At 61.2% G+C, this 57,671-nt stretch carries 41 protein-coding genes and 1 tRNA gene (2 of these 42 running past the window's edge); 16 read left to right on the top strand and 26 right to left on the bottom strand.

Annotation, left to right across the window (positions count from 1 at the left end; all coding sequences use genetic code 11):
- The 6 genes from NPS46_RS05845 to NPS46_RS05820 all read right to left on the bottom strand — a co-directional run.
- Positions 1–13 carry the 5' portion of an ABC transporter substrate-binding protein gene (locus NPS46_RS05845; RefSeq protein WP_274105489.1) on the bottom strand. It extends 1,109 nt beyond the left edge of the window, so only the first 13 of its 1,122 coding nucleotides appear in the window; it begins with the start codon at positions 11–13; its stop codon lies off the left edge, out of view.
- Positions 10–1,164, bottom strand: coding sequence for an ABC transporter ATP-binding protein (locus NPS46_RS05840; protein ID WP_274105488.1), 1,155 nt, complete (start codon positions 1,162–1,164; stop codon positions 10–12). The genes NPS46_RS05845 and NPS46_RS05840 overlap by 4 nt, the downstream gene beginning before the upstream one ends.
- Before the next feature lie 2 nt (positions 1,165–1,166).
- A complete protein-coding gene (locus NPS46_RS05835; RefSeq protein WP_274105487.1) occupies positions 1,167–3,008 on the bottom strand; it encodes an ABC transporter permease in 1,842 nt (613 codons plus the stop codon).
- Positions 3,009–3,023: 15 nt separating this feature from the next.
- Positions 3,024–5,789, bottom strand: a complete 2,766-nt coding sequence (locus tag NPS46_RS05830; protein WP_274105486.1) for a TonB-dependent receptor — start codon at positions 5,787–5,789, stop codon at positions 3,024–3,026.
- Between the two features lie 101 nt (positions 5,790–5,890).
- The gene (locus NPS46_RS05825) at positions 5,891–6,856 is read right to left on the bottom strand and encodes a FecR family protein (RefSeq protein WP_274105485.1); all 966 of its coding nucleotides are present in this window, start codon (positions 6,854–6,856) and stop codon (positions 5,891–5,893) included.
- Entirely contained in the window at positions 6,853–7,362 is a 510-nt protein-coding gene (locus NPS46_RS05820; RefSeq protein WP_274105484.1) for a sigma-70 family RNA polymerase sigma factor, read from the bottom strand. Before NPS46_RS05820 ends, NPS46_RS05825 begins: the two co-directional genes overlap by 4 nt.
- Positions 7,363–7,777: 415 nt before the next feature.
- Here NPS46_RS05820 and NPS46_RS05815 point away from each other — a divergent pair, with 415 nt between their 5' ends.
- Complete coding sequence (locus tag NPS46_RS05815) at positions 7,778–9,670, top strand: sigma-54-dependent Fis family transcriptional regulator (RefSeq protein ID WP_425312700.1); 1,893 nt, start codon at positions 7,778–7,780, stop codon at positions 9,668–9,670.
- A 42-nt stretch (positions 9,671–9,712) separates the two neighbouring features.
- Here the strand turns inward: NPS46_RS05815 and NPS46_RS05810 are convergent, their stop codons facing one another.
- Positions 9,713–11,203, bottom strand: a complete 1,491-nt coding sequence (locus NPS46_RS05810) for an aldehyde dehydrogenase family protein (RefSeq protein WP_274105483.1) — start codon at positions 11,201–11,203, stop codon at positions 9,713–9,715.
- Positions 11,204–11,558: 355 nt separating this feature from the next.
- On the opposite strand from NPS46_RS05810, the gene NPS46_RS05805 reads away from it, so the two are divergent.
- The 3 genes from NPS46_RS05805 to NPS46_RS05795 all read left to right on the top strand — a co-directional run bounded on the left by NPS46_RS05805 (position 11,559) and on the right by NPS46_RS05795 (position 16,378).
- Positions 11,559–12,488, top strand: coding sequence for a transporter (locus NPS46_RS05805; RefSeq protein WP_274105482.1), 930 nt, complete (start codon positions 11,559–11,561; stop codon positions 12,486–12,488).
- A gap of 86 nt (positions 12,489–12,574) precedes the next feature.
- A complete protein-coding gene (locus NPS46_RS05800) occupies positions 12,575–14,602 on the top strand; it encodes a PQQ-dependent dehydrogenase, methanol/ethanol family (protein WP_425312707.1) in 2,028 nt (675 codons plus the stop codon).
- 72 nt (positions 14,603–14,674) lie between these two features.
- On the top strand, positions 14,675–16,378 hold the full coding sequence (locus tag NPS46_RS05795) for an AMP-binding protein (RefSeq protein WP_274105480.1): 1,704 nt from the start codon (positions 14,675–14,677) through the stop codon (positions 16,376–16,378).
- A gap of 15 nt (positions 16,379–16,393) precedes the next feature.
- Here NPS46_RS05795 and NPS46_RS05790 read toward each other — a convergent pair whose 3' ends face one another.
- The 4 genes from NPS46_RS05790 to NPS46_RS05775 form a co-directional block, all read right to left on the bottom strand.
- The gene (locus tag NPS46_RS05790) at positions 16,394–18,829 is read right to left on the bottom strand and encodes a TonB-dependent siderophore receptor (RefSeq protein ID WP_274105479.1); all 2,436 of its coding nucleotides are present in this window, start codon (positions 18,827–18,829) and stop codon (positions 16,394–16,396) included.
- A gap of 101 nt (positions 18,830–18,930) precedes the next feature.
- Positions 18,931–19,905: a DUF4880 domain-containing protein gene (locus NPS46_RS05785; protein WP_274105478.1), complete on the bottom strand. Its 975-nt coding sequence runs from the start codon at positions 19,903–19,905 to the stop codon at positions 18,931–18,933.
- Positions 19,892–20,407: a sigma-70 family RNA polymerase sigma factor gene (locus NPS46_RS05780; protein ID WP_274105477.1), complete on the bottom strand. Its 516-nt coding sequence runs from the start codon at positions 20,405–20,407 to the stop codon at positions 19,892–19,894. The genes NPS46_RS05785 and NPS46_RS05780 overlap by 14 nt, the downstream gene beginning before the upstream one ends.
- A gap of 121 nt (positions 20,408–20,528) precedes the next feature.
- Positions 20,529–23,240, bottom strand: coding sequence for a LuxR C-terminal-related transcriptional regulator (locus tag NPS46_RS05775; RefSeq protein ID WP_274105476.1), 2,712 nt, complete (start codon positions 23,238–23,240; stop codon positions 20,529–20,531).
- Between the two features lie 251 nt (positions 23,241–23,491).
- On the opposite strand from NPS46_RS05775, the gene NPS46_RS05770 reads away from it, so the two are divergent.
- From NPS46_RS05770 to NPS46_RS05750, 5 genes are all read left to right on the top strand, one after another.
- Positions 23,492–24,454 (top strand): thiamine pyrophosphate-dependent dehydrogenase E1 component subunit alpha, encoded by a 963-nt coding sequence (locus NPS46_RS05770; RefSeq protein ID WP_274105475.1) that lies wholly within the window; start codon positions 23,492–23,494, stop codon positions 24,452–24,454.
- Between the two features lie 10 nt (positions 24,455–24,464).
- Complete coding sequence (locus NPS46_RS05765; RefSeq protein WP_274105474.1) at positions 24,465–25,484, top strand: alpha-ketoacid dehydrogenase subunit beta; 1,020 nt, start codon at positions 24,465–24,467, stop codon at positions 25,482–25,484.
- Between the two features lie 2 nt (positions 25,485–25,486).
- Positions 25,487–27,019, top strand: a complete 1,533-nt coding sequence (locus tag NPS46_RS05760) for a 2-oxo acid dehydrogenase subunit E2 (protein ID WP_274105473.1) — start codon at positions 25,487–25,489, stop codon at positions 27,017–27,019.
- A gap of 8 nt (positions 27,020–27,027) precedes the next feature.
- Positions 27,028–28,425: a dihydrolipoyl dehydrogenase gene (lpdA, locus tag NPS46_RS05755; RefSeq protein ID WP_274105472.1), complete on the top strand. Its 1,398-nt coding sequence runs from the start codon at positions 27,028–27,030 to the stop codon at positions 28,423–28,425.
- A gap of 64 nt (positions 28,426–28,489) precedes the next feature.
- Positions 28,490–29,248, top strand: coding sequence for an SDR family NAD(P)-dependent oxidoreductase (locus NPS46_RS05750; RefSeq protein WP_274105471.1), 759 nt, complete (start codon positions 28,490–28,492; stop codon positions 29,246–29,248).
- A 29-nt stretch (positions 29,249–29,277) separates the two neighbouring features.
- Here the strand turns inward: NPS46_RS05750 and NPS46_RS05745 are convergent, their stop codons facing one another.
- Both NPS46_RS05745 and NPS46_RS05740 read right to left on the bottom strand, forming a co-directional pair.
- On the bottom strand, positions 29,278–30,123 hold the full coding sequence (locus NPS46_RS05745; protein WP_274105470.1) for an alpha/beta fold hydrolase: 846 nt from the start codon (positions 30,121–30,123) through the stop codon (positions 29,278–29,280).
- A gap of 2 nt (positions 30,124–30,125) precedes the next feature.
- Positions 30,126–30,818 (bottom strand): response regulator transcription factor, encoded by a 693-nt coding sequence (locus NPS46_RS05740; RefSeq protein ID WP_274105469.1) that lies wholly within the window; start codon positions 30,816–30,818, stop codon positions 30,126–30,128.
- A 201-nt stretch (positions 30,819–31,019) separates the two neighbouring features.
- Here NPS46_RS05740 and NPS46_RS05735 point away from each other — a divergent pair, with 201 nt between their 5' ends.
- Entirely contained in the window at positions 31,020–33,023 is a 2,004-nt protein-coding gene (locus tag NPS46_RS05735; protein ID WP_274105468.1) for a sensor histidine kinase, read from the top strand.
- A gap of 67 nt (positions 33,024–33,090) precedes the next feature.
- Positions 33,091–34,581, top strand: coding sequence for a DASS family sodium-coupled anion symporter (locus NPS46_RS05730; protein WP_274105467.1), 1,491 nt, complete (start codon positions 33,091–33,093; stop codon positions 34,579–34,581).
- Positions 34,582–34,666: 85 nt separating this feature from the next.
- Here the strand turns inward: NPS46_RS05730 and NPS46_RS05725 are convergent, their stop codons facing one another.
- The 7 genes from NPS46_RS05725 to NPS46_RS05695 form a co-directional block, all read right to left on the bottom strand.
- The gene (locus tag NPS46_RS05725; protein WP_274105466.1) at positions 34,667–35,035 is read right to left on the bottom strand and encodes a Na+/H+ antiporter subunit G; all 369 of its coding nucleotides are present in this window, start codon (positions 35,033–35,035) and stop codon (positions 34,667–34,669) included.
- A complete protein-coding gene (locus NPS46_RS05720; RefSeq protein ID WP_274105465.1) occupies positions 35,032–35,310 on the bottom strand; it encodes a K+/H+ antiporter subunit F in 279 nt (92 codons plus the stop codon). The genes NPS46_RS05725 and NPS46_RS05720 overlap by 4 nt, the downstream gene beginning before the upstream one ends.
- Complete coding sequence (locus NPS46_RS05715; protein WP_274105464.1) at positions 35,307–35,795, bottom strand: Na+/H+ antiporter subunit E; 489 nt, start codon at positions 35,793–35,795, stop codon at positions 35,307–35,309. Before NPS46_RS05715 ends, NPS46_RS05720 begins: the two co-directional genes overlap by 4 nt.
- Positions 35,792–37,483, bottom strand: coding sequence for a monovalent cation/H+ antiporter subunit D (locus tag NPS46_RS05710; RefSeq protein WP_274105463.1), 1,692 nt, complete (start codon positions 37,481–37,483; stop codon positions 35,792–35,794). Before NPS46_RS05710 ends, NPS46_RS05715 begins: the two co-directional genes overlap by 4 nt.
- Positions 37,480–37,824, bottom strand: coding sequence for a Na+/H+ antiporter subunit C (locus NPS46_RS05705; protein WP_274105462.1), 345 nt, complete (start codon positions 37,822–37,824; stop codon positions 37,480–37,482). The genes NPS46_RS05710 and NPS46_RS05705 overlap by 4 nt, the downstream gene beginning before the upstream one ends.
- Positions 37,824–40,739 carry a monovalent cation/H+ antiporter subunit A gene (locus tag NPS46_RS05700; RefSeq protein ID WP_274105461.1) on the bottom strand — a complete coding sequence of 972 codons (2,916 nt, stop codon included), beginning with the start codon at positions 40,737–40,739 and terminating at the stop codon, positions 37,824–37,826. The genes NPS46_RS05705 and NPS46_RS05700 overlap by 1 nt, the downstream gene beginning before the upstream one ends.
- Positions 40,740–40,903: 164 nt before the next feature.
- Positions 40,904–41,839 (bottom strand): DMT family transporter, encoded by a 936-nt coding sequence (locus NPS46_RS05695; protein WP_274105460.1) that lies wholly within the window; start codon positions 41,837–41,839, stop codon positions 40,904–40,906.
- A gap of 92 nt (positions 41,840–41,931) precedes the next feature.
- Between NPS46_RS05695 and NPS46_RS05690 the strand changes: the two genes are divergently transcribed.
- Together NPS46_RS05690 and NPS46_RS05685 are read left to right on the top strand one after the other, a co-directional pair.
- Positions 41,932–42,495, top strand: coding sequence for a helix-turn-helix domain-containing protein (locus tag NPS46_RS05690; RefSeq protein WP_274105459.1), 564 nt, complete (start codon positions 41,932–41,934; stop codon positions 42,493–42,495).
- 186 nt (positions 42,496–42,681) lie between these two features.
- Positions 42,682–42,755, top strand: a tRNA-Cys gene (locus NPS46_RS05685).
- 173 nt (positions 42,756–42,928) lie between these two features.
- On the opposite strand, the gene NPS46_RS05680 is transcribed toward NPS46_RS05685, so the two are convergent.
- Genes NPS46_RS05680 through NPS46_RS05660 form a run of 5 tightly spaced genes read right to left on the bottom strand, consistent with a single transcriptional unit; the run spans position 42,929 to position 51,256 of the window.
- Entirely contained in the window at positions 42,929–44,335 is a 1,407-nt protein-coding gene (locus NPS46_RS05680) for an ATP-binding protein (protein ID WP_274105458.1), read from the bottom strand.
- Positions 44,332–46,143 (bottom strand): DAHL domain-containing protein, encoded by a 1,812-nt coding sequence (locus NPS46_RS05675; protein ID WP_274105457.1) that lies wholly within the window; start codon positions 46,141–46,143, stop codon positions 44,332–44,334. The genes NPS46_RS05680 and NPS46_RS05675 overlap by 4 nt, the downstream gene beginning before the upstream one ends.
- Entirely contained in the window at positions 46,140–47,093 is a 954-nt protein-coding gene (locus NPS46_RS05670) for a cytochrome-c peroxidase (RefSeq protein ID WP_274105456.1), read from the bottom strand. Before NPS46_RS05670 ends, NPS46_RS05675 begins: the two co-directional genes overlap by 4 nt.
- A gap of 26 nt (positions 47,094–47,119) precedes the next feature.
- The gene (locus tag NPS46_RS05665) at positions 47,120–48,988 is read right to left on the bottom strand and encodes a GGDEF and EAL domain-containing protein (protein ID WP_274105455.1); all 1,869 of its coding nucleotides are present in this window, start codon (positions 48,986–48,988) and stop codon (positions 47,120–47,122) included.
- Positions 48,989–51,256: a diguanylate cyclase domain-containing protein gene (locus NPS46_RS05660; protein ID WP_274106015.1), complete on the bottom strand. Its 2,268-nt coding sequence runs from the start codon at positions 51,254–51,256 to the stop codon at positions 48,989–48,991.
- Between the two features lie 202 nt (positions 51,257–51,458).
- Between NPS46_RS05660 and NPS46_RS05655 the strand changes: the two genes are divergently transcribed.
- The 3 genes from NPS46_RS05655 to NPS46_RS05645 all read left to right on the top strand — a co-directional run bounded on the left by NPS46_RS05655 (position 51,459) and on the right by NPS46_RS05645 (position 56,193).
- Positions 51,459–52,805 (top strand): HD domain-containing phosphohydrolase, encoded by a 1,347-nt coding sequence (locus tag NPS46_RS05655; RefSeq protein WP_274105454.1) that lies wholly within the window; start codon positions 51,459–51,461, stop codon positions 52,803–52,805.
- Between the two features lie 597 nt (positions 52,806–53,402).
- Positions 53,403–55,085 carry a sensor domain-containing diguanylate cyclase gene (locus NPS46_RS05650; RefSeq protein WP_274105453.1) on the top strand — a complete coding sequence of 561 codons (1,683 nt, stop codon included), beginning with the start codon at positions 53,403–53,405 and terminating at the stop codon, positions 55,083–55,085.
- A 517-nt stretch (positions 55,086–55,602) separates the two neighbouring features.
- Positions 55,603–56,193 (top strand): serine acetyltransferase, encoded by a 591-nt coding sequence (locus NPS46_RS05645; RefSeq protein ID WP_274105452.1) that lies wholly within the window; start codon positions 55,603–55,605, stop codon positions 56,191–56,193.
- Positions 56,194–56,767: 574 nt separating this feature from the next.
- Here NPS46_RS05645 and NPS46_RS05640 read toward each other — a convergent pair.
- Positions 56,768–57,671, bottom strand: the 3' portion of a protein-coding gene (locus tag NPS46_RS05640) for a benzoate/H(+) symporter BenE family transporter (protein WP_274105451.1). Its footprint extends 311 nt past the window's final position; only the last 904 of its 1,215 coding nucleotides appear in the window; its start codon lies off the right edge, out of view — the gene reads right to left on this strand; it ends in the stop codon at positions 56,768–56,770.

The raw sequence follows: 57,671 nt of genomic DNA, 5'->3' as shown, positions 1-57,671 counted from the left end.
ACAGGCGCTTCATGCGGCCGCTCCCACCGCCGCGACGGCGGGTGCTTCCACGGGCAACAGCAGGGCGGCCTCGGGCTGGATCAGCAGGTGGACGGAGCGTCCCGGCACGGCGCCGCGCTCCGGGGCTGATACGCCCCAGGTATCCAGGGCAAAGGTCACGGCCAGGGCTTGTCCCTGGACGTCTACTTCGCCCAGGTAACGGTCGCCGGCGTAGGTGATATGGCGAATGGTGCCGGCCAGCACCTGGGCCTGGGCGGGCAGGACGTGGTCGATGGGCAGGGCGGCGATCTGGGTCGCCCGCAGGGCCAGCCACACCGGTGTACCGCTGGGCAGGCCGGCAGGGTTGGCCGTGGTAAAGGCCAGGTCGCTGCCATCCAGGGCTACCTGCGCCCGCTCGCCACGGGCGGCATCGATGTGCCCCGCAAGGATGTTTTCAAAGCCGATAAAGTCGGCGACATAACGGGTCCGCGGCGTCAGGAAAATTTCGCTCGGGGTGCCGACCTGCTCCAGTCGCCCGGCATTCATCACGCCGATGCGGTCGGCCAGGGCCAGGGCCTCGGCATGGTCGTGGGTCACATAGACGGCGGTGTAGCCCAGTTCATCGTGGATCCGTCGCAGGTCCTGGCGCAGGCGGATGCGCAATTGGGCGTCCATGTTCGACAGGGGCTCGTCGAACAGCATCAGCCCTGGCCGTGCGACCAGGGCCCGGGCCAGGGCCACGCGTTGTTGCTGGCCGCCGGACAGCTCGGCCGGGTAGCGCTCGCCATGCTGATGTAGCCCTACCAACTCCAGCGCTTGCACCACCTGCTGGCGTTGCTCGGTACCCAGGCGACCCCGCACCTTGAGCGGATAGCTGACATTCTGGCGCACCGTCAGGTGGGGCCACAGGGCGTAGTTCTGGAAGACCATGCCGATATGGCGTTTTTCCGGGGCGACAAACAGGCCCTGGCGGCTGTCGGCCACGGCCCGCTGGCCGAGCAGCAGGGTGCCGCTGTCCGGCTCCTCCAGCCCGGCGATGCAACGCAGGGTGGTGGTCTTGCCGCAGCCACTGGGGCCTAGCAGGACGAAGAACTCGCCGTCCTGAATATGCAGATCGAGTTGTTCGATGGCATTGACCCGGCCATCGAACGCCTTGCGAATTCCGTTGAGGGTGACACTGCTCATGATCAGAACCTTGGGTTGGTGCTGCTGGCCAGGGCCAGGGCACGTTGTTCGTGACGGTGGTGGTTGAGATGACGGGCGCGGCGAAACAGCCAGAGCGTCAGTAGGCTGGCGAGCCACAGGGCAATGGAAAAGGCCATCAGCACCATCAGTAGGGCGGCTGCCAGGCTGTAGTCGCCGGCGCTTTGCAGGTTGTAGGTGATCACCGCGAGGGTGTTGATCCCGGGTGACTTGAGCAGCAAGGGCACCTCCAGATTGCCGGAGACCATCAGTGCGCTCATGAACCAGCCGGCGATAAAGCTCGGTGCGGCCAGCGCCAGGACAATGTCGAAAAACGTCTGGGTCGGCCCGGCCCCGCTCATGCGGGCGGCCTCGGACAGTGACGGGGCAATCTGCGAAATAGCCGACAGGGCGATCTGGCTGGCAAACGGCATGGCCGTGACGATCAAGGCCAACGCCACCAGCCAGATCGAACCGTAGAGCGAGGCAAACGCCGGCAGGCTGAGCCAGGCCCAGGAAATCGCCACCGTGGTGACCACGCCGGGCATCGCCAGCGGGATCAGGGTGGCGAAACGCACGGCGGCACGGCTGCGTCGACCCATCTGCTGGGACAGCCGGGTGACGCTGAAAGCCAGGGTCATCACCACCGCACCAACGATCACACCCAGCACCAGGGTCACGCGAATGGCTTCGACCACCCGTGGCTGGCCAAGCACATCGCTGTAGCGGGCCAGGGAGAAGCCGCTATAGACCCCGGGATAGGGTTGCACCGAGGAAAACAGCAGGGAGCCCAGGGGCAGGGCAAACGAGAGCAGCAGAAACAGTATGACCAGCACGCTGACCAGCGTACGCAGGCCGCGCAACGGCAGAAGCCGCGTGCGGGAAAACTTTCCGCTGACCGAGACATAGCCCTTGCGGCCCAGCACCCGCAGTTGCAGCAGGTAGAGCAGGGCGACAAAGGCCACGAACACGCTGGAAAGAATACTGGCCTGGGCGTAGTCGGCCGGCCCTGCGCCACCCCCCAGCAGGTTGAGCAGCAGGGTGGCGATCACCACGATGTTGTCCGGCCCGCCGAGAATCAGGATGGGTTCGAAGACCTGTAGCCCGGCAATGATCCCCAGCAGCGCGACACTGGTCAGTGCCGGGGCGAGGCTGGGCAGGTTGATTCGTACAAAGGTGCGCAGCGGCCCGGCGCCACACAGGTACGAGGCTTCGTCCTGGGCGCTGTCCAGGGCCCGGAATGCGCCGACGATAAACAGGTAGCTCAGCGCCACCTTCTTCAGGATCAGCACGGTGTAGATGCCCCACCAACCCTGCACGTTCAACCAGGGCGTCGATAGGTCGAAGGCATAGCGCAGGGCATCGTTGACCAGGCCGGTCCAGGGGTTGGCCAGTTGGGTAAAGGCAATGGCGTAGAAGATCCCCGGCGTAACGAACACCAGCAGCATGCTCGGCATGATCGCGCGGCGCAGCCACAGGTTGGTCCGCTCGCTGATAAAGGCCAGCGCCGCGGCAATCACCAGGGCTGCGAGGGTGCTGACCAGTGCAATCTTGATCGACGCCCAGACTGCCGCCAGCATGCCCGGATTATGAAAGGCCACGCGCCAGGCGCTGAGTGTCCATTCGCCCGGCAAAAACGGCGCCCGGCTGCGAAAGGCGCCGACCACCAGCATCACCAGTGGCCAGACAAACAGCACGCCAATCAGGCCGAGAAAGGGCGTCAGCCACACGCCCTTGAGCAGTGCCCGCGCGCTGACACGCTGGCGGCTCAGGCGGGCCAGTTGGATGGCCAGCCACTGCAGGGGGCGTGGTGACGGTGTGACGGTGTCGAGGGTATTGGCGGTCATGGGGTGCGCTCCGTCTTAGAACTGGTAGTTCAGGCCGACGTAATAGAAGGCTCCGGAGGCGCCCGCCGGGGCGATAAAGCCGTAGCGGTTGATGCCGTTGACCTGGTTGAAGGACTTGAATTTCTCCGGGTAGGTGTCGAACAGGTTGTTGGCCCCGGCGTTCAGCCCCAGTTCTCGAGTGAGCTGGTAGCGCACATCCAGGTCCACCACCCATTGGGCGCTGAAGGTCTGGTCGCGCTCGGCGAGGGTCGGGTGGTTGTAGGTGTATTCGCCAAAGCGCGTGGCCTGGACGTTTACGCCCACCGGGCCATAGGTGTAGTCGCTGGACAGGATCAGCTTGTTTTCCGGTGTACCGTTTTCCGGGTTGCGCAACACATCCCGGTTGAACAGGGTGGTGCCGGTGCGGGTCTGCACGGTGCCCTGCTTGACGTTACTGACCTTGGTGTCCGTCACGCTGGCGCCGGCGCCCAGTTCCAGCTGGCCGAAGCGCTGCAGGTCCAGGCGGTGCTTGAGCAGCGCGTCCATGCCTTGGGTCCGGGTGTCGTAGCCGTTGGTGTAGAACGATGCGCCGGAGAACCCGTTCAAGCCGGCCTGGGCCAGTAGATCGCGCACGGCGGTGGAGCTGTTGTTGGCGGGGTCCTGGAGCACCGAAGTCGCGAGGATATTGCCCTCGATATTGATCTGGTACGCATCCACGGTCAGCGACGTGCGTGCGGTCGGGGTCCAGACAAAGCCCAGGGAGTAGTTGCGCGCCTTGACCGGGTCCAGGTCCTTGGCACCGAAGGCGGCGACTGCCGAATCCCCGGGGCGGAACAGGCGGGTGCGTCCGGGCGCGGCCTGGCCGCCGTCGAACGTCCAGCTCCCGGTATAGGTGGTGGTCTGGGTCGCCAGCTGGCCCAGGCTCGGGGCGCGGTAGCCGGTGCTGAAGGTCGAACGCACGGCGAATGCCGGGGTAAAGGTGTAGCGCGCCGAGAGCTTGCCATTGACCGTGGCGCCGAAGTCCGAGTAATGCTCGGCGCGCAGCGCGGTGCCCAGTTCCAGGTTGTCGGTGAGGTTACCCTCCAGCCCGCCATAGAGGCTGTAGACATTGCGCGACTGGCTGCCCAAGTCATCGGGGTTGATCCCGGCAATATCCACGGCACCAAAGCGCGCCGGTTGCCCGGCATTGAGTTGGCCGGCGGGAATCAGGCCACCGCCGTAGTTCCAGGATTGCTCGTCGCCGATTTCGTCGATGGCGAAGGACTCATGGCGATAGGCAGTACCGGCGGACAGGGTCCAGGGCGCCGGGGCCCAGTTGAAGTTCAGCTCGCGGTCCCAGTCCAGCGTCAGGTTGGTGGTCTGGCTTTCGGTCGCGCCTAGGGCGAAGTGGGTGGCACTGGCCAGGCCATAGCTGGGGCTCAGGCTGTTTTCCAGGAAGCCCTTGACCTCGTTCTTGCCGTAGGACAGCGACAGGTCAAAGTTGCCTAGCTGGGCCTCGCTGTACTTGACCCCCACCACGGAGGACAGGTCGAAGCGCTTTTCCCGGGTGCGCGGTTGGAAGCCGTTGGGGTAGACCGCGAGGATGTTGTCCTTGGAGCGGCTGAAGTTGGGGTTGATGTCGTTGAAGTTTTCCGTGTAGCCGTAGTTGAGCGTGGCGTAGCCGCGGGTCTCGTCGTCAAACCCCAGTTCGCCATTGGCCAGCACCGAACCCTGCTGGCGGCCGCCCTGGCCCCAGCGCCCGGTGCGCAGGTCACCGGCGGGGCCGGCGTTGACGTATTGATGGTCGATGCCGCTGCGGTCCACCGGGTTGTTGCTCAGGCCATCGGCGCTCAAGGTCAGGAACCCGTCACCGGGCAGGCTGGTGCCCCACCAGCCGTTGGCGTTGCGGGTTTCGCCGTCGCCTTCTTGATACTGGCCATAGCGGGCCTGGAAACCGCCGCCGCTGTCACGCTCCTTGAGCACGATATTCAGCACCCCGGCGATGGCATCCGAACCGTACTGCGCCGAGGCGCCGTCCCGCAGGACTTCGACCCGTTCGATGGCACTGATGGGAATATTGTTCAGCTCCACCAGTTGGTCGGCGCCCCATGGATCGACGCCGGAAAGGCGTCCGGTGGGGTTGCGTCGTTTGCCGTTGACCAGGATCAGCGTGTAGGCCGGGCTCAGCCCGCGCAGCGAAGCGGCGCGCACGGCGCTTGTGCCCTTGGAGGCGTTCTGGCCCTGGGGAAAGTTGAAGGAGGGCACCAGTTGGGTCAGGGCCTGGTTGAGGGTGACCGCGCCGGTGCGGGTGATTTGCTCCGGGGTAATCAGCTCCACTGGCGCAAGGCTTTGCAGGGCTGTGACATCCTGGCGGCGGGTGCCCAGGGTCACCACAGTGGCGAGCACTGGGTCAGCGGCGGTCGAGGGGGCGGCGCTGGGGTTTTGCTGGGCAGCGGGCTTGGGACGGGCGCTGGTGGCGCCGTTGTCCTGGCTGATCACGATGGCGCCACTGGCGGTGTAGTGGGCGCGCAGGCCGCTGCGCTGCAAGGCTTGCTCAATGGCCTGGTCGCGGCTCAATCGGCCTTCGATGGGCGCGCTGGTCAAGCCGTCGAGGGCGGCCTGGTCGAAGGAAATCGGCGTGCGGGTCTGACGCGAGATGGCCAGCAGGGTATCGGCCAGCGGGCCGCCGGCAATCGAGAACGGTTCAAGCGTCTGGACGGCCGCGGTGTCGCCGGCATGGGCACGCTCCGGCAACGCGGCGGTAGCGGCCAGCAGCGCATAGGCGAGGGGAACGAGGGCGAAGTGGCGGGCTGGGGTCGGCATGGAGAATTCACTGTTTCAGGGTGGAGTTATTCACCATGAGCAACGAGTGGGCTGGATTTTCCACGCCGCCCTAGACCGTTTGGGCCTATGGATAGAACCGCTCAGGCGCGCTCGATTTCGATCCAGTAGGGGCTGTAGCGCGTGACCCGGATCGGCAGTTGCTGCTGGAGCATTTCCAGGGTCTGGTCGCTGTTGTCCAGCGGGTACAGGCCGCTGACCGCCAAGTTCGCCAGGCGGGCGTCCAGGCGCACGATGCCGCGTCGGTAGGCGCGCATGGTCTCGATGATCTGCGCCAGCGGCTCATTGCGCGCTTCGATCCAGCCATCGAGCCAGGCCGTTTCACCGTGGCTCATGGCCGCCTGTTGCAGGATCGAGGTCTGGTCGAAGAGCACGCTCCGGCGCGGCTCGATCAGTTGCTGCGGACCATTGGCCGGCGTCAGTCGAGCACTGCCGCTCAGGGTGATCAGGCGGGTCGACTCGCCTTGCTGGCGCAGCAGCAGGCGTCCACTACTGGCGCTGACCACGCCCTGTTCTGAACGCAGGTGGAAGGGGTTCGTCGGGTCTGCGGCCAGATCCAGCACCAGTTCGCCCTGATACAACCGCAGCTCGCGATGTTGGGTCGAGAACGTCGTGGCGACGCGGCTGCGGGCATTGAGTTGCAGGCGGCTGCCATCAGCCAGTTGCCAGTCGCGCCGCTGGGCAGTGCCGGTCTGCAGATCACCGGGCAGGGACCAGGGCAACAGGCCGGCACGCGCCAGCAGGCCCACGGAAAGCGCCAGTCCGCCAAGGGCCAGGCTGTTGCGCATAAAGCTGCGGCGACTCGAAGGGGCTTCGAGCGCTTGCAGCATCGGCCCGCTGGGGCGTCCTTGCCAGGGCGATTGGCGCGCCGCTGCCAGGCCCGCGGCCAGGCGCTCGAACGCGACGCCATGGCGCGGGTCGGCGGTCTGCCAGTTCTCGAAGGCCTGCTGCTCGGCGGGGCTGACTTCACCGGATTGCAGGCGCACCATCCAGAGGATGGCCGCTTCAGCGACCGCATCGTCCAGCCGTGTGCTGGCGCTGCGCTTCATGCGCCAAAGACTCGATAGCAGCAGCGCAGGGCATCGCTCATGTGCCGATGCACACTGCCCAGGGACAGTCCCAGGCGTTCGCCGATGCAGGTATAGGTCAGCCCTTCGAGCTGGCTCAGCACAAATACCGCCTTGCCCTGGCTCGACAGGCCGTCGAGCAGCTTATCGATTGCCAGCAGGCTTTCGATCAGTATCAGGTGCTCTTCGGGGGCCGGTTGCTGTTGCTCAGGCACATTGTGCAGGGCGCGCAGGTAGGCCTTTTCCAGATCACGACGGCGCCAGCCTTCATAGATCAGGTGTTGGGCAATGGTGGTCAGCAGCGCCCGGGGCTCGCGCACCGCGCTGGGGTCCTGGAGGGCCAGCACCCGGGCAAAAGTTTCTGCGGCGATATCGTCGGCATCGTAAGGGCAGCCCAGGCGTGCGCGAACGCGCGCGCGCAGCCAGTCATAGTTGAGTTTGAACAGTTGGCCGACCAACTCGCGGTCGGCGACGTGCGAAGTAGCCATGGCGAATCACGCAAGAAGCTGCTGCGCCGCAGGGAGCGAAGGGTGGCAAGCAGTAAGTGTGCAAGCGGCGACCTGGATTTAGGGGTACGCCCTGCCGAGGGCAGTGACGAAACTATGACCGGAATTTGATAGCAGTAGAAAGAATAAAATATGGGAAATAAATACCGATAGGTTATATGTGGCGCCGCAGATCCAGGTCTCTCAGCGCTGGCCACGGGCTTGGCCATCCGGTGCAGGGAGTGGCTTGTATCGGTTGGCGATCTATCTTACCTTGACGTAAGCGTAAAGGGTGGGTGGCGAAAGCGTGAGATTGTGACCCATCAGTCATTGCCCTGGCGCCGGCCACATGCTTATGTGGCGGGTGTGTTCCTGACGGGCCGCTGCCTGACGCCCGTAGGTGAGTGCTGGAGTTGGCATGCAGACAAAAATAAGAAACGAAGCTGTTTTGCGTGAATCCATCGATGTGCGCAGTATCGTCCGCCAGGAGGGCGTGATTCCCGACGGCATGCTGCGCGACGAAATCGACGCGTCCTGGCGTCGTAGCCTCGGCCACGGCCGCCGCCTGGGTGATGGCTGCGACACGCCCCGCACCAGTGGCTCGCGTATCTATGAAAGCAATCGATCCTTTATCGACGCGGCGACGCCGATCATTGAGCAACTGGCCGCACAATTTGGCCAGACCCATGGCGACAGTTTGGTGATCCTGGCCAATGCCGAGGCGACCATTGTCGCCGTCGAAGGGCACAAGGCCCTGGCGCAACGCGAACTGCGCGATATCGCCCCCGGGGTCTGCTGGAGCGAGGCGTCGCGCGGCACCAACGCGCTGGGCACGGCGCTGGTGGAAGTCCGGCCGATGGTGATCGACTACAACGAGCATTTCCTCGATCGCCTCAGTCCGTTCTGCTGCACCTCGGTGCCCATCCGCGATCCGGCCGGCCGGGTGCAGGGTGTGCTCGACCTGACCCGCCAGGGCCACAATCGCCAGCCCCATGACAGCCTGTCACTGCTGGCCCTGAGCGCCAGCCAGATCGAAAGCCGGCTGTTCAGCGCCTGTTATCCGCGGCAGTTGATCCTGGCCTTCCACCCCCGTCGTGAATACCTCGAATCGTCCTGGCAGGGCCTGCTGGCGATTGGGGCGGATGGTGAGTTGCTGGCGGCCAACGAACATGCCTGCGCCTTGTTGCGCCAACCTCGCGAAACATTGTTGGGCAAGACTGTCCAGGCCTTGCTGGGCGATGAAGCCAGCCAGTTGGGCCGTTTGTCCCAGGGCACGACCGCCAGCCTGCAAAGCCCCCGGGGTGAACTGTTCTATCGTGCGCTGCAAGCGCCGCTGCGCCTGTTGGTGCACGAGGTTGCGCAACGCCCGCCGGTTGCCCGCGAGCGGACAACGGATGAAGACCGCCTGTTGGCCCTGGCCGGTGGCAACCTGCGCTTTGCCCGCAGTCTGGGCATGGCGCGACGCGGCTTGCGCAATGCCTTGCCGATCATGCTCCAGGGCGAGACCGGCACCGGCAAGGAGCGTGTCGCCCAAGCCCTGCACGACACCAGCAGTCGGGCGGACAAGGCCTTTGTCGCGGTCAACTGTGCGGCGATCCCCGAGGGGCTGATCGAGTCCGAACTGTTTGGCTATCGTGAGGGGGCCTTTACCGGGTCACGCCGTGGCGGCATGGTCGGGCGCTTGGTCCAGGCCCATGGCGGCACGCTGTTTCTCGATGAAATCGGCGATATGCCCCTGGCATTGCAGGCCCGGTTGCTACGCGTGTTGCAGGAACGCAAGGTCGCGCCCCTGGGCGGTGGTGAAGAGCAGGCGCTGGATATCGCGCTGATCTGCGCGACCCACCGTGACCTGAAGCAGGAAGTTCTGGCCCAGCGCTTTCGCGAGGACCTCTATTACCGGGTCAATGGCCTGTGCGTGCAATTGCCGCCGCTGCGCGAGCGTGACGATCTGCCAGCCCTGTGCCGGCAGTTGCTGGCGGGCATGGGCGGTGAGAACCTGCGCCTGGATAACGGCTTGAATGAACTGTTGGCCCAGTACCACTGGCCAGGCAATATCCGGCAGTTGGAGATGTTACTGCGCACCGCCATGGCCATGCGTGACGAAGGGGAAACGCTGTTGACCCTGGAGCACCTGCCTGATTGCACCCTCGACGATCTGCGCGAGTCCGCGCCGGGAGCACGCCAGGAAGCCTGCGGGCAGGGCGCGGCGGCGATCCAGCAGGCGCTGGATCGGCATCAGGGCGATGTCATGGCGGCCGCCCGCGCGCTGGGTATCAGCCGCGCCACCCTGTACCGCAAGCTCAAGCAGTAACCGTGGCGCGTCCCGTGGTTTAGCGGGACGCGCCATGGTGTGTCAGAGCTTGATCAGTACCGACTTCAGCTCGGTGTAATGCTCGATGGCCGCAGCGCCCATCTCCCGGCCAACGCCGGACAGCTTGTAGCCGCCAAATGGCAGCGCCGGATCCAGGGCGCTGTGGCAGTTGACCCAGACCGAGCCGGACTTGATGCGCGGGATCATCCGATGCACCTGCCCCAGGTCGTTGGACCAGATACTGGCGCCCAGCCCGTAGGTACTGTCATTGGCCAGACGGATCGCGTCCTCCACATCATCGAAGGGAATCGCCACCAGCACCGGGCCGAAGATCTCTTCCTGGACGAGCGAGCATTGCTGGTCGACATCGGCGATCACCGTCGGCTGGACAAAATAGCCCGGCCCGTAGTGTTCACCGCCGCACGCCAGGTGTGCGCCCATTTCCCGGCCCATCTCGATATAGCGCGAGACCCGCGCCTGCTGCTTGGCCGAGATCAGCGGCCCCATATCGACACTCGGGTCTAGGCCGTTGCCCAGCTTCATGCCGTTGGCGATCCCGGCAATATCGGCGACCACCCGGTCGAAGTGCTTGCGCTGCACATACAGGCGCGAACCGGCGCAGCAAACCTGGCCGTGGTTGAAGAAAATCGCGCTGGCGGCACCCGCGGCAGCGACCTCCAGGTCGGCGTCGGCGAGCACGATGGTCGGCGACTTGCCGCCCAGCTCCAGGGTGACCCGGGTCATGGAGTCCATGGCGGACTTGCCGATCAACTTGCCGACTTCGGTGGAGCCGGTAAAGGTCACCTTATCCAGGTGCGGGTGGGCCGCCAGCGCCGCACCGGCCACCGCGCCGACCCCGGTCACCACATTGAGCACGCCCGCCGGATAACCGGCTTCGAGCACCAGTTCGGCCAGCTTGAGAGCGCTGAGCGGGGTTTCGTCGGCTGGCTTGAGGACCACGCTGCAACCGGTGGCCAGGGCCGGGCCAAGCTTCCAGCAGGCCAGCAGCAGCGGGAAGTTCCAGGCGACGATGGCACCGACCACGCCCACCGCTTCGCGGCGGACAAACGCATGGAACTGCCCGTCGAACAACGGCACGGAAGGCTCCAGGCTGCTGCCTTCGATCTTGGTGGCCCAGCCGGCCATATAGCGCAGGGAGTCGATAGCCATCTGCACATCCATGGCTCGCGCCACCTGGGCGCTCTTGCCGTTGTTCAGGCATTCCAGCTCGGCCAGTACCTGGGCGTCCCGCTCGATCAGGTCGGCCAGTTTCCACAGCAGGTTCTGCCGCTCACGTGGCCGCATCCGACTCCATGGCGAATCGTCGAAGGCCTGGCGCGCAGCGCGCACGGCCCGGTCGACATCCTCGGCGGTGGCGGCTGGTACCTGGCCGAGGGCCTGGCCATTGGCCGGGTTGACCAACTGCAGGCTGGCGCCATCGCTGGCGGCGCACCAATCGGCACCGATCAGCATGCGGTGCTGGCGATCGAGGAACGCTTGGGTATCGGGATGAATCGGGAAGGCATGGGACATGGAGTGGCTCTCTTCTTATTGAAAGTGACGCCTTGTCCCAGCAACCCCTATGCCAGCTTCAAACCAGTACCAAAGTACTTGTTTTTCAGGGGTTTGACGGCTTTTACCGTAGCGGTTTGTCTCGCATGATGAGAATCGTGGTGAGACAGCTGAGACAGCCCCGAGAGGGCGGGAAAGCCTCGGGAAATCGGGCTTTCGACGCCATTGCCTTAGCCGCCGCAGAACCGGCCAATGATCGGAGTTATTAATTAAGTGATTGATATAAAAGGATAAATTTAATTGGCATGAAGCCTGCTATTGCCTGAGTGCTGCCCACTGGGCGGCTCATCCACAAAAACAATAAACAGGTGACACGATGAGCAAGACCACACTGTCAACCGTGCCCGCGCTCCCTGTGCGGCGCCGCCCCCTCGCCACACTGCTCCAGACCTGCACCCTGGCCCTGGCTGCCAGCCTTGCGGGCCAGGCCCAGGCCGTCGACGTCGATGCCGGCGACTACACCGCGCTGCCCGAAGGCACGACCCTGGGCATGGTCTACTACCAGCACGCCGAGCGCCGCTCGCTCTATGCCGACGGCCACAAGCAACCCCTGCGCGCGGGGCTCGATTCGGATATCGGCATCCTGCGGGGCGTGCACTTCATGAAGCTTGGCGGCTTCACCATCGACCCGCAATTTCTGCTGCCGTTCGGCCAACTGGAAGGCAAGCGCGACACCAAGGGCCTGGGCAAGAGTGATGGCGGCATCGGCGACCTGATCCTGGCATCGACCCTCTGGCTGGTGGAGCAGCCGGCCGAGAAAACCTACTTCGGCGTCACGCCGTTCCTCTATGTGCCGACCGGTCGCTATGACCGTGACGATGCGTTGAACATTGGCGAGAACCGTTGGAAGTTCGCGCTTCAGGCGGGCTATATCCAGGGCCTGGGCGACAAGTGGTGGCTCGATCTGGTGGGGGACGTCACCTGGTTCGGCAAGAACGACGACGCCACGGCCGCCGGCCTGACCCTGCGTCAGTCGGCCTTGTATCAGGGCCAGGCGTTCCTGCGCTATCAGGTCACCCCGACCTTCGATGTGCGGGTCGGCTACTCGCGGCTCTGGGGCGGCGAAACCCGTCTCGATGGCACGGATCAACGCGATGAACCCAAGACCCAGAAGTTCACGGTCGGCGCCGGCTGGTTTGTCGCGCCCAAGACCCAACTGCTGGTCAACTATGGTCGTGACCAATCGGTGGAAAACGGTTTCAGGGAGGGTGATCGCATCAACCTCCGTCTGATGCAGATTTTCTGATCCGCGCCCCCAGCGTTCACCGAGGAAGCCTTGCAATGCTCAATACTCTGTCTTTCCCCAGTTCCCTGCGCAGCTCCTTGCTGCTGATGTGCCTCGCCGTGCCCATGCCTTTGCTGGCGGCAGTGGACGAGGCGGCGATCCGCGCCACCGAACACGATGGCAGCCAATGGCTCAGCCATGGCCGCACCTATTCCGAACAGCGCTACAGCCCGTTGGAGCAAATCAACGCCGGCAACGTCAAGGGCCTTGGCCTGGCCTGGTACAAGGACCTGGACAACACCCGGGGCCTGGAATCGACGCCGTTGTTCCATGACGGGGTGATCTACACCTCGATGTCCTGGAGCCGGGTGATTGCCGTGGACGCCGTCAGCGGCAAGGAACTGTGGAGCTACGACCCGCAGGTCGAGCGCGTCAAGGCGCGGACCTCCTGCTGCGATGCGGTCAATCGTGGCGTCGCGCTGTGGGGCGGCAATGTTTATGTCGGCACCCTGGACGGCCGGCTGATCGCCCTCGATGCCAAGACCGGCAAGCAACTGTGGAGCCAACAGACGACCGATCCGAGCAAGCCCTACAGCATCACCGGCGCGCCGCGCGTGGTGAAGGGCAAAGTGATTATCGGCAACGGCGGCGCCGAATATGGCGTGCGCGGTTTTGTCTCGGCCTATGACGCGGTGAGCGGCAAAATGGTGTGGCGCTTCTACACCGTGCCGGGCGATCCGGCGCTGCCCTACGAACACCCGGAATTGCGTGAAGCGGCCAAGACCTGGAAGGGCGACCAGTACTGGAAGCTCGGCGGTGGCGGTACGGTCTGGGACAGCATGGCCTATGATCCGGACCTGGACCTGCTGTATGTCGGCACCGGCAACGGCTCGCCGTGGAACCGCGAGATCCGCAGCCCGGGCGGTGGCGACAACCTGTACCTGTCATCGATCCTGGCGATCCGGCCGGACAGCGGCAAACTGGCCTGGCACTACCAGGTCACCCCGGGCGACAGCTGGGACTTTACCGCGACCCAGCAGATCACCCTGGCGGAGCTGGAAATCGATGGCAAACCGCGCAAGGTGCTGATGCAGGCGCCGAAAAACGGCTTCTTCTATGTGCTCGATCGCACCACCGGCAAGCTGATCTCCGCCGAGAAGTTCGGCAAGGTTACGTGGGCCGAGCGGGTCGACCTCAAGACCGGCCGCCCGGTGGAAGCGCCCGGCGTGCGCTACGAGAAAGAGCCCATCGTGATGTGGCCAAGCCCGTTCGGCGCCCACAACTGGCACTCGATGTCGTTCAGCCCGAAAACCGGCCTGGTCTATATTCCCTACCAGGAAGTACCGGGGGTGTACCGCAATGAAGGCAAGGACTTTGTCTCCCGCAAGGCTTTCAACACCGGCTCCGGCTTTGCCGATGCCACCGACGTGCCTTCGGCAGTGGTCAGCGGTGCCTTGCTGGCCTGGGATCCGGTGAAACAGAAGGAAGCCTGGAAAGTGCCGTATCCGACGCACTGGAACGGCGGCACCCTGAGCACCGGCGGTAACCTGGTATTCCAGGGCACCGCGACCGGGCAGATGCATGCCTACTCGGCAGACAAGGGCGAACCGCTGTGGAGCTATGAAGCGCAGAGCGGCATCGTCGCCGCGCCCATGACCTTCGAGCAGGGTGGGCGCCAGTATGTGGCGATCATGGCGGGCTGGGGCGGCGTGGCCACCTTGACCGGCGGGGAGTCGATGAACCAGCCGGGCATGAAAAACCGCAGCCGTCTGCTGGTCTTCGCCCTGGATGGCAAGGCGCAGTTGCCGGCGGTGGCACCGACGGCCGCGAAGAGCGAGCGCGTACCGCCAGCGGTCACGGCCGATGTCACGCCGGGTAAACAGCTGTACGGGCAGTTCTGCAGCGTTTGCCATGGCATGGGCACCATCAGCGGCGGCCTGGTCGCGGACCTGCGTCAATCCAGCGACGCCACCCGCGAGCACTTCCAGCAGATTGTCCTGCAGGGGCTGCTCAAGCCCGCGGGCATGCCGTCCTTCGAGGACTCGCTCAAACCTGCGGACGTCGAGCAGATCAAGTTGTACGTGATGTCCCGCGAGTACGAGGACTACATGGCCCGCCAGAAAAAGGCCCCGTGAGATAAGCGGCGGACCGGCACCCTGGTGCGGGTCCGCTGACGGCGACCAACAAGAACAACAAGGGAAGTCAGTATGATCGAGTCCTATACCCGCGGCCCCCGGGACAAGTCCCTGTTGGCCATGACCATTGGCGAAGCCCTGGATACCACGGTGGCTGCCTTTGCAGAGCGTGAGGCGCTCGTGGTCTGTCACCAGAACCTGCGCTACACCTGGGCCGAATTGGCCGCCGAGGTGCTGGTCGTGGCCCGGGCCCTGCTGATGCTCGGGCTCAAGCCCGGCGAACGCCTGGGCGTCTGGGCACCGAACTGCGCCCAGTGGTGCATTGCGCAACTGGCCAGCGCCAAGGTCGGCGCGATTCTGGTCAATATCAACCCGGCCTATCGCAGCAGCGAGCTTGAATATGTGCTCAACCAGGCCGGTTGCGCCTGGCTGGTGTGTGCCGACGCCTTCAAGACCTCCAATTACCACGCCATGCTTGGCGAGCTGCTGCCGCAACTGGGCGAGCATCCGCCAGGGCACCTGCACAGCGAGCGTCTGCCGCTGCTGCGCGGAGTGATCAGCCTGGCACCCCAGCCGCCGGCGGGCTTCCTGCGCTGGGACGACCTGGGCGGCATGGCCCAGGGCATTCGCCCCGAAGAAGTGGCGCAGCGCCAGGCAGGGATCCACTGGGACGATCCCATCAATATCCAGTACACCTCCGGCACCACCGGTTTCCCCAAGGGCGCGACGCTGAGCCACGCCAATATCCTCAACAACGGCTACATGGTCGGCGAAAGCCAGGGCCTGACCGAGCACGATCGCATGGTCATCCCCGTGCCGCTGTACCACTGCTTTGGCATGGTGATGGGCAACCTGGGCTGCCTGACCCACGGCACCACCATGATCTACCCGGCGCCGGCGTTCGAACCCGAGGCGACCCTGCGCGCCGTGGCCGAGGAACGGGCCACGGTGCTCTACGGTGTGCCCACTATGTTCATTGCCCAGCTCGACCACCCAAGGCTGCACGACTACGACCTGTCGAGCCTGCGCACCGGAATCATGGCCGGTTCCAACTGCCCGACAGAGGTGATGCGCCGGGTGATTGACGTGATGCATATGCGCGAGGTCCAGATCGCCTACGGCATGACCGAAACCAGCCCGGTCTCCCTGCAGACCAGCGCCACGGATGAACTGGAAGTGCGGGTCAGCACGGTGGGGCGCACCCAGCCTCATCTGGAAAGCAAGGTCATCGACGCCCATGGCAAGCCCCTGTTGCGCGGGCAGATCGGCGAGCTGTGTACCCGTGGCTACAGCGTGATGCTCGGCTACTGGGAAAACCCCCAGGCGACCCTGGAGGCGATCGACGGCGAAGGCTGGATGCATACCGGCGATCTGGCGGTGATGGATGAGCAGGGCTATGTGCGCATTGTCGGGCGCAGCAAGGAAATGATTATCCGCGGCGGTGAAAATATCTATCCGCGCGAACTGGAGGAGTTTCTGATTACCCATGCGGCGGTGGCCGATGTACAGGTGATCGGTATCCCCGACGACAAGTACGGCGAGGAAATCGTCGCCTGGATCAAGCTGCATCCCGGTCATCACGCTGAAGCTGACGAACTCAAGGCCTGGTGCAAGCAGCGCATCGCCCATTTCAAGGTGCCGCGCCACTTCACCTTCGTCGATGAGTTCCCGATGACGGTCACCGGCAAGATACAGAAATTTCGCATGCGCGAAATCAGTGTGGCCGCCCTGGTAACGGCCGGTCCCGACCCGTTGCTCAAACAGGCCGGAGGCTGATACCCAGGCGTGGGCTTAGAAGTCGCCGCGCAGCGTCAGCATGTAGCTGCGCGGAGCACCGTAGTAACTGCCACGGCGGACTTCACCCGTAGCTTCGTAGTACTTGCGATCCAGGACGTTCTTCACGTCCAGCGCGACCTTCCAGTGTTCATCCAGTTGCCAGGCCGTGCGCGCATCCCAGACCGCGCGCCCGGGGTTGGCCACGATCACGCCGTAATCCGAGGCATAACCGCTCTGGGCCGAGACACCACCGCCGATGCTCAGGCGCTTGAGATCGCCTTGGAAGTCATAGGCGGTCGAGACCCGGGCGATATGCTTGGGCGACTCGGCGTCGAAGACCTGGCCTTCATCGTCCTTGCGGGTGTTGTAGGTATAGCCGGCCATGACCTGCCAGCCTGGAAGCACTTCGCCACTGGCTTCAAGCTCCACGCCCTTGCTGGTGCGCGGTGTGCCGTTGACGTAGCAGATACCATCGGTGTTGTAGCGTGAGCAGACGTTGAAGTCGGTGTTGCCGCCGTCTTCCATGGCCAGGTCCTGTTGCTTGACGTAGAACAGTGCCGCCGACAGGTTCAGGCGTCCGTCATAGAACTCGCCCTTGACCCCGGTCTCGTAGTTCGAACCGACAGTGGGCTCCAATGACTTGCCGGCGGCGGTGAACTTGTCGCTTTGCGGGCGGAAGATATCGGCATAGCTGGCATACACCGACCAGTGGGAATCGAGGTCATAGATCAGCCCGGCGAACGGGGTGAATTCATGGTCCTGGCGCGCCACGGAGCGCGGCGCGTTGTTGGTTTGAATATCGTCCTTGTACCAGCTCAGGCGGCCGCCGATCACCAGGCTCAACGGCTCGGCCAGACGCAGGCGCAGGGTGCTGTAGAGACCGTACTGGCGCGTGGTCTGGTCGCTCAGGCCGCTCCATTGTGGACGGGCGGGTTTGGGGATCAGGTGGTGGTCGGGGTTGAACACATTGATGGGCAGGCCGACGCTCAGGTCGGCGGTCTTGGCGTCGACCTGCTGCTGCGACCAGTTGGCGCCCAGCATCAGTTCATGGCTCAGGCCAAAGGCTGTGAAGTTACCGGAAAGGTGGGCGTCGGCGGCGCTGTTTTCCAGGTCATAGCTGCGAAACTGCACGCCTTGCAGTCGTGGTCCGGTCAGTGTGTCGGGGTCGACGGCACCGCGCACGTAGGCGGCTCTCTGGTCGAAACCGCCCTCGCTGCGCATCAGCGAGAGCTTGGTGCTCCAGTCGTCATTGAGCTGGTGTTCGAGGTCGCTGAAGACCTCGGTCACTTCGGTCTCGTGGCGGTTCCAGTCCTGTACCAGCGAGGTCGAACGCGGTACATCCAGGGCATTGCCGTTGCTGTAGCGGGGCAGGCCGAAGATCGAATAGCCGCGGGTGTCCATGGTCTGGCGACGGATGCCGACGGCCAGGGTGGTGGCGTCGTTCAGGTCGGCCTCGACGATACCGTAGAGCAGCGGCGTGCGGGTCTGGGTCACGTCCTGGAAGTAGCCACGGTCCTCATAGGCGACCACGGCGCGGCCGCGCAGGGTGCCGCTGGCATTGAGCGGGCTGCTGCCATCCAGGTCCAGGCGATAGGTGTCCCAGGAGCCGGCGTGGGCCGCCACCGAGAAGCGGGGAGCGGTACCGGGGCGCTTGCGCACCAGGTTCACCGCGCCACCGGGGTTGCCGGCGCCGACCAGCAGGCCGGCGGCACCGCGCAGGATTTCGACACGGTCAAAGACCGCCATGTCCACCGGCAGCCAGCCGGTCGGGTCGTAGGCCGAGCCGGGTACGCCATCGAGCATGTAGCTGTCATCTTCCAGGGTGAAACCCCGGGAGTTGAAACGGTTCGAGCCGAAGTTGCGGTTCGAGCGGGTAATACCGGTGGCCTGGTCCATGACCCGGTCGAGGGTGGTGAGGTTTTTGTCGTCCATCAGTTGGCGGGTCACCACGCTGACGGACTGCGGCGTCTCGCGCAGCGAGTGGGCGGTCTTGCCAAGGGTCAGTGCACCAGTGGTGTAGGAACCGGTGCCGTCAGTGGCCACGCCCAGTTGTTCGCCCGAGACGCTGGTCGCGCCCAGTTGCAGGGCGCTGCCCGTGTCAACGCGGGGCAGCAGCAGGAATGCCTTGGCCGATTGCTGTTGCGCCTCGATCCCGCTGCCTCGCAGCAGGCGTTCCAGCGCCTGCGTGGGATCGAGTGCACCGCTGACCCCCTGGGTACGTTTGCCGGCGACCGTTGCCGCCTCGTAGGACAGGCTGACCCCGGCTTGGCGGGCGAACTGGTCAAGGGCGGCGGCCAACTCACCGGCGGGGATACTCCAGCTGTGCTGCAGGGTGCCGCTGTCCTGGGCCAGGGCAATGCTTGGCAGGGTACTGCCGGCGACGGCAAGCCCCAATAGAACGCCGCGAATGGCGTGGCTCAGCACAGGGTTGCGGGGAGGGGACAGGTTCATTGCGCGATCTCGTTCGGGGTCTGTGGGGCAGGTGTGGCGTGTTTTCCGCCTTCCCTTACAGGTCGAACAGGAATGAGAATTCCCCTCATTTATTTTTTAGATCAACTGGGCAGATCCAGCGTGACCCAGTAGCGGCTGCGGTAGCGGACCTGTACGGGTAGCGCTTGGGCGAGCAAGGCGAGGACTTCGTCGGTGTCGGCCAACTGGTAGGTCCCTGACACCCGCAGGTCGGCCACCGCCGGTGAATAGCGCAGCACGCCGCGTCGATAACGGGCAAGTTCATCGATAAAGGCCCCCAGGCGCATCTGCCGGGCGCTGAGGACGCCGGCGCTCCACGACCAGGGATCAAACCCTTCATTCGCCAGCGGCAGCGGGCCATTGGCGGTGAATAGCCATTGCTCGCCGGCGCCCAGGGTACGCACTGGCGTCTGTTGGTCATGCTCGGCAAACACCGTGACGCTGCCGTGCTGGACCGCCAGCAGGGTGCCATGGACCCTTTCGCGCAGTAGAAAGCGCGAACGCTGGGCTTGCACATAGCCATCGCGGGTGCGGCTCCAGAACGGGCGGGCAGGGGGCGCCTGCGAGTCGGCCCCGGTCTCGACCAGGATTTCCCCCTGGCGCAGGCGCAACTCGCGCTGTTGCGGGTTGAAGTCGACGGCCGTGTCGGTGTTGAGCTGCAGTTGGCTGCCGTCGGCCAGCACGACCCGGCGTTGTTCACCCACCGCCGTATGATAATCGGCGAATGTCGCGGGCCAGGGCAGATGTTCGCGGCCCAGCCAGGCCAGGCTGCTGGCGCCAAGACCCAGGCCCAGCAGCTTGAGGCCTTCGCGGCGACTGATCTGGCGCTGCGTGCCTTCGAGGGTCTGGCGGGTCAGGGTCGGCGGCAGGCCACTGAATTCGGCGCCCAGGGTGGCGACTCGCTGCCAGGCCCGGGCGTGTTCGGGACGTTGCCCGAGCCAATGCTCAAAGGCTTGTACGGTGGCGGGGTCGGGGCGGTCGAAACGCAGCCGCACCAGCCAGCCAATGGCCTGGTCGACCACCTTCGCCTCGAGTGGGGCGGTTTCAGAGGTCGGCATAGTGCAACCGGTAGCAGGCATGCAGGGCCTTGGCCAAGTCGCGTTCGACCGTAGCCCGGGAGACCCCGAGGCGCGCGGCGATCTGCGGGCAACTCAGGCCCTCTAACTGGGCCAGTAAAAAGGCTTCGCGGACCCGGGGCTTGAGCCGGTCGAGCAGACGGTCAAGACGCTCCAGGGTATCGAGCAGCACCAGGCGCTCCTCTTCGCTGGGAATCAGGCAGGGTTCGAGATGCAGGATGCTGTCCAGGTACGCCTGTTCCAGGGCGCGACGCCGATAGTGGTCGATCATCAGGCCACGGGCGATGCTGCTCAGGTAAGCCCTGGGCTGTAACAGGCTGGGGCTGCGCTCGCTTTTGAGCAGGCGCACGAAAACATCCTGGGCCAGGTCTGCCGCATTCTCCCGACAACCGACACGGCGGCTGAGCCAGCCTTGCAGCCAGGAATGGTGTTCACGGTACAGATGGCCAATGCCGGCGGTCAGCGGGTCGGTGTCGCTCTGCATGCAGGCCGGTTCCGAAAATGTATTTGATAATGTTTCGCATTATACTCGGGCCGGTTGCGCGCCAGCAATTGCCGTGTTGAACACGGGCGATCAGTGAGGGCGGCTCCAGGAGCAATAGGGGTCAGTCGAGCAGGCTCAACTCCCGTGCGCGGTTCATGGCCTGGGTACGGCTGGTGACCTGTAATTTGCTGTAGAGGTTTTTCAGGTGCCATTTCACGGTTTCGGCGGAGATCTCCAGGGTCCGGGCAATTTCCTTGTTCGATTGGCCCTCGGCAACCAGGAGCAGGGTCTGGCTTTCACGCTCGCTCAGGCAGTGGATCAGCATCGGGGCGGGCCCCGAGGGAGCAGGTGCCTGGCCGTGGCTGTTGTCGAGTAGGCATTGCAGGTAGCTTTTGCTCGCACCCTTGAGTTCCCGAGCCGCGCTCTGGAGCAGTTCGAGCATGGCGGGGCCGTTGTCCAGCAGGCTGCGGTTCAGGCGCTGCCGGCGGGCCGGCTCGAGAAATGCCAGCAAGGCTTCGTGAGCCTGCCGGGATTGGCCGGCCTGCCACCACGCGGTGGCCCGCATCGCCTGAAACCGCAGGGCTTCGAGGGTCTGGCCCTGTTGGTGCAGGCGCTCGATCCAGGGAGTGCACCACTGGGCGGCTTGCTCGGGCTCGGCCTGGGCCATCAACCACTGCGCCTGACAACGTGCCGCGCAGCGTTGCAAATGCTGGTGCGGGTCGGCGGCGCCGTCAGCCAGGGCGGCCAGGGCGTGCAGTTGCTCGAGCAATGACTGCGCCTGCGGCCACTGGGCACAACTGAGGTGGACATGGAACTGCTCGGCCAGTAGCGCGCCCTGCAGGCGTGGCCAGCGGCGGGCGGTGGCCAGTTGCTGGGCATGTTCGAGCAGGCGGTTGGCCTGGCCTGGCTCATCGCGTGCCAGTGCGCGCCGGGCCAGCGCACTGTAGGCCGCGAGCAGGGCGTCCAGGGGAGCAATGGCGTCGATCTGGGGCAGGCGGCCATCGAGCAGCTCATCGAGCGCGGACCAGTCGCCGCGTTCCTGCAGAATTTCACCGAGCAGCGCGGCCAGGGTGGCGCTGCCGCTGGACTGGCGTCCGGTCAGGCGCTCGGCCTGGAGCAGGGTTTGGCGATAATCCTCCTCGGCGCTGAGCAGGTCGCCTTGGCGCAGGTGCCCGAGCCCCAGGATAAAGGCCCGGTAGACGCTGACAAACAGGTTGTCCGCCGGCGTGTTCGGGCACGGCATATGGCGCTGGACCCGTTGCGCCTGGTGGTAGCGCCCCTGAACCAGATAGCCGTAGCTGAGAATGTTGCACACCAGCCCGTCAACCCAGGTATCGCCGCAGGGAATCTGCGCCAGTAGGGGCTCGACGCGCTGGATGCTGCCTTCGATATTTTCGGCGAAGGCCTCGGTAATGGCGCCGACCACCTGATATTTAACGCGCAGGCGCGGACTCAGGGCGTGCTGCTGGAACAGCGTTGGCAGTTCGCCGAGCAGCTCGCGTGACTCGTCGAAGCGAAAGTGGTGGGCCAGGGCCCAGCCCAGGTTGAGCTGTAACTCGATACGTTGTTCATCGACGCCGATCGGCAGTTGTTGCAGCCAGCGCACCAGGGTGTCGATATCGCCTTCCTCGGCCAGGGACTGCGCCCCCTGGTCGGCGCAGGCCAGCTGGCTGGCAAGCTTGCCCGCCGCGAGGGCGTGGCGAATCGCCTCGGCCCAGAGCTGCTGGCCGGCCAGCCAGTTGCTGGCCCGTTCATGCAAAGGGGCGATGGGCTGGCCGCTATGCTCCAGGCGCTCGTAGAGCATGTCGCTGAATAGGGTGTGAAAGCGAAACCAGCGACCCTGTTCGTCGAGGGCCGAGATAAACAGGTTGTGCTGTTCGATAAAACCGAGCATCTGTTCGCCATCGTCGCGCTGGGTCACGGCATTGCACAGCTCGGGGGTCAGGCGATTGAGCACTGCAGTCTGCAACAGGAAGGCCTGGACGGCTGCGGGCAGCGGTTCGAGCACCACTTCCTGCAGGTAGCGCCCCAGCAGCCGCGAGCCATGGCCCAGGGCCCGTCCCGGGTTCAGGGTCGGGGCCAGGGCCGCGAGGCGAATGCCGGTGATCCAGCCCTCGGTAAGGTGCATCAGTTGTTGCAGGTCGCCGGGGCTCAAGGGCGCTGGCGCGGTATCGTGAAAGTAGGCCTGGACCTCCTCAAGGGCGAAGCGCAGGTCATGGGCGTCGATCTCCAGCAGTTGCTGGCGCGCGCGCAGCTGGCTCAACGGCAGCGCCGGGGTGCTGCGACTGCCCAGCAGCAGGTGCAGGCAAGCCGGGGCGTGCTGGATCAGCTCGACCAGGTCGTGATGGATGGCGGGGCTGCGTATCAGGTGCAGGTCGTCGATCACCACGTAGAGCGGTGTGGCGCGCAGGCTCAGGGCATTGATCAGCAGCGCGATAAACCCGGCACCGGGTGACTGGCTGGCCGCGCGGGCAGCTTCCAGGCCACTGGGCGCGGCGGGGCAGGCCTCCAGGGCGGCCAGGAGATAGCGGCGAAAACAGCTCAGCGAATCGTCCTGTTCGTCGAGGCTGAGCCAGGCCACGGTCTGTCCGGCCTCCACACGTTGCTGGCGCCATTGGCTGAGCAGGGTGGTCTTGCCGAATCCAGCTCCGCCGACCACCAGCGCCAGGGTGCATTCACGCAGCCTGTCCAGGCGCGCAAGCAGGCGCGGGCGCTGCAGCAGCGGCCCGGCCGAGCGCGGCGGGCCGAGTTTGGTGGCAATCAGCGGCAGGCCATGGCGCAGGCTGAACGCGCCTTGGCCATGGGGCGTGGGGACGCTACTCAGAGGCTCCATGGCGAGCCATCCTTCTCGATGTGCGAGTCAGTCATTGTTTTTATCGGCTCGATTGTACGCCGCGGTGCCTGTCTGACCGCGTTATCCCTGCGTGGTCCAAGGTTAAGCCCCCCCGTCATCCGATTGCGCCCCCCCATCCGGGTAGTTATGGCCCGTCTCTACTGCTCTTACCTTAGCGCCACGCCAGTGTCGCGGCTCTGATGCAGATCAGCGACCCAGACCGACAAAAACCAGCACGAGAGGGCGAATCCATGTCGCTAAGCAAACCGCAGCTGCTTCAGGCCTATCGCAAGATGCGTGAAATCCGCGTCTTCGAGGAGCGGCTGCACCAGGAAAACACCACCGGCGATATCCCCGGTTTTATCCACCTGTACAGCGGTGAGGAAGCCATTGCCGTGGGCGTGTGTGAAAACCTCACCGACCAGGACTATATCGGCTCGACCCACCGCGGTCACGGTCACTGCATCGCCAAAGGCTGCGACCTGCACGGCATGATGGCGGAGATTTTTGGCAAGGAAACCGGCCTGTGCCGAGGCAAGGGCGGCTCGATGCATATCGCCGACCTGAGCAAGGGCATGCTGGGCGCCAACGCCATTGTCGGGGGCGCACCGCCGCTGGCCATTGGCGCGGCGCTGACGGCCAAGACCCTGGGCACCGGCCACGTCGCAGTGTCTTTCACCGGTGATGGCGGCTCCAACCAGGGCCTGGTGTTCGAGGCGATGAACATGGCTGTGGTGCTGCAGTTACCGACCATCTTCATCTTCGAAAACAACGGTTTCGGCGAAGCCACCGGGCATGACTATGCCGTGGGCGGGCGGGATATCACCACCCGTGCCGCCGGCTTCGGCATGCCGGCGGTCAAGGTCGACGGCACGGATTTCTTCGCTGTCTACGAAGCCGCTGCGCAGGCCATTGCCCGTGCCCGTGCGGGGGGAGGGCCGAGTGCCATTGAAGCGGTGGCCCATCGTTGGCACGGCCACTTCGAAGGCGACCCGATGCTGTACCGGGCGGACGGCGAAGTCGAGCGTTTGCGCAAGGAGAACGACCCGCTGCAGATCTTCAGCCAGCAGGTGCAAGGGCAGGTGTCTGCCGAGGAGTTGCAGGCCATCGACGATGAGGTGCACGCCCAGGTCGATGACGCGGTGGCCAAGGCCCGCGCGGCGCAATACCCGGCAGTGGAAACCCTTCTCACCGACGTTTACGTGGCTTACTGAGGATCAGCAAATGGCAATTCGAACCTATCGCGAAGCGGTCAAGGAAGCCCTGGCCCAGGAAATGGAGCGCGACCCACGCGTGGTGCTGATCGGCGAAGACGTCTGCGGTGGCCAGGCGGGCACTGCGCCGCTGGGTAACAAGGGCGAAGCCTTTGGCGGTGTGCTGGGCGTGACCAAGGGCCTATGGACCCAGTTCGGTTCTTCCCGGGTGATCGATACGCCGATCACCGAGTCGGCCATTATCGGCATGGCCGCCGGTGCGGCGGTAACCGGTCTACGCCCGGTGGCGGAGCTGATGTTCATGGACTTCTTCGGGGTCTGCCACGACATGCTCTACAACCAGGCGGCGAAGTTCCGCTACATGTTTGGCGGCAAGGCCAAGGCGCCCATGGTGGTGCGCGGCATGATCGGCGCCGGCTTCAGCGCGGCGGCCCAGCATTCGCAGTCGCCCTACAATATTTTCGCGACCACGCCGGGGCTCAAGGTCGTGGTGCCGTCCACCCCCTATGACGTCAAAGGGTTGTTGATCCAGGCCATCCGCGATGACGATCCGGTGGTGTTTTGTGAACACAAGATCCTCTACGACATCAAGGGTGAGGTGCCCGAACATGCCTATACGATCCCCTTCGGCGTCGCCAACTACACCCGCGAAGGCACCGATGTCACCATCATTGCCCTGGCAGCCATGGTCCATAAGGCCAATGAGGTGGCGGACAAACTGGCGGCTGAAGGGATCTCTGTGGAGGTAGTCGACCCGCGCACCGTGTCGCCGCTGGATGAAGAAGGGATCCTGGAGTCCGTCGCGTCCACCGGGCGGGTGGTCATTGTCGACGAGTCGGCCGCGCGCCTGGGCTTTGCCCACGACATCGCCGCGTTGATTGCCTCCCAGGCGTTCTATCACCTCAAGGCACCGATCATCATGGTGACCCCGCCGCATACACCCGTACCGTTTTCGCCGGTGCTGGAGCAGGCCTGGATCCCGAGTGTGCAGCGCATTGAAGCCGCTGTGCGCAAAGTGCTGGAGGCCTGAACATGAGCAACATACGCGTAATCGAAGTCCCCAAGTGGGGCCTGTCGATGGAAGAAGGCACGCTCAATGCCTGGCTTATCGAGGCAGGCGAAAGCTTCGCGGCCCATCAGGCGCTGTGCGAGATCGAAACCAGCAAGATTGCCAATGTGCTGGAGGCGCCATTTGCCGGTGTATTGCGACGACGGGTGGCCGAGCCGGGGCAGACCATACCGGTCGGTGGCGTGTTGGGGGTGGCCGCGGATGCGTCGGTCAGCGAGGCGGATATCGACGCGTTCCTGGCGGGACGTACAGGGAGTACTGCGCCGAGTGCCAGTGCCACCGCGAGCGAGGCCGTGGTTTCGGTTCCCGGTTCGGCCCCCGTTACGGCTCCCGTTACGGCCCCGGTTGCAGCGGCGGCCGGCGCCGCAGCCAAACCCGCCGTCGTGGCACGGGGCGGTTGGCAGATACCGGCTGGCCTGCAAGGCAGTACGGAGGTCGGCGCGGTCTTTGCCACGCCCCATGCCGTGCGCCTGGCCCAGCACCTGAACATCGACCTGGGCCGGGTGGCAGGCAGTGGTCGGGAAGGGCGCATTGCCGTGCGTGACCTTGAAGCGGCGATTCTTGCCCAGGGCGGGCGCATTGAAACGCCGGCCACTGCCGACACAAGCCGTGGCCCGCAACCCTCGCGTGCCGACGATAGCCAGGTGCCCGCCACTTCGGTCGCTCGGCGGCTGGCTGCCAGCCTGGGGATCAATCTGCATGATTGCCGCAGCACCGGCAGTCGGGGGCGGGTTTGCAAGGAGGATGTGCTGGCCGCCCAGGGTGGCGTGAGTGGTGTTGCACCGGTGGTTGAAGCGGTGCCTGAAAGCGTCTTTGAAAGCCTACCCATGAGTGGCATGCGCAAGGCTATTGCAACGCGCTTGCAAGCGTCCAAACGCAACGCCCCGCACTTTCGCCTGAACATTGACCTGGACCTGGAAAACCTGCTGGCCGTGCGCGCGGAGATCAATCGTACGGTGCCGGCGGTCAAGCTGTCGGTCAACGATCTGCTGATCAAGGCCTGCGCCCTGGCGCTGGTCAAGGTGCCGGACGTCAATGTGCAGTTCGACGAGGCCAGCCAAACGGTCAGGCGCTTTGCCGATGCCGATATCGCCGTGGCCGTGGCGCTGCCGGGTGGGTTGATCACCCCGATTATCCGCGCCGCCAATCGCCAGAGCCTGGCGCAGATTTCCAGCCAGATGCTTAGCCTGGCGACCCGGGCCAAGGCCGGCACGCTCAAGCCCGAGGAGTTCCAGGGCGGCACCTTCAGTATTTCCAACCTGGGCATGCTTGGCGTGCGGCAGTTCGATGCCATCGTCAACCCGCCCCAGGCGGCGATCCTGGCCATCGGAGCCGGGGAGCAACGGGTGGTTGCACTGGCAGGGCAACCTGCGGTGCGCATGCAAATGAGCGTTTCGCTGGCCTGCGATCACCGAGTGATCGACGGCGCGCTGGGCGCGACGTTCCTCAAAGAACTCAAGCGCCTGGTGGAAAGCCCGGCCTTGATGCTGGTCTAGGAGCGCCCATGAGCGAGACATTCGATGTATTGATTATCGGCGGTGGGCCGGGCGGCTATGTGGCCGCCATTCGGGCTGCGCAACTGGGCCTGCGCACTGCGTTGGTGGAAAAACAGCACCTGGGTGGCATTTGCCTGAACTGGGGCTGCATCCCGACCAAGGCCATGCTCAAGGGTGCCGAACTGGCCCATAGCCTGGCCCATTTGGAAGAGTACGGCTTTGCTGCCGACAACATCCGCTTCGATATCAGCCAGTTGGTGGCGCGTAGCCGTGCAGTCTCGGACCGGCTGACCTCGGGTATTGCCTATCTGCTGAAAAAGCATGGTGTTCAGGTGATCGACGGGTATGGGCGTCTGGTCGCCAAGGGGTGTGTCAGCGTGACCGGCGCCAGCGGCGAGCAGGCCTATCGCGCCAGCCATATCATCCTGGCCACCGGTGCCCGCCCGCGGCCTTTGCCGGGGATCGCCGCCGACGGCCAGCGGATCTGGAGCTACTTTGAAGCGCTGCTGCCCAAGACTGTTCCCGCGTCGTTGCTGGTGATCGGTTCGGGAGCCATTGGCGTGGAGTTCGCCAGCCTCTACAGCGACCTGGGCAGCCAGGTGACGTTGGTGGAAATGGCGCGCCAGATCATGCCGGTCGAGGATGGCGAGGTCGCAGCCCTGGTGCGAAAAAGCTTCGAACAACGCGGGATTCGGGTTCTGACCCAGGCCAGTGTCAGTTCGGTGACCTCCACTGCCGAAGGCGCCGAGTGCTGTGTGCGCCTGGCCGATGGCAGCGAGGAGCGCATGCGCGTCGAGCGGGTGCTGCTGGCGGCCGGGATCCAGGCCAATATCGAGGACCTTGGCCTGGAGGCGTTGGGGGTCGAGTGCGAGCGCGGCTTTATCAAGACCGACGGCTTTGGCCGGACCAATGTTCAAGGGCTCTATGCCATTGGTGACGTGGCCGGCGCGCCATGCCTGGCCCACAAGGCCAGCCATGAAGGGGTGATCTGCGTCGAGAAGCTGGCCGGCGTGCAGGGCGTACATGCCCTGGACAAGGCCAGCATTCCCGGCTGCACCTATGCCCGTCCGCAGGTCGCCAGCCTGGGTCTGACCGAAGCGGCGGCCCAGGCCAGTGGCCGGCAGTTTACGGTGGGGCGCTTCGATTACCAGGCCAATGGCAAAGCCCTGGCCATGGGCGATACCAGCGGGTTTGTGAAGACCCTCTTCGACTCGGCGAGTGGCGAGCTATTGGGTGTGCATATGGTCGGCCCGCAGGTCACCGAACAGATCCAGGGTTTTGGCATCGCCCAGGCCCTGGAAGCCACCGATGAAGCGCTGAGCCAGGTGGTATTCGCGCACCCGACCCTGAGCGAGGCCATGCACGAAGCCGTACTCGCGGCCCTTGGCCGCCCCTTGCATCAATGAGGCACGGCGCGGTCGCAAGGTCGCGCGGTGTGATCGAATCCTAGCCTGTACAAGGAAGCAAACCATGCAACGTTTTCAAGACAAGGTCGTGCTGGTCACCGGCGCTGCCGCCGGTATTGGTGAAGCTACGGCGCGCCGTTTCAGCGCCGAAGGTGCGCGCGTCGTGCTGGCGGACTGGAACCTGGAGCAGGCCGAACAAGTCGCCAGTGAGCTGCCGAAGGCCTCGACGCTGGCGCTGCACGTCGATGTGTCGAGCCTGGCCTCGGTGCAGCAGATGATCGATGCGACCGTCGAGCATTTCGGCGGGTTGGATGTACTGGTCAATAACGCGGGGGTGCATATCCCGGGGACGACATTGCAAACCAGCGAAGCGGATTGGCGAAGGATCGCCTCGGTGAATATCGACGGGGTGATTTTCTGCTCGAAACTGGCCTTGCCGCACCTGATTGAACGCCAAGGCTGCATCGTCAATACGGCGTCGGTGTCGGGATTGGGGGGGGACTGGGGGGCGGCGTTCTACTGCGCCAGCAAGGGCGCGGTGGTCAACTTTACCCGGGCGCTGGCGCTGGACCATGGTGCCCAGGGCGTGCGCAGCAACGCGGTGTGCCCGAGCCTGACGCGCACGGCCATGACCTGGGGCTGGGAACAGTCGATTCGCGACAAATTCAATGAGCGCATTCCCCTACAGCGCGAGGCTTTACCGAGTGAGGTGGCGGCGGCGATTGCGTTCCTGGCCAGTAGCGATGCGAGCTTTATCAATGGCGTCAATCTGCCGGTAGACGGCGGGGTCACGGCCTCCGATGGACAGCCTAAGGTGTTGTAGGCCCCGGCAGGCTCCGCGGATGGGCGCGGCTAGGGGATTTGTTCGAGGCGTTGCCAGAGGCTGGGCCAGTGCTCGGCCCAGCCGCTCTGGTGGGTGTAGCCAGGCATGACCCAGACCTGTGCCGGCGGATTGGCCGGATGTTCACGCACAAAGCGCTGGGCCAGCGGCGGCGGCAAGACCCGGTCGTCGCTGCCGACCAGATGGATCTGCTCCAGATGGGCCAGGCGCGTGCTGTCGTCCGCGGGATTAAGCGAGCCGCGCAACGGTTGCACGTGGTGATAGTCGGTCCAGGCGCGATGGTCGAGGTTGCCGGCGACCGTCACGACACGGCGGATATCATCACGCCGGGCCGCCACCAGCAACGCAATCGCTGCGCCACCGGAGTAGCCGACCAGGACCACTTCCCGGGCGTTTGCCCGGGCCTTGAGGGTGCTGATGGCCAGGTCGACACTGGCGACCACCGTGTCGGCAAAACGGGCATCGGTCCAGTAGCGCTGGCTGCAGGGTGCACGCTGTGCGCCCAGGTACTGGCAGGGTCGTGCCAGATAGGCCGCGTTACCGGAGGGCTGGGCCAAAGCCAGGTGCAGGGCCAGCGGGTTGATCGGCGTCGGGTCGTCGGACGGTTGGCTGGCGGTGCGCCAGGCAAAGCCGTCGCCTTCCAGGTAGATCACCAACCGACGCTCGTCGGCAAAGGTCGATGGCACGAAGGCCTGCAATGGAAACGACTGGGTGTCGAGGGTGAGCCCCTGCCAATGCTGCAGGCGGGCCAGCTCCATGGCCTGTTGGCGGCGGGCTTCGGGCGCCGGCGCACTGGCGCAGGCGCTAAGCAGCACGACCAGTAGAACCGGCAGCAGGCGCAGGGGCGACAGGGGCATTTTCAGGGCTGGATCCGGGCGTTGGCGTAGAAGCAATAGCCGGCGTTGCGCAGGGTCTTGACCGGCAGCTCCTGGCCGGTCACTTCCTCGATCTTGCGCCGCAGCCGCCGCATCTGGGTATCCAGGCGGCGCTGGTCGTAATGCAGGTAGTCTTCATCGAGAGCACTGACAATCATCTGGCGGCTGACCCCTTTGCCGGCATTGCTCATCAGGCTTTCCAGCACCAGCAGATCCTGCTGGGACAAGGCCACCGCTGGCGCTCCCGGCACGTGCAGGCGGCGCGGACCCAGCTCCAGTCGCCACTCACTGCCTTGGCGGGGCTGGTCGCCCAGTTCCAGACGGCGCTTGAGCGATTGCAGGGTTGCGGCCAACTCGTCGAGGTCGCAGCCTTTGTCCAGGTAATGGTCGGCGCCACCTTCGAGGCCGGCAATCTTGTCCAGCGTGGTGTTGCGTCCGGTCAGTACGATGATGCCCAGGCGATGGTCGCCCGCGCGCAGTTGGCGGATCAGGTGCAGGCCGTCGCCATCGGGTAGGCCGAGGTCGATGATCGCCAGGCCATGGCGTTGGGGGTCGAAGCGGGCGGCGAACTCGGCGAGGCTCGCCACCTTGTCGGTGCGGTAGCCGCAGTCCTCGAGGAATTCCCCGAGTTCTTGGCGCAGTATGGGCTCGTCTTCGAGCAGGATCAGGTCGGTCATGGGCGCAGCTTACCCGAATGCCGGGCCGCTGGGCGGCGGTTTACGCGGCAGAATCTGAGCGAACCTGAGCGCGGTGCAGCCGATAATGGCCTCGTGATAGTATCGCCCGCTATGAAATGGCCTGTTTTCGTCCTCCTCCTGGCGGCGCTGTTCACGTGTGCGCCTTTGAACGCCAGGCCTTTGCTGCTGGAGGGGGGGGCTTTGCCGATTGAAGCCAAGGGCTATATCGAGCGGCTCGACGACCCCGACGGCACGTTGAGCCCCGAAGAAGTGTTGCTGGCACCGAGATGGCAGGCCTTGCCGGGCGCTCTCAACGCCGGCTTTACCGATGCGACGGTCTGGCTGCGTTTGAGCGTGCGGGTACCCGAGCCGGCAGGGCAGACGTGGGCCCTGCGCCTGGACAACGCACTGCTGGACGACGTTCGCCTGTATCAGCGTGAAAGCGACGGGCGCTGGAGTGAGCAACGCGCTGGCGAGAACCTGGCGCGCCCCCTGTGGCCGGTGGATTACCGCAGCGCGGTCTTTCCCCTGCGATTTGCCGAGCCGGGGGACAGAACCCTGTTGCTGCGTCTGCAAAGCAAGAATGCCATGGCGGTCGGTCTCGACTTGGAACCCGGCCAGCAGTTTTCCAACCATTCGCGGCGCGAGTTTTTCGCCTACGGTCTGTACTTTGGCTTTTACCTGCTACTGATCGGTTTTCATACGGTGTTCTGGCGTATGACTCGCGCGCCGGAAAGCGGCTGGTACCTGCTGTACGTCAATTGCTGCGTGGGCATCGAGGTGCTGTCGCTAGGCCTGCCCCAGCAGTTGCTCGATCTGCCGGTCAGTATCAGTGACCCGTTGCTGGGCGTGACCCTGGCCCTGGCGATTCCCATCGGAATGATTTTTGCCGGCCGCCAGTTGGGCCTGCCCCAGGTCTATCCGCGCTTGCATGGACGTTTGGCGTTACTGTGCTGGGGGATTGCCGGCGTCGCCGCGCTGGCGGTACTGAACGGCCACTATGGCGAAGGTGCCAGGCTGAGCCAGGGCAGTGCGTTGGTGCTGATCCCGTTCTTCCTGGGGCTGGCGTTTTGGCTGCTGCTGCGCGGGCATCGTCCGGCCCGTTACTACCTGTTTGCCTTCGGGGTGTTCTATGCCGGGGCGGTCATCAGCTTTATGCGCAACCTGGGCTATGTACCGAGCAATGTCTGGACCAACCTGGTGTCGCCCATTGGCTCCATGCTGCATATGGGCCTGATGAGCCTGCGCATTATCAGCCACTACAACACCCTCAAGCGCGAGTCGGCGCAGGTCCAGGCCCGGGCTGCCGAACAGGCATTGCGCCATGGAGAGCACCTGGAAGCTCAGGTACGGCTGCGCACTCGTGAGTTGCGCAATGAAATCTCCCGGCGTGAGCGCCTTGAACAGGACCTGCGCGCGGCCCTGGTCAAGGAAAAACATGTGCTCGAAGAGCAGCGCGACTTCGTTGCGATGGTCTCCCACGAGTTCCGCACGCCCCTGGCAATTATTTCCACGTCGGCCCAGCAGATGGCGCGAAACCTGGGGGCTTCGACGGAGAAAAGCCTGCAGCGCTGTCAGAATATTCGCGATGCCTCGACCCGGCTGATGGCCCTGGTCGATGACTACCTCAATCACGACCGCATGACCGGCCCCAACCCGACGTTGCGCCTTGCGCCCTGCGATCTGGCGGCACTGCTGGAGGACCTGCAGGCCGATTTTGCGCCGGGGCGGATTCACGTCGACTGTCGCCTGGCTGCCGGTTTGTACCAGTGCGATGCGGGGTTGCTGCATGTGGCCATGCGCAATCTGCTGGCCAATGCCGATCGCCACGCACCGCCGGGCAGCGCAGTGCTGGTCCAGGTCTATGCCGCAGCGGACGGCAGTGTCTGCCTGGAGGTGCGCAATGGTGGCGAGCCGATCCCCGAGGACGAGCGCGAGCGGCTGTTTCTCAAGTACTACCGCGGGCGCCAGTCCCAACTCAGCCCGGGCGCCGGGTTGGGGCTCTATCTGGTCCGACGGATCGCCGAACTGCACGGTGGCGATGTGAGCCTGCTCAGCGCTGGCGAAGAGGGTCAGATCCATATTCGCCTGCGCCTGGTGATCACGCCTTTGCAGGAGCGCCGCCAGGACACCCTATGTGCCAGTAGAAACGACCTGGCCGACGACGGCCAGCCCTCTGGCCCGGGCCTCTCGGTCAATCATTGATCTCCATCAGCGGTGCTGTCACAGACAGGGTTCATCATTCCTGCCTCGATATCTGCTGGAGACAACCATGAGCGTATCCGCGCCCAGCCCAACCGCCGCGCCAGCCAAGGCGCGCCTGCCCATAGGCCTGGTGATTGGCGTACTGGTGATGATTGGCGTATTGCTGCTGCCATTGCCGCCCGACCTGCCCGTGGCAGGGCATCGCATTCTGGCGATCCTGGCCTTTGCCGTGGTCGTGTGGATTACCGAGGCAGTTTCCTACGAAGCCAGTGCAATCATGATTACGTCACTTATGGCGTTTCTGATCGGCACCGCGCCTACTCTGGCTGACCCGCAGCAGCTATACGGTTCGTCCGCTGCCATCAGCATGGCCCTTACCGGTTTCTCCAACTCGGCCCTGGCCCTGGTGGCGGGTGCGCTGTTTATTGCGGCGGCGATGACCCATACCGGCCTTGATCGGCGTATTGCCCTGGTGACCTTGTCCCGTGTCGGCACCAGCACCCGGCGAATTCTGCTGGGGGCGATTGCCGTGACCATCCTGCTGAGCCTGGTGGTGCCCAGCGCCACGGCCCGCAGTGCCTGTGTCGTGCCGATCATGATGGGGGTGATCGCCGCGTTTGGCGTGGACAAGCGCTCGAATATCGCCGCCGGGATCATGATTGTGGTCGCCCAGGGCACCAGCATCTGGAACGTCGGCATCCAGACGGCGGCCGCGCAGAACCTGCTGACCGTCGGCTTTATGGACAAGATGCTCGGCGAGCGCGTGGCCTGGATCGACTGGCTGATCGCCGGTGCACCCTGGGCCGTGATCATGTCGGGGGTGCTGTTGTTTATCGTGCTGAAAATGCTGCCACCGGAAAGTGACAGCGTTCCGGGCGGCCGGGAAGCGGTCGCACAGTCGTTGGCCGAGATCGGCCCCATGACCAGCCCGCAAAAGCGCCTGCTGGGCGTGTCGCTGCTCTTGCTGCTGGCCTGGGCCACCGAAGGCAAGCTGCACAGCTTCGACACCACCTCGACCACCTACGCCGGGTTGGTCTTTCTGCTGTTACCGCGGTTTGGCGTGATGACCTGGAAGGACGTGCAATCGCGGATTCCGTGGGGCACGGTGATTGTCTTTGGGGTGGGCATCAGCCTGGGCACGGCGCTGCTGACCACCCAGGCGGGACAATGGCTGGGGATTCAGGTGGTCGGGAACACGGGCCTGGATCAGCTCGGCTCGCTGGGCGTATTTGCGATTCTGGCCGCTTTTCTGATTCTGATTCACCTGGGCTTCGCCAGTGCCACGGCCCTGACCTCGGCCTTGTTGCCGATCCTGATCGCCGTCTTGCAGACCCTGCCGGGGGATTTCAACCGGTTGGGCATGACCATGCTGCTGGGCTTTGCGGTCAGTTACGGGTTTATCCTGCCGATCAACGCGCCGCAGAACATGGTCTGCCTGGGCACCGAGACCTTCAATGCGCGGCAGTTTGCCAAGGTCGGGCTGGTGGTGACGCTGGTCGGCTACCTGCTGATGCTGGTATTTGGCGCCACGTACTGGCGTTGGCTGGGCTGGATGTAAGCTGGTATTGCGCTTCTTGCTGGAGTGCACCTGCTCGCGAGCTTTTAGCGTCCGGATGGTCGCCGCAGCTCGCGAGCAAGGGCGGTTAGCTGCCGCCTTCGGTGCGTCCGCTGCTGATTTCCGCCGGTACATTCTCACCGGCCATGCGCTTGCGAAACAGGCTGGTGCGGGCCAGCAGCAGGGTGGTCACCGGCACGGTAATCGCCAGCAGCACCGGGATCAGCCAACCGTGCAGCACCAGCTCGGACTTGAGGGCGGAAAAGTTGATGATCGACGCCAGCGCCACACTCCAGGCGCCCAGGGTCGAAGCCAAGGCCGGTGGGTGCATGCGCTGGAAAAAGTCTTTCATGCGCAGCAGGCCCAGGGCCCCGAACAGCGCGCAGAGCCCGCTGATCAACAGCAGCAAGGCCACCGGTACTTGCACCCAGAGCGATAGATCATCCAGCGCATTCATTCGATCACCTCGCCACGCAACAGGAATTTCGCCAAGGCGAATGAGCCGACAAAACCGAACAGCGCGATCAACAGCGCGGCTTCGAAGTAGGTATCACTGGCATAGCGAATGCCCAGTACCAGCATCATCAGCATGGCGACGATATACAGGTAGTCCAGTGCCAGTACCCGGTCCTGGGCCGAAGGGCCCTTGAACAGGCGAATTACGGTCAGGATCATCGCGACGCAATAGATGAACAGGGTCAACAGAATCGCGTTGGAGAGCAGGGTGTTCATTCGAAAATCTCCATCAGGGGACGTTCGTAGGACTGCTTGAAGTGTTCGATAAAGCGTTGCTCATCATCCAGATCAAACACGTGCAAGAGCAGAAGGCTGCGGTCGAGCGCCAGCTCCGACCAGATGGTGCCGGGCACCACCGTGGTAATCATCGACAGGGCGGCCAGGCCATTGGCGTCGCGTAGGTCCAGGGGGATTTTGATAAAGCGCGAGCGCGGCGGCTGCCGGCGTGCATTGAGTACGCCCCAGGCGACTTCGAGATTGGACACCAGCACATCGTAGCCGACCCGCAGAAACAGGCGCAGCATCACCCCGGGGCGGCGGATTCTGATCGGCAAGGGGCGCAGCGGGGCCATCAACAGGGGCGCGAGGAACGCCAGCAGGGCGCCCAGCAGCAGGTTGCCGACACTGAGTGACAGATTGAGCACCAGCCATAGCACCCAGAGCGCCAGGGATAGCCAGGGGGCAGGGAACAGACGCTTCATGGCTGCACCTCCAGCGTGGCGCCGGCGGCCTTGGCTTCGGGGCTGGGCACGGCGCGGGTAGCGAGCACCGCCATCACATACTGCTGCGGGTGGTTGAGGGTGTCGGCGGCGGCCTGGGTGTAGCGCATCAAGGGCTCGGCCTTGAATGTCAGTGCAATGCTCAGGCCCAGCAGGATCACAATGGGCGCGTACTCATAGCGACGCAGCACTGGCGAGGGGCGCTCCTCGGGGCTCCAGAAACGCTGGATACCGACCCGGGAGAAAGCAATCAGCGAGGCCAATCCGGAGAACACCAGCAGGCCCAGCAGGCACCAGGCCGCAGTGGACACCGGCACCTCGGCGCTGGCACCCAGGCCCAGAGGGTTGAGCAGGGCATTGAGCAGACTGAGTTTGCCAATAAACCCGGAGAGCGGTGGCATGCCAATAATCAGCAGCGCGCAGGCGATAAAGCTCAGGCCGAGGAATGCCATGGTCCAAGGGATGACCTGGCCGACTACGGCTTTCTGTTCGTCGTCCAGGTTGGTGCCACGGCGCAAGGGTTGGGGCTCGACAGGGCGCGGCAATGGCTCGACATCTTCTTCCAGGGGCTGCTCGATGGCCGAGCGCGAGCGCTCGATCAGTTCGGCCAGCAGGAACAGGGCGCTCAGGGCCAGGGTCGAGCTGACCAGATAGAACAGCGCGCCGGCCGTCAGGTTCGGCTGGGCGAAGCCGACGGCCGATAGCAGGATCCCGGCCGAGACCAGGATGCTCAGGCTGGCCATGCGCTCCAGGCGCTGGGCGGCGATGATCGCCAGGGCGGCGCAGACAATGGTGGTCATGCCGCCATAGACCAGCCAATCACCGGCAAAGTAGGCCGAGGCCCCGGCCTGGCCAGAGAACAGCAGGGTCCAGATCCGCAGCACCGTGTAGATGCCGACCTTGGTCATGATCGCAAACAGGGCCGCGACTGGCGCGCTGGCTGACGAGTAGGCCGGTACCAGCCAGAAGTTCAGCGGCCACATCCCGGCCTTGGCCAGGAAGGCGATGGCCAGGATCCCGGCGCCGGCATGCAGCAGGCCACGGTCCGCCTCCGGCACCAGTGGCACCTTCAGCGCCAGGTCGGCCATGTTCAGGGTGCCGGTCACGCCATAGATCAGTGCCGCACCGATCAGAAACAGCGAGGAGGCCAGCAGGTTGATCGCAATGTAATGCAGCCCGGCCGAGACCCGTGCGCGTCCCGAGCCGTGCAGCATCAGGCCGTAGGAGGCGGCGAGTAGCACTTCAAAAAACACGAACAGATTGAACAGGTCGGCGGTCAGAAACGCGCCGTACAGGCCCATCAACTGGATCTGGAACAGCGCATGGAAGCTGGCCCCGGCGCGGTCCCAGCGGGCCATGGCAAACAGCAGGGCGCAGACCGCGACGATCCCGGTCAGCACCAGCATCAGCGCCGACAGGCGATCGACCACCAATGCGATGCCGAAGGGCACCGGCCAGTTGCTCGGCAGATAGACGCCGATGGCCGCTGGCGAGGCCTGGTGCTGCGAGCCGACCAGCAGGGCAATGGCGATCCCCAGGCCCGTCAGGGTGGAGAGCAGATTGATCCGGGCCTTGAGCGGCCGGTGTTTCTCGCCCAGCATCAACATAATGGCCGCCGTCAGCAGCGGCAGCAGGATCGGGGCGATGATCAGGTGGGAAAGCGGGTTCATTCTTTGGGCTCCCGGCCGTCCACATGGTCAGTCCCGGTCAGCCCGCGCGACGCCAGCAGGACGACCAGGAACAGCGCGGTCATGGCAAAGCTGATGACAATGGCGGTCAGGACCAGGGCCTGGGGCAGGGGGTCGGTGTAGTGCAGCAGGTCCTGGGTCACGCCATCCTTGACGATGGGCTCCTTGCCGATAAACAGGCTGCCCATGCTGAAGATAAACAGGTTGACGCCATAGGACAGCAGGCACAGGCCCATGACCACCTGGAACGTCCGTGGCCGCAGGATCAGCCACACGCCCGAGGCCGCGAGTACGCCGATGGCAATTGCAATGACTTCTTCCATCAGGCGGCTCCTGGCTTGGGTTGCGGGCTGGTCTGGCCGGCTGGCCGATGGGCACGGACCGACTGGTGCGCCAGGGCCGTGAGAATCAGCAGCGTGGCGCCGACGACGACGGCGTAGACGCCGATGTCAAAGAACAGGGCGCTGGCGATATGGATGTCACCGAGCAGCGGCAGGTGCAGATGGGCAGTGTGGGTGGTCAGGAACGGATAACCCAGCGCCATGGCGCCAAGCCCGGTCAGCGTGGCGCACAGTAGCCCGGTGCCCATCCAGCGCAGCGGCCGCAGGCTCATTTGCGCCTCGACCCACTGGGTGCCTGCGACCATGTACTGGAGGATAAACGCCACCGACATCACCAGGCCGGCGACGAAACCGCCACCGGGCTGGTTGTGCCCGCGTACAAACAGGTACATGGAAATCACCAGGGCAATCGGCAGCAGCAGGCGCACCAGTACGGCCGGTACCATCATAAAGCCCAGGGCGGTATCGCTGGCGCTGCGCGGGTTGACCAGGTCGGTCACCACGTCGCTGGCCAGCAGGCGTTGCTGGTTCGGCAGTTCGAGGCTTTCCTTGGGCGGGCGGAAGCGGCGTAGCAGGGCGAACACGGTCAGGGCCACGGCGGCCAGTACGGTGATCTCGCCCAGGGTGTCGAAACCCCGGAAGTCCACCAGCATCACATTCACCACATTGCTGCCGCCGCCTTCGGGCAGGGCACGACTCAGGTAGAACGACGAGGTGTCGTTGGGCGTCTGACGGGTCAGCATCGCGTAGGAAAGCAGTGCCATGCCACCGCCGACCAGAACCGACAGCAGCAAGTCACGCAGGCGGCGAGCCCGGGCCTTGGGCAGGCTGCTTGGCAGTGGCGAGACTTCCTCGATCCGCCGTGGCAGCCAGCGCAGGCCCAGCAGGATAAGGACCGTGGTGACCACTTCGACCACCAGTTGGGTCAGCGCCAGGTCCGGAGCGGAGAACCAGACAAAGGTCACGCAGGTCATCAGGCCGCAGACGCTGACCATGGTCAGGGCGGCAAGACGGTGGTACTTGGCTTGCCAGGCGGCGCCCAGGGCGCAGGTGATGGCCAGCAACCAGAGGGTGACGAAAACCACCGAGCCGGGGATCTTCGGCCGATCGCCCCAGCTCAACCCGCTGTACAGCATGGGAATCAGGCCCGCGAGGACGGCCGCCAGAACCAGCAGGAACAGCTGCGGTTGCAGGCGCTGGGTGCTGACGCGACGTTCGATGCGCCGGGCAAGGCGCATCAGGATCACCAAGCTGCGCTCGAACAGGCGCTTGCCATTGAAACGGCCGATAAAGGGCGGGTAGCCGGGGCCGGCCATCAGCTTCTTGCGCAGCAACAGATAGAGCAGGATGCCGCCGGACATGGCCACCAGGCTCATGATCATCGGTGCGTTCAGGCCGTGCCAGATGGCGAGGTCATAGTGCGGCAGTTCGCCGCCGACCACGGGCTGGGCCGCGGTGGCGAGGATCGAGCCGACCATCATCGCCGGGAAGATGCCGACCAGCAGGCAGGTAAAGACCAGCAACTCGACCGGCGCGCGCATCCAGCGCGGCGGTTCGTGGGGCGTGTGTGGCAGATCGGTAGCCGGTGGGCCAAAGAACACATCGACGGTAAAGCGCAGCGAGTAGGCGACGCTGAACGTCCCGGCGATGGTCGCGATCACCGGCAGTGCGGCCTCGACCCAGGCGGTGGAGTTGATAAACACGGTTTCGGCGAAGAACATTTCCTTGGAGAGGAAACCGTTGAGCAGTGGTACCCCGGCCATGGACGCACTGGCCACCATGGCCAGGGTCGCGGTAAACGGAATCAGGCGGAACAGGCCGCTGAGCTTGCGGATATCGCGGGTGCCGCTTTCGTGGTCAATGATCCCGGCGGCCATGAACAGCGATGCCTTGAAGGTCGCGTGGTTGAGCACATGGAACACCGCGGCCACGGCCGCCAGGGGGCTGTTGAGGCCCAGTAGCAGGGTGATCAGACCCAGGTGGCTGATGGTCGAATAGGCCAGCAGGCCCTTGAGATCGTTCTGGAACATCGCGCAGTAAGCGCCGAGCAACAGGGTGCAGGCGCCGGCCCCGCTGACCATCCAGAACCACTCTTCACTGCCCGCGAGGGAGGGCCAGAGGCGGGCCAGGAGAAACACACCGGCCTTGACCATGGTGGCCGAGTGCAAATACGCCGACACCGGTGTCGGCGCGGCCATGGCATGGGGAAGCCAGAAGTGGAAGGGAAATTGGGCGCTCTTGCTCAGGGCGCCGATCAGGATCAATGGCAGCAGGACTGGGTAAAGGGCGTGGGCGCGGATCAGATCACCGGCAGCGAGCACCTTGTCCAGGTCATAGCTGCCGACCACATGGCCGAGAATGAGTACCCCCGCCAGCAGGCATAAACCACCGGCTCCGGTGACCATCAAGGCCATATAGGCGCCGCGACGGGCGTCGCTGCGGTGGTGCCAGTAACCGATCAACAGGAAGGAAAAGAGGCTGGTCAGTTCCCAGAAAAATACGATCTGGATCAGATTGCCCGACAGCACCAGGCCGAGCATCGCGCCCATAAAGGCCAGGAACACCGAGAAAAAGCGTGGCACCGGATCGTCCGGGGACATGTAGTAGCGTGCATAAAGCGACACCAGGGCGCCGATGCCCAACACGAGCATCGAGAACAGCCAGGCGAAGCCATCCAGGCGCAACACGAAGTTGAGGCCCAGGCTCGGCAGCCATTGATATTCTTCACGGATCACGCCGCCATGGGCGATCTGCGGGTAAAGGAGGGCCATGGAGACCGCGCCAATCAGGGCGAGCAGGCCAGCCAGAATCGATTCGCTATTACGCGCATTGTGGGGCAGCAAGGCCGCCAGACAGCTGCCAAAAAAAGGCAGAAGCAGTAGAACTATCAGGGACATAGGCTTCTAATCTGCAGGAGTTTGTGAGCGATCATACGTTGCGTACTGCCAATCACCAACAGCGGATCCGAGGCAGAATCCTACAAATTGTGTAGAAATGACGTCGCATGATCTGACGCCTTTCTATCATGGTTAGTCGTAAATCCATCTTTAAACTGCTTTTTTCAGTGTTTTCCCGAGGCCTCCGGGGAATCTTGTGCGTCCGTTGATCTAGAGCCTTTGCGTTGGATTTTCAACTCGCCGATCACCACCGCCACCACAATCAACGCTGCACCGAGCAGGGCAATGGCAGGCAGGCGTTCGCCGGCTACGCGCCCGACAATACCTGCCCAGACAGGCTCGCCGGCATAGATCAGCGTGGCGCGGGTAGGCGAAACGCTTTTTTGTGCCCAGTTCATGGCCAATTGAATCGCGGCACTGGAGGCGCCCAGGCCAACGGCGCTAAAGAACAGCAGCCAGGAAAACCCGGGCACTGCCTCCCCGGTGGGAATCACCAGCGCGAAGGCGAGTATGGCGGCGACAGCCAGTTGCACCACGGTCACGCGGCGTACATTGACCTGGCCGGCATAGGCACTGATCAGAATGATTTCGGCGGCAATTGCCAGGGCACCGATCAGGGTCGCGATCTCACCCCTGCCCAGGCCCAGCTTGGCACCCTGGGGGCCGGTCAGCAGGACCAACCCGGCAAAGGCCAGCATGATCCCCAGTGAAGGCATCAAGCCGGGGCGACGGCCCAGTACCAGCCATTGCAGCAGCGGCACCAGTGGTACATAGAGTGCGGTGATAAACGCCGACTGGCTGCTGGGAATGGTCTGCAGGCCGATTGTCTGCAAGCCGTAGCCGAGGGTAATCGCCACGCCGATAAAGACCCCTGCCTTGAGCTCCAGCCGGGTGAGTCCGGATAGCTGGCGCGCCGACAGCAGGCCGACAAATACGGTGGCGGCGAAAAACCGCAGGCCGACAAAGAACAATGGCCCGCTGGCGCTCAAGGCGTTTTGTACTAACAGGAAGGTGGCGCCCCAGATCATGGTGATCAGCACCAGCACAAGTTCGGCTTTGCTCAGGCGTAAGGAAAGCAGGGCGTTCGTAGCGGATTGCACGGGTGTCGTATCCTTGCGCACTAAAGAAGCAGGACGCACAATGCGCCACAGCTGAGCAGTATACTGCGCAAACCGATAAAGCGAGCTATAGAGTGCACGATGAACCTGCGCCAAGAGCCTCCGTGCTCCAGCATGTCAGCCAGAATATCCGCCGCCTGCGCCATGCCGCGCAGTTGAGCCAGAGTGCCTTGGCGCAAAAGTCCGGGGTCAGCCGCCGCATGTTGGTGGCAATCGAGGCCGGCGAGAAGAATGTCAGCCTCAGTACCCTGGACCGGGTGGCCGAAGCCCTTGACGTCGCTTTTAGTGATCTGATCCAGGCGCCCGATGCCCAGGACCCAAGCCGTATCAATGAAGTGGCCTGGGCCGGTGAAATTCCCGGCAGTCGCGCGGTGCTGTTGTCCAAGGCCCCGGCCCGGCGCGAGGTCGAATTATGGGAGTGGCGACTGGAGCCTGGAGAACAGTACCTGTCCCAGGCGGATGCCGACGGTTGGAGTGAGCAGTTCTACGTCTTTGAAGGTCGCTTGACCCTGGTGCTGGCGGGGCAGGCGCGGGTGTTCGAGACGGGCGACTTCCATATGTTCGCCAGTAACCAGCTACATATGTATCGCAACGATGGCGTGGTGGCGGTGCGCTTCGTGCGTAACGTGGTCATCTGAACGGCCCCGGAAAGATAAAAATTATTAGATATCAGGGGGTTGCCAGTGCCATTCAACTACGACATAATGCGCGCCATCAGCTGACACGCAAGTGATTTAAAGGCTGAAGATTCAAGGAGTTGCAGCGAGCTTCCCTCGCAAGTCGCTCAAGTTTGTATGTATTTGGCAGCAATGCCGGATACTTGAGGCCGAGTAGCAAAATGGTTATGCAGTGGATTGCAAATCCACCTACGCCGGTTCGATTCCGACCTCGGCCTCCACTCTAAAACCCCCGCAGATCATTGATCTGCGGGGGTTTTTCTTGTCTGCGATTTGGGATGTGTTCCGCGACTGCGCGAATATGAGGGTTGCGCAGCCTAAGATCTGGCTGGCTGAAGCAGGCTGACCGGTTGAATCCACAGCCAAAAGCAGACATTCAAAGGTGTCTACGAGGCTAGGGCGATTCAGTGGTTTGTTTTATCGGCAGTATGACCCTGAATGTCGTTCCTTTGCCTATTTCGCTAAAGACCTCAATATCGCCATGGTGTTTCTTGATTATTCCATATGACAGTGATAATCCCAGCCCGGTACCTTGGCCTACAGGTTTGGTCGTGTAAAAAGGATCAAAGATTCTCTTTAGGTTCTCCGGTGCGATACCCGAGCCGGTATCGCTAACGTCGATCCATACACGCTGTCCATCTACTCCGTTGCTCAAGGTTATGGTTCCACGCTCTGCGCCAAAGGATTGTGCCGCATTTACGATGAGGTTCATAATAACTTGGTTGATCTGCGAAGGTAGGCACTCTACCTCCGGTAGTGTCGTGTAATTTTTTATTACATCAGCCTTGTACTTAACCTCTGCTGCGACAATATTTAGCGTCGAGTCAATGCCTTGCTGTAAGTTTGCCCATTGCCATTCCTGGGTCGAGTCTACGCGAGAAAAATCTTTTAGGTCTTTAACTATTCGGCTTACCCGCTCAAGCCCTTCCTTTGATTCTTTAATGAGTAAAGGTCCATCTGTGAGTATAAAGTCTAAGTCTAGATCGGTTCTAAGTTGCTCGAGAGATTGGCGTGTCTGAGGTGAGTTGATGCTGCATTCCGCTTCGATGTAGGCATTTAAGATCTGTTGAAATTGTTTGAAGTAGTTGTCTAGAGAGCTAAAATTTGAGCTTATAAATCCGACGGGGTTGTTTATCTCGTGTGCCACCCCCGCAGCCAGTTGCCCTAGGGATGCCAGTTTCTCGGATTGAATAAGTTGCACTTGCAGTGACTTTCGCTCATCGATCTCTTCTTGCAATGCCGTGCTAGCCTTCTGCAGGTCTTGAGTGCGCTGTTCTACCAGGTCCTCCAGTTGCCCCATCTTTAGTTGGGCCCTGCTAGTCATTTCCCATTTATTGGTTAGGGTGTTGGCCATTTGTAGCATTTCAATGTTGTCGAAAGGCTTTTTCAATATGAGCAGGCGGTCATGTCCTTTCAAGCGATCTAGTAATTCTTCCCATGAATAGTCTGAGTACGCGGTGCACACGACTATCTGCAGCAATGGGTCGCACTTCCACAGCTGTTCAATGGTTTGCGCACCATCCCAACCATCTGGCATGCGCATGTCGACGAATGCCAAGGCATAAGGGCGTTTGTTTTTCTCGGCATTCAATAGTTTGTTCAGGCCCTCTTGCCCCCCATAGGCTGAGTCAAGCTCAAATACTGTTGAGGCTGTCTTTGGGGCTATTCCGAACAAGACATTTTCTATGGCGTCAAGATCTGTATCATCCACTGTCTCAGGTGTAAGAATTTTACGAAAGTCATCGTGAATGGCAGGGGTGTCGTCGATTAATAGAATGCGACGGTTTATGGGAGTACTCATGATGGAGTCTCGGCAACTTTGAGAGGGATTTGCAAAACAAAGACTGCGCCTCTTTCCGGGCCATCACTGTAAGCGTTCAATCGGCCGTTCATTTCGATGGCCGCGAGAGCGCAACTGTGCAGGCCGAAGCCGTGGCCTTCTTTACGTGTGGTAAAGCCATGAACAAATATCCGACTCATATTCTGTGCGGTAATGCCCTCACCTTCGTCACGTACGCTTATTTGCAAGGTTTCACCATCAACGATGCAAACCCCTAGGGTCATATTACGCTCGCGATTTGATACATTGGACATCGCATATTTTGCATTGCTTATCAGGTTGATCAGTATCAGTAAAAGCCGATGTTTGTCACCCATGATCAGTGGCGTGTCAGCATATTCTCTTATAACATTTACGTTGTGGCGGGTGAGGGCTCCCGAGTTCATGCGCAAAGCGTCTTCAAGAAGATCATTGATCGAGAGCGATTCAAGCAGGCTTCCCGCACCGGCGTAAGACTGCTGAGTGGATACTATGTCTTTGATGTGGTCCACGCTTTTGTTTAACTGGGACAGTTCTTCTGCCATGCTTAGTTGTTCATGAGCAATAGCGTCGACTAATTGGTTCAAGTAGCCTGGGATTAATTTCCCTTTTTCATCTTCTGTTATGAAGCTGCCGAGATCCTGAGTGTGCTCATTGAGCATCTGCATCGCTTTGCCCAATCCCTGCGCTTTGCTATTGCGTAATTTCCTGCACACCAAGTCAGCCGATATATTGATGCTGTTGAGTACGTTGCCGACGTTGTGTAATACGTTGGTCGCGATTTCAGCCATGCCCGCCTGTCGTGCTGTATCGAGCAGTTCGCTCTGAGTATCTTTGAGTTGGCGAGTTCGTTCTTCGACACGACGTTCGAGTTCGTCGTTGGCGGCTACAAGCGCTCGGTTGATTTTGCTGATCTCAGCAAAACTTCGTATCAAGCGAATCGCTAAAATTATCAGTAAAATAACCAGTGCTGCTGAAAAAAGCAGCATGTAAAAATGATATTGCTGATCGATAGTCTCGGCATTTTTTTGATCGCGATTCAGCATGTTGGTAATATCATCCAGGCGTTCAGACACCTGTACGCTTTCAATTTCTTCAAGCAAGCTATTAACCTTGGGTTGCTCTCGTAAAATTAACGAAATATGATTGCTAAGAAGGTCGATAGGATCATGGAATTGTGCTCCCAGTCGCTCTTTGTTAACTTGAAGTTTGTTAAGCCCTAGCAAAATGCTAGCAGCATGGTCGGCGGAGGCGGTTTGGGAGAATTCCAAGGTGTTAAGTAATAAGTCGTAAGTGTCGGTGGCTACCTGTTGCGTGTGCGTTTTTTCTGCAGCGGTTATTCCTGATAACTGAGCTTGGATATCATCTTCTAGCGTGGGCAGGAATGCTAAAGAGTTGCGCAGCACAGCGTTGTGAGATTTAAAAAGCTCTACCAGTCGGGTTTTTTCCTTCATCGTATCTAGATAAGCATCTAAGGTTGTACGCCAGCCAGTAGATTGGCTTCGTTTGTGTTGCGCTTCCATTGATTCAAATTTTTGCCATAGCTGTGTCATTTCGCTCAGAGGTGAGACCAATGGATCATAGTTATGGGTAATCGCTATCCGCGCTTTGAGAATCTCATTCTCCCATTGTGAGTTTTTTTGCATGATTTGTCTGATCAAATCCCTAGAGTCGGTATACGATTCGCTCAGGTCGGATCTGGAGTTAATGTAGAGGAACATCAGTATGGATGCCAAGGTTAGGGCCGCGCCTGCCAGCAATACGACGCTGTTCCGACGAGATACCTTCATAACGGTTTACCTTCCCATTCCCCTGTCAGGGTCTTTAGGAACTTAACAATGAGACTCGTATCCTCCTCGGATGGGATGCGGCCCAACTGGTACTTGAACATCACTGCCACGGCACCTTCGAGTGTTTGCTCCGATCCATCATGGAAGTAGGGGGCAGTAACGGCGACGTTACGTAGGCTGGGCACTTTGAATACATTTCGGTCTTCCTCTTCTCCCGTGACGTTGAATCGGCCTAGGTCGGCCTTGGTCGGGTTGCCACGTGCAGCAAAGTAATCCCCGAGTACACCGAATTTCTGGAACATATTGCCGCCAATATTCACGCCTTGGTGGCAGGCTATGCAGCCATAGTTCTGGAAGCGTTCATAGCCATACTTCTCCTCAGTGGTAAGAATGTCCGTGTCTCCTGCTAAATACTGGTCAAAACGCGACTTTGTGCTGAGTAAGGTGCGTTCGTAGTCCGCTAAGGCACCCTGAATATTTTTTTGAGTTACTGCGTCCGGATAAGCGTCGGTGAATGCTTTACGGTAGCTAGGGTCTGCGGCAATACGTTGCACGACAGTACTCCAGTTGCCGCCCATCTCTGTTGGGCTTTGCACCACTGTATGGGCTTGATCTTCCAATGTTTCTGCCCGACCGTCCCAGAATTGGCGGAAGTTTAGGCTGGCATTGAACACGCTCGGGGTATTGACCTCTACAGGTTTACCATCGACTCCCAAGGACAGCGATTTATCATCAGCACCTGCGTGGTCCAATTTATGGCAGCTTGCGCAAGAAATGCTGCCGTTGGCTGACATTCGCGGGTCATTGAACAGTAGACGTCCTAGCTCTACTCGCCTGTCATCTATCACTGGAGGCTTGGGCAGAGGCTGGAGTGGCCCCTCCAGTGGTGCGGCCTCTGATCCGTTGGTGAGCAGCAGGCCAGCAGCTACAAGTAATGCGAGCGGCAACATGGGCGGTTTCCTTGCCAGGCGAGCTATCAGGAGTGGAGGCGTTTTTTTGGCATGGATTCGGCTAAGAAATCGGCAAATGCCTCGGGCTCTAGAGCTTTACTAAAGTAGAACCCTTGCGCCTCTTCACAGTGGTGACGCTTGAGAAAATTCAGTTGTTCTGCTGTTTCTACACCTTCGGCAATGATGCTCAGACTTAGATTTTTCCCTAAGTCAATTATGCTGCTGACCAGTTTTGCGTCATTGCTATCAGTGCTTAAGTCGCGGATAAAAGATTGGTCAATTTTCAAGACGTCGACTGGAAATTTCTGCAGGTAACTCAAGCTGGAGTAACCGGTTCCAAAGTCATCGATCGCTAGCCTCACTCCAAGTTTCTTGATTGCTTGAAGTGTATTGATCGTATTGGTTACGTCTTGCATCAGCACGCTTTCAGTGATTTCCAACTCCAGTAGAGATGGCTCAAGTCCAGTTTCTGCCAATGTAGAAGTGAGTCGCTCGACGTAATCGCGTTGACGAAAGTCGATGGCCGATACGTTTACCGACATACAGATAGGGGGCAGGCCTTTTCTCTGCCAGTCTCTCGCTTGCAGGCATGCAGTACGCAGAACCCATTGACTGAGCGCAACTATTACGCCGCAGTCTTCAGCGGCGGGGATAAAGTCTGAAGGCGGTATCCAGCCATAATCAGGCCTGTTCCAGCGGATGAGTGCTTCGGCACCCACGACAGTGCCTAGAGTCAGATCCAATTTGGGTTGATAGTGCAGGAGGAATTCATTGTTGTGCAGGGCTGAACGCAGGTCTGTTTCCAATGTCTGCTGTTGCCGGGCCCGGAGGTTCATATCCTCAATAAAAAAACTAAAGTCGTTAGGGCCTCTGTCCTTGGTGTTACGCATGGCCGTTTCGGCTTTCTTAATCAGTGTTATTGCATCGAAGCCATCATTTGGGTAAATACTGATGCCCAGACTGGCAGTGACAGTCAAATCGTGACCTACCGCAGCATGTGGAGTGCTGATAACGGCAAGCAGTTTCTCGGCCACTTTAGTAGTTTGCTGCGGGTGCAGGATGTCGCTGAGAATAATCACAAACTCATCTGAACCGTAACGAAATACCGAGTCGGATTCGCGCACTATAGTCAATAGGCTGCGTGCTACATGTTTGAGTACTTCATCTCCTACGGGATGCCCCAGTGCATTGTTGATGCGTTTGAAACGGTCTAAACCGATGAACAGCACCGCCACTTGTCGATCATGGCGACGAGACTGCGAGAGATATTGGTTCAAACGATCGCCCAATAACGTACTGTTGGGGAGCCCGGTAAGGGCATCGTAATGCAATAACCGTGACACACTCAGCAGTTCTTTGACGCGGGCTTCAATGGTTTCCTCCAGATCGCGCATCTTATTCGCGGCGTCCTGAGCAAGTTGCCATTTCCAGGTTAGTGCGCTGGCCATCTGCCTTATCTCAAGGCTGTCAAATGGCTTTTTTAGGATCAGTAGTTGATCACCGAACTCGATACGCGCTGCCATGCTCTCCCACGAGTAATCGGAGAACGCCGTGCATAAGGCAATCTGTAGGTGCGGGTCCGTTTTCCAGAGATGTTCAATTGTTAAGAGCCCGTCCCAGCCCGGCGGCATACGCATATCAATAAAGGCCAGCGCATATGGCTTGCCTTCTGCTTGGGCCTGTTTAACCCGCTCCAGGCCTTCTTCACCTTGATAGGCTGAGTCGAGTTGGAAGTGCTGCTGTGGAGAGGAGTAGGTTCCGAACAACAGGGCTTCCGTGCTATCGAGGAAGTCTTGATCTTCGGGGCAGAGAATCTTGCGAAAGTCCTGATGGATTGCAGGCGTGTCGTCAATGATCAAGATTCGACGATTGGGTTGTGCGGCCAAAGGATTCATTTAGGGTTCTCCGACGTTGCGTTCGCTGTCCATTTGCTGGCATTGGCGGATTGCGGAGTTGAGCTCATCCTCACCCTGACACGGTTCAATGGTTCTGCCTGAAGGGAGGGTCATTGGTGTGCCGGTGGATATCAGGGTGAAACGTTCATCCTCGGTTTCAATACCTTTTGCGGTAACCCCGATGCCCACGTCACTGGCAAAGTTGAGAATGGCTCGTAGTGTCAGTGCATTGGTTGCATCGCTTCTAGCGCTCTCGAGAAAGCGTTTGGCTAGCTTCAGATGGCTTACCCGGTAAGTCTTGAGGTAGTCAAACGAAGAGTATTCTGTACCGAAATCTTCAATCGCGACATTTACTCCCAATTCGCAGAGCCGTGGGAGGATATCGTTGTGGGCCCATGTAGTTTGAGCCAGCGTGCTCTCGGTCACGTCAAATCTCAGCTCCCAAGGACATAGGTTCCAATGGGCGGTGGTTCGCAATACATCGAAAATGAGTTCTGAGCCGGTTTTCAACTGGACCAGCGAGAGCTGTATAGCGATGAGTGGTGGAGCCGTATTTTGGTCGTGCCAGATACGCATTTGCCGGCAGGCGTTATCCAGTACCCAATGTCCTAGAGCTATGACGATGCCGCTCTTCTCGGCGATGGGCATGAAGTCTTCAGCCTCGAGCCTACCTCGCAGGGGGTGGAGCCAGTACACATGCGCGGACATCCCGAGAGTTGTGCCAGTGCTGAGATCTATCTCGGGTTGGTAATACAGATGCAGCTCCTCGCGTTCTAGTGCGAGCTTCAGGTCGCTGGCAAGGGCTATGCGCTCCATTACCTCCTGATTGATTTCCTCTGTATGGAAGTGGAACTGGTTGCGCCCCTTGTCCTTGGAGCGATAGAGGGCCATGTCCGCTTGTGCGAGCAGGCTGTCTGCGCTGGTGGTCACTGGCGTGTACAGGCTAATGCCGATGCTCACTGATATGCGGCCCTCGTTACCGTCAAGGGAATAGGGCAATGCAAGAGCGTCGCGGATTTTGCCTGCCAAGGTCGCGCAGTGAGTGGCCTCTTCGACCTCCAGTTGTAATATTGCGAACTCGTCGCCTCCCAGGCGCGCGATCACATCGTTTTCTCGTGTACAGGACTTGATACGCCGCGCAACCTCCTGCAGGAGCAAGTCGCCAACGGGATGGCCAAGGGTGTCGTTGATACGCTTGAAGTGGTCCAGATCCAGGTAGAACAACGCGAATGGTGTCGCCCCTCGTCTGGCGGCGGCAAAAGCTTGATGCAGACGCTCAATGAGCGTGGCTCGATTGGCCAACCCTGTCAGTCCGTCTGTGCGAGCCATCAAGGCGAGATTATCTTCGGCCAGTTTGCGTTCGGTGATATCGAGGATAATGCCCTCGACCTCAACCAGTTGCCCCATCTCGTTGCGTACCGGTAAGTAGCGGTTCTCCACCCAGCGATAGGTGCCATCTCCAGTTCTCATTCGGAATTCGATGCACGCACCGGCTAAATCACGATCCAGAGCCCGAAGCATGGCACCTTCAACCTTGGCTATGTCATCAGGATGTATCAGTTGCTGAGACCAGTTGGCCGATGCCACCAGTTGTTCTGACGTATGGCCAAATTTGGTGATGTTGTGGGAGATGTACATCAGGGTGAATGAAGGTTCGCCTTTCAAACGATAAAGGATTGTGGGGCTGTTCTGGACGATAATGTTGGCATCTGATAACTCACGAGTACGCTGCACCACAGCCTGTTCCAGCTGCTCCATTTTCAGCATTGCGTCTTCGGTCATCTGCCACTTTGCGCACAGGGCGCTGGCCATCTGCCGAATTTCAATGGCATCAAATGGCTTTTTTAAGATCAGCAAGCGGTCGCCCAGCTCGAGGCGTTCGGCTATATCCTCCCAAGAATAGTCAGAGTAGGCAGTACAAAGTGCGATTTGCAGTTTGGGATCGATTTGCCAGATTCGCTCGATGGTTTCTAAACCGTTCAGTCCGGGAGGCATACGCATATCAATGAAGCACATGGCGTAGGGGGATTTCTTGTCCAGCGCTTCCTGCACCTTATCCAGGGCTTCTAGGCCCTGGAACGCATAGTCCAGATCAAAACTCGTGGGCGAACAGCTATGCGGCGCGCCGAATAGAGCGGCTTCGAGATGGCCGATAGTGTTCTCGGAAGGGCTTGGCGCGGCGAGCACTTTGCGGAAATCTTCATGAATCGCGGCGGTGTCATCAACGATAAGGAGTCGCCGATTGGGCCACCCCGTTGACGCTGTCATCGCTGCGATCCGGCCAAACTTAAATATAGGCTCATTGAGCTTCCTATGCCGCTCGGCGGTTGCCGCGTCCATTCAGTGCTTGAGCATAGTCACGCCTTCCTGTATCTGCTACTCGACAGGTGTATAACTGCTACAGGAATGACATGTGTCATCCAGCTTGCTGAAATGGCAGGTTCGATGAATGCCAAGGGAGGGCGCGCCAATGCAGGAACAGACCGCAGGCTTGGTTCAGGGTAGGCAAACAGTACTTTTGGTCGATGATGAAGAATCGATCACCAACAGCTTGCGTCGACTGTTGCGGAGCCAGCCTTACGACATCCTGGTCGCCGATAGTGGTGCCAAGGCTCTAGAGCTCCTTGAGCAGCGCCCAATAGACGTGGTCGTGAGTGATGCTCGTATGCCCAATATGGATGGTGCGACGTTACTGGCGCATATCCATCGACGCTATCCGTCAACACTGCGTATTTTGCTCACCGGTTATGCTGATATGACGATGATTGCCAAGGCTATCAATGAGGGGCAAATTCATCGCTATATCAGCAAGCCATGGAACGACGAGGACATGTTGGCGACCTTGCGCCAGGCCTTGGCTCATCATCATTCAGAGCATGAGCGCAAGCGTTTGGAAGCTCTGGCACGGGAGCAGAACGAACAACTTCGACACCTTAACGCAACGTTAGAGAAACATGTTGCGGCACGTACTGCAGAGTTGCAGCAGACCGCGGATATGCTCGATTTGGCTTATGAGGAGCTTAAGCGTAGCTATGTTACGGGGACCGAAGTCTTCTCTCTTTTGGCAAACTTGCGCTTACCTAAGGCCAAACAAACCAATCGTGCGATTATCGAACTAATTAGAGCCTATTGCGTTACTCATGGTCTAAGTGAAACCGAAAGTCGAGACATGACCATGGCGGCGGCGCTGTACAACATCGGTAAGATGAGCTGGACGGACAGCATGATGACGGCGCCAGCAGATCTGCTACACCACACTGAGCGTGATCTTTATCGGGCCTACCCAAAACAAAGCGAATCGTTGTTGATGGCCCTAGAGCCAATGAAGGATGCTGCGCGAATTATCCTGCATCATCAGGAGCGTTGGGATGGCACCGGTTTTCCCGACCACCTCAAGGGCAACGGGATCCCTTTAGGTGCTCGATGGCTGAAGTTGGCTGTGGACTTCGTTGAATTACAGTGTGGATTGATACTAGAGCGCCAAATGAATAGTGATGAGGCGCTGCTGTTCATTCGTAAGTACGCTGGCAGGCTTTATGATCCTGATTTGGTTGAAGATTTTGTGGTTGTCTGCGCTACCTACCTTAGCGACGTTACCTTGGTCGATCCGACAGTCAGGGCTTTAAGTACGCGAGAGCTTGTTGCCGGTATGACGCTCGTGCGCAACTTAAATGCAGACAACGGCATGTTATTGCTCAATGCTGGCAAGGTATTGAGCACGGCACTAGTGGAGAAATTGATTGCTTTTGAAGCGATGGAGGGTGGGAAGTATACTGTTTTTATCAAAGCTTCAGAGCAAGAGGAGGATAAGGGCTAGGTATCCAATCCACTTTGCCTTAACCGGGCGTCCTCATTCGCCATGCAAATTGGAAGCTTGGTGCAAGTTGTGCCAGGCAAATAGTGAATGAAAGTTAAGGTATTGGCTAAGCGCCATGTCCGATCTCCAGCGTTCCGCGACTCGCCAGTGGTCTCTTGAAATACGGGCTCTTGATAATATGAAAATCAGCAGTCTGTGTAACGATTTTCCAGCGAATCTATCGGTTTTCATAATTTTATGAAGTGGGATTGAAAATCCATCTATCCCGGTTCGATTCCGAGCTTGGCCTCTACTCTCACAGAGCCGTAGATGAATGATCTACAAGGTTTTTTCTTGTCTCTAGTAAAGTGAGGTGTTGCGCGACTGCGCAAAGGTGAGGGTTTCTAGTGTCTATTTTTTGGCGTTCTAAAATTGACTAATTCGTGGGGGGGCCAACAGCAGCGCTTGGCTGCTGGCGATGCGACTCCTCATTTATGCGCGGAGGCTCTAGAATAGCGAGGTTTGTTGATAGAAATATTGTTACTTAAACCTCCTCGCACGAAGAGCAATAGCAGGGAATGTATGAGAGCGCATGGAGGCCTGACGGTGTTTCGGTTTTTGCTGGTTGTTCTGGCGCTTCTGGCGCATTCACATGCCTATGCACTGGAGCCTATTGTCGTTGATGCCAATCTCGATGGCCTGTCGCTGGTGGGACATGCCGAATTTCAGCGCGATCCACACCATTACGAGTCGCTGCAGCAACTCGACCCCTCCGCGTGGAAGCCACTGACGCAAGCTGATCTTTATCAGGGCATCACCCGCGACAGTTTCTGGCTGCGGCTAACGCTGCGCAATCCAGGTGCGGATACACAGCCTTGGGTGCTGGTTGATGACACGCCATGGGTTGATTCCATGACGGTTTTCGTGACAACCCCGACCCCATGGCAGCAGGAAGTCGGCGACCGCGTGCCATTTTCCAGACGCGCTCTACCTTCGCCCCTGCCTGCGATCATGCACAGCATCGCCCCTGGCGAAACACAGCAGGTTTACGTGCGGTTGCGTTCAGTGTCTGGCGACGATATGCGATTGACCTTGCGCCTGTACCAGCCAGCTGCGCTTATGGCGACCCTGCAGGGCTATACCGCCATCTACACAACACACTTGGGCGTATACATCACGCTGGGGGCCATCTGGCTGCTGTTCGGTATCGTGCTGCGTCAGCCGACCTTTATCACCTATGCCGCCTTCGTTACGTGTACTGGCTTTGCGTGGTTCAACTTGCGCGGCCTGCTCGCGCAGCACCTTGCACCGGATACCAGTTTCTGGACGAACGAAGGTCTCGGCCTGCTGGTCAGCGGCGCGCTGTGTTTTTCCTTCCTGTTTACCCGTAAGGCCCTGCGCCTGAGCGCCGTTGCGCCAATGCTCGACCGCGTGGCCCTGGGGTTTGCGCTGGCGAATGCGGTGGTTGCGCTCTTGTGTGCGTTGCGTGCATTGCCTCTCGATACGCTTTTCCTGATGTACCGCTTCTTCAACGCCACGGCGATTATCAATGCGTACTTTGCTTTTGTCAGTTGGAGGCGCGGCACACCGCATGCAATCTGGCTGCTGATTGGCTGGGCGACCTTCGGTCTCAGTGCGCTCGGCGTCAGTTGGGCCTGGTACGGTATCAAGGGCGGGCTCGCGCACATCAATATGATCGCACCGATGACGCTGACTCAGAGTGCCGCGCTGATCGAAGTCCTCTGTTTCGCCATCTCGCTCGCCTTGTGGATACGTACCCAGCAGCAAGAACGTCTCGCGGCTGAGCATTCGGCCAATACTGATGGCCTTACCGGGCTGAACAACCGCAAATGCGTCGAGCGTCGTCTGGATGAGCTGACGAAACAGCCTGCCGCACCGGATACACGCTGGCTCGGGATTATTGATATCGACTTCTTCAAGACGGTCAACGACACCTATGGCCATGCTGCCGGCGATGCTGTGTTGCGTAGCTTTGCCAAAATTTTACGCGCCAACTCGCGCCAGGCTGACATTGTCGGCCGTTTCGGGGGAGAGGAGTTTGTCCTGGTCCTTGAGCGTATTGATCGGGAAGGCGCTGAACGCGTCACCAATCGCCTGCGTGAAGCCTTCGAGGCGACGCCGACCGAGTTCGAAGGCCAGATCATTGCGCACACGCTCAGCCTGGGGCTCGCTGCCCATGCCCACGAGACCGATGCGCAGCTCTGGTTCCAGCGCGCCGACGCTGCGCTCTATGAGGCCAAGCACTGTGGGCGCAACCGCGTTTGCATTGCCGGCGGATAACGCCTGATTCGTTGAGATATCTGAGCCTTTGCTCCTGAACGAAAACGGGCTGTCGGCAAGAGTGTATTGGCAATCATCAGTGGAGATTGCCGATCCTCATCCCGCTTTTTAGCCAAGTGAGCAGTATCAACGGCATCCCGTGTCAGATATAACCGTGCAACCAGTAACCTGCAGAACGGATTTTGTTATAATTTATTTATCTACTTTTCTGTTTGGCGTGGATTGCAAATCCACCTACGCCGGTTCGATTCCGACCTTGGCCTCCACTGCACTCTAAAAGTCCCGTAGATCAATCATCCACAGGGGCTTGCCTGCAGGAAAGTGAAGTGTTTTACCGTTAAGGGGGCGGTCTGCCGCTGGAGGGCAGAAGAGGGCGCTGGTATTGACCATCGCCAGCACTTGCTTCTAGGGAAGCCCCGCCTCACGCCCAGCCCGCTCACGTCGCGGGGGCTGGCGGTTTCAAGAGCGCGATTTTCGCGCAGCCATACTCCAATAAGCCCAACGCCTAGAGTCATTCATGAATACCGGAACGCCGGAAGTGCCACAGAACAAAAGTCTAAAATATTATTGGCATGTTGAAATCCTCGGTGGCCCGGACAAGCCGTTCTCCTGGGTGCGCCTCTGGAGGCGAGTGCGCCGTAGCCGCTCCAGTCATTACCTGTTCTGGTTCCGTCTGGCAGACCATTTGGCCCGCAAGCGTAATCGAATGCTTAAATCAATGGCCAAAGGCATTAATGATGGGCTCATCACCCGCCATGGCACCGAAATCATGCTGGGTGCGCAAATCGATGAGGGCCTAAAGGTAGGGCATGGCCTGGGCATTGTGGTGACTAAGAATGTGCGTATTGGCAAGAATTTTTCGATCCACCAGAACACCACCATCGGTGTCGACTACAAGGGTAATGCCCCCATTATCATTGGCGATAACGTGGATATCGGGGCCAACAGTTGCATCATTGGTACCGGAATACGAATTGGCAATAATGTCGTGATCGGTGCAATGAGCTTTGTTAATAAGGATATCCCCGACGATCATACTTACATCACCGAGAAGACGTTTCGTGTGATTTCTCATGCGAAAGCAAGAACCGGCCTGGAACACCAATAGGCGCTACGCCCCCCGTCTCCTGTGAGTGCATGTCTCTGCGAGGTCATGCACTCACACGGCTGTTGAGCTCAACTAACGCCTGGCACCTAAGAGCCAAGACTGCCCAACAACATGAATTTCTCCGGTCAATGGCATCAACGTTGTTATGTTGAAGATGATTGTTGTTCTGCAAGCCCCCCCCAAAAAAACTCGCTGCGGCGAGTTTTTTTGGGGATGAAGAGAAACGCTATCGGTTTGTCCAGCGCTTGAGGGCGCGACGGCGTGCAGCAGGGTCGTGGCAGCCAGTTTGCCCAGCGCATTGGCGGCCAGCGGGCTGACGCCGGTGAGCATTGTCTTCGGCGGGATCCGGGGTAGGGCGTTTGTCATCCAACGGGGTACTGGGCATCTTGTCCTCCAAGGTTTGAACATTGGCGGGTTCAATGTAGAAGGCTCAGCAACCAATTGCCCAGAAAAGCGGCGTTTACCGATGGACGTGCAGTCGCTCGCCAGTCAGTGGCGCAATGCACTGTGCCGGGCAGCAAGAAACACAGGCAGTAAAAGGCTTGCGCGGGGTTTTCCGGCAAGCCTTTGGTTTTCAGATGTCAGTGTTTTTGGCGACCGGTTGGGGCACCGTGTTGCCTGGCCGGCTCCAGCCTGACTTGTGCAGCACCAGGTAGGTCAGGCTGCCAATGACCAACCCCCAGAATGCCGAGCCCAAGCCGAAGTAGCTCATGCCGGAGGCGGTGGCAAGAAAGGTGATCATCGAGGCTTCGCGGTGCCCGGCCTCATTGACGGCCCCCATGAGATTGCTGGTGATGGCACCGATCAGCGCCAACCCGGCCAGCACGGCGACAAAGGTTTTCGGCATGGCGGTAAAGAGCGTGATGATGGTGCCGGCAAAGCACGCCCCACATAGATAGAAGAAGCCATTGGCGATGCCGGCGATGTAACGTTTGTCCGGGTTTTCGTGGGCATCCTTGCCGGTGCACAGCGCGGCGGTAATCGCGGCAATCACAATGGTGATGCCGCCAAACCAGGCAACCACCACCGAGACTAGGCCGATGGTGCTGAGCAAGGGTTTGGCCGCAATGCCGTAGCCCGAGGTCCGCAAAATGGCCATGCCAGGCAGGAATTGCCCCGTCAGGCTGACCATCACCAGCGGGATGGCAAGGCTCAGGGTCGAGGCCCAGGTCCATTCCGGCTGAATGAACACCGGTTTGGCCAGCGTCCACTCTATGCCTTGCAGATCACTGCCCTCCAGCAGAACAGCCAGAATCACGCCAACGATCAGCAGGAAAATCAGGCAGTAGCGTGGGAACAGTCGCTTGAAAATGATGTAGGCCACGAACATGCACAACGCCAGCAACGGCATCAGTTCCACGGACTTGAACGCGCCCACGCCAAACTGGAACAGGATCCCGGCCATCATGGCGCAGGCTAGCCCCTTGGGAATAAGGCGCATGAGTTTGTCGAAGCAGCCGGTGATGCCGATCAGGAAG

The organism is Pseudomonas putida (assembly GCF_028682395.1).
GTDB classification, from domain to species: domain Bacteria; phylum Pseudomonadota; class Gammaproteobacteria; order Pseudomonadales; family Pseudomonadaceae; genus Aquipseudomonas; species Aquipseudomonas putida_AB.
The sequence above is the reverse complement of the archived record's forward strand: the minus strand, read 5'-3'. Positions and strand labels throughout refer to the sequence as shown.

Coding starts and splice junctions, on each gene's coding strand:
- NPS46_RS05840 (WP_274105488.1), bottom strand. CDS start 1,164: ATGAGCAGTGTCACCCTCAACGGAATTCGCAAGGCGTTCGATGGCCGG.
- NPS46_RS05835 (WP_274105487.1), bottom strand. CDS start 3,008: ATGACCGCCAATACCCTCGACACCGTCACACCGTCACCACGCCCCCTG.
- NPS46_RS05830 (WP_274105486.1), bottom strand. CDS start 5,789: ATGCCGACCCCAGCCCGCCACTTCGCCCTCGTTCCCCTCGCCTATGCG.
- NPS46_RS05825 (WP_274105485.1), bottom strand. CDS start 6,856: ATGAAGCGCAGCGCCAGCACACGGCTGGACGATGCGGTCGCTGAAGCG.
- NPS46_RS05820 (WP_274105484.1), bottom strand. CDS start 7,362: ATGGCTACTTCGCACGTCGCCGACCGCGAGTTGGTCGGCCAACTGTTC.
- NPS46_RS05815 (WP_425312700.1), top strand. CDS start 7,778: ATGCAGACAAAAATAAGAAACGAAGCTGTTTTGCGTGAATCCATCGAT.
- NPS46_RS05810 (WP_274105483.1), bottom strand. CDS start 11,203: ATGTCCCATGCCTTCCCGATTCATCCCGATACCCAAGCGTTCCTCGAT.
- NPS46_RS05805 (WP_274105482.1), top strand. CDS start 11,559: ATGAGCAAGACCACACTGTCAACCGTGCCCGCGCTCCCTGTGCGGCGC.
- NPS46_RS05800 (WP_425312707.1), top strand. CDS start 12,575: ATGTGCCTCGCCGTGCCCATGCCTTTGCTGGCGGCAGTGGACGAGGCG.
- NPS46_RS05795 (WP_274105480.1), top strand. CDS start 14,675: ATGATCGAGTCCTATACCCGCGGCCCCCGGGACAAGTCCCTGTTGGCC.
- NPS46_RS05790 (WP_274105479.1), bottom strand. CDS start 18,829: ATGAACCTGTCCCCTCCCCGCAACCCTGTGCTGAGCCACGCCATTCGC.
- NPS46_RS05785 (WP_274105478.1), bottom strand. CDS start 19,905: ATGCCGACCTCTGAAACCGCCCCACTCGAGGCGAAGGTGGTCGACCAG.
- NPS46_RS05780 (WP_274105477.1), bottom strand. CDS start 20,407: ATGCAGAGCGACACCGACCCGCTGACCGCCGGCATTGGCCATCTGTAC.
- NPS46_RS05775 (WP_274105476.1), bottom strand. CDS start 23,240: ATGGAGCCTCTGAGTAGCGTCCCCACGCCCCATGGCCAAGGCGCGTTC.
- NPS46_RS05770 (WP_274105475.1), top strand. CDS start 23,492: ATGTCGCTAAGCAAACCGCAGCTGCTTCAGGCCTATCGCAAGATGCGT.
- NPS46_RS05765 (WP_274105474.1), top strand. CDS start 24,465: ATGGCAATTCGAACCTATCGCGAAGCGGTCAAGGAAGCCCTGGCCCAG.
- NPS46_RS05760 (WP_274105473.1), top strand. CDS start 25,487: ATGAGCAACATACGCGTAATCGAAGTCCCCAAGTGGGGCCTGTCGATG.
- lpdA (WP_274105472.1), top strand. CDS start 27,028: ATGAGCGAGACATTCGATGTATTGATTATCGGCGGTGGGCCGGGCGGC.
- NPS46_RS05750 (WP_274105471.1), top strand. CDS start 28,490: ATGCAACGTTTTCAAGACAAGGTCGTGCTGGTCACCGGCGCTGCCGCC.
- NPS46_RS05745 (WP_274105470.1), bottom strand. CDS start 30,123: ATGCCCCTGTCGCCCCTGCGCCTGCTGCCGGTTCTACTGGTCGTGCTG.
- NPS46_RS05740 (WP_274105469.1), bottom strand. CDS start 30,818: ATGACCGACCTGATCCTGCTCGAAGACGAGCCCATACTGCGCCAAGAA.
- NPS46_RS05730 (WP_274105467.1), top strand. CDS start 33,091: ATGAGCGTATCCGCGCCCAGCCCAACCGCCGCGCCAGCCAAGGCGCGC.
- NPS46_RS05725 (WP_274105466.1), bottom strand. CDS start 35,035: ATGAATGCGCTGGATGATCTATCGCTCTGGGTGCAAGTACCGGTGGCC.
- NPS46_RS05720 (WP_274105465.1), bottom strand. CDS start 35,310: ATGAACACCCTGCTCTCCAACGCGATTCTGTTGACCCTGTTCATCTAT.
- NPS46_RS05715 (WP_274105464.1), bottom strand. CDS start 35,795: ATGAAGCGTCTGTTCCCTGCCCCCTGGCTATCCCTGGCGCTCTGGGTG.
- NPS46_RS05710 (WP_274105463.1), bottom strand. CDS start 37,483: ATGAACCCGCTTTCCCACCTGATCATCGCCCCGATCCTGCTGCCGCTG.
- NPS46_RS05705 (WP_274105462.1), bottom strand. CDS start 37,824: ATGGAAGAAGTCATTGCAATTGCCATCGGCGTACTCGCGGCCTCGGGC.
- NPS46_RS05700 (WP_274105461.1), bottom strand. CDS start 40,739: ATGTCCCTGATAGTTCTACTGCTTCTGCCTTTTTTTGGCAGCTGTCTG.
- NPS46_RS05680 (WP_274105458.1), bottom strand. CDS start 44,335: ATGAGTACTCCCATAAACCGTCGCATTCTATTAATCGACGACACCCCT.
- NPS46_RS05675 (WP_274105457.1), bottom strand. CDS start 46,143: ATGAAGGTATCTCGTCGGAACAGCGTCGTATTGCTGGCAGGCGCGGCC.
- NPS46_RS05670 (WP_274105456.1), bottom strand. CDS start 47,093: ATGTTGCCGCTCGCATTACTTGTAGCTGCTGGCCTGCTGCTCACCAAC.
- NPS46_RS05665 (WP_274105455.1), bottom strand. CDS start 48,988: ATGAATCCTTTGGCCGCACAACCCAATCGTCGAATCTTGATCATTGAC.
- NPS46_RS05660 (WP_274106015.1), bottom strand. CDS start 51,256: ATGACAGCGTCAACGGGGTGGCCCAATCGGCGACTCCTTATCGTTGAT.
- NPS46_RS05655 (WP_274105454.1), top strand. CDS start 51,459: ATGCAGGAACAGACCGCAGGCTTGGTTCAGGGTAGGCAAACAGTACTT.
- NPS46_RS05645 (WP_274105452.1), top strand. CDS start 55,603: ATGAATACCGGAACGCCGGAAGTGCCACAGAACAAAAGTCTAAAATAT.